This window comes from Pedobacter sp. ISL-64, assembly GCF_018613605.1.
GTDB lineage: Bacteria > Bacteroidota > Bacteroidia > Sphingobacteriales > Sphingobacteriaceae > Pedobacter.
Window position 1 is genome coordinate 1 of sequence record NZ_JAGGPU010000014.1, and the last position, 57671, is coordinate 57671.

Here is a 57671-nt window from a genome sequence, read left to right on the forward strand (position 1 = left end):
ATAAAAGGAGATAAGGGCGATACAGGAGCAGCAGGTAAATCTGCGTTTGAGATCTGGAAGGAAATCCCGGGCAACGAAACCAAAACTGCAGCGGATTATGCTACAGCTATAAAAGGGGACACGGGAGCAACTGGAGCAGCAGGTAAATCTGCGTTTGAGATCTGGAAGGAAATCCCGGGCAACGAAACCAAAACTGCAGCGGATTATGTTACAAGTCTAAAGGGCGATAAGGGAGATAATGGAATAGGTGGAGTAACCAATGCAGATAATGGATTAACAAAAACTGGTGATGGTACAGTTGCAGTTCCTTATCACATTACACTTGGTGGCTCTTTAAACTCTCCAACTACAATAGTAACAACCTCTGCTAATAGTTTGGCATTGCAAGGACTGCAAACTGGTGCTGCTACAGATAAAGTTGTTGTTGCTGACGCAACAGGTGTTTTAAAAACAGCAACTATTGCAAGTTTAATTCCTGCAACAACAAATCTTCTAAGTTCTTCTGCAAATACGATTACCTCTACAGTAAACGGGATTGCGGTAACAGCCCCAGCGGTGAACACGAATGTATTGAGCAGTTCTGGTAACACACTGACTTCAACAGTGAATGGTATTGCCAGTAATGCTATTGATCTGAGTTCAGCAATTGCCGCTGGTACGACTAATGTCTTGTCCCTTGCAGGTAATACCTTAACAAGTAATGTAAACGGTGTAAGCTCTACCTCAAATGCAGTAAGTGGTGTCTCGAATACCTTGGTTGGCAAAGACCTGAGTACTACAGTAAACGGAGTGACAGGGGCTACGGTAGATTTAACACCAGCCCTGGCAGCAGCAACTACAAATGTTTTAACAAATCCATTAAATACCATAACTTCCACTGTAAATGGTGTTGCGGTGACTGCACCTGCAGTAAATACCGTTAGCAACGCTTCAGCTGTAAATACAGCAACGGTAACGGTAAATGGAGTAACCAGCACGGGTGCACCTATTGTAAATACCAATACGGCAGCGTTAACAGGAACAACCTTAACCAATACGGTAAACGGTGTTGCTGGCAGTGTAGATTTGGCACCTGCGGTAGCAGCAGCAAGTACCAATACGTTAACGAACCCATTGAATACCATAACCTCTACGGTAAATGGTATTGCGGTAACAGCACCAGCAGTAAACACAAATACATCTTCTTTAACAGGAAGTACTTTGACAACTACAGTAAACGGGGTTGCCGGCAGTGTTGATCTGGCACCGGCTGTAGCCGCAGCAACTACAAATGTTTTAACAAATCCATTGAATACCATAACCTCTACGGTAAATGGTATTGCGGTAACAGCACCAGCAGTAAACACAAATACCTCATCATTAACAGGAAGTACATTAACAACAACAGTAAATGGTGTTGCCGGAAGTGTTGATTTAGCACCAGCGGTAGCCGCATCGACCACAGTAAGTAATGCTTCATCAGCGAATGCTTCAACGGTAACGGTAAACGGGGTGACCAGCACGGGTGCACCAATAGTAAACAGTAATGTATTGAGCAGTTCTGGTAACACACTGACTTCAACAGTGAATGGTGTTTCCAGTAATGCTATTGATCTGAGTTCAGCAATTGCCGCTGGTACGACTAATGTCTTGTCCCTTGCAGGTAATACCTTAACAAGTAATGTAAACGGTGTAAGCTCTACCTCAAATGCAGTTAGTGGGGTTTCGAATACCTTGGTTGGTAAAGACCTGAGTACTACTGTAAATGGAGTAACAGGGGCTACGGTAGATTTAACACCAGCCCTGGCAGCAGCCACTACAAATGTTTTAACGAATCCATTAAATACCATAACTTCCACTGTAAATGGTGTTGCGGTGACTGCACCTGCAGTAAACACAAATACCTCATCATTAACAGGAAGTACATTAACAACAACAGTGAACGGTGTTGCCGGAAGTGTTGATTTAGCACCGGCTGTAGCCGCATCGACCACAGTAAGTAATGCTTCATCAGCGAATGCTTCAACGGTAACGGTAAACGGGGTGACCAGCACGGGTGCACCAATAGTAAACAGTAATGTATTGAGCAGTTCTGGTAACACACTGACTTCAACAGTGAATGGTATTGCCAGTAATGCTATTGATCTGAGTTCGGCAATTGCCGCTGGTACGACTAATGTCTTGTCCCTTGCAGGTAATACCTTAACAAGTAATGTAAACGGTGTAAGCTCTACCTCAAATGCAGTAAGTGGGGTCTCGAATACCTTGGTTGGTAAAGACCTGAGTACTACTGTAAACGGAGTGACAGGGGCTACGGTAGATTTAACACCAGCACTGGCAGCAGCCACTACAAATGTTTTAACAAATCCATTAAATACCATAACCTCTACGGTAAATGGTATTGCGGTGACTGCACCTGCAGTAAATACCGTTAGCAACGCTTCAGCTGTAAATACAGCAACGGTAACGGTAAATGGAGTAACCAGCACGGGTGCACCTATTGTAAATACCAATACGGCAGCGTTAACAGGAACAACCTTAACCAATACGGTAAACGGTGTTGCGGGCAGTGTAGATTTGGCACCTGCGGTAGCAGCAGCAAGTACCAATACGTTAACGAACCCATTGAACACCATAACTTCCACTGTAAATGGTATTGCGGTAACAGCACCAGCAGTAAACACAAATACCTCATCATTAACAGGAAGTACATTAACAACAACAGTGAACGGTGTTGCCGGAAGTGTTGATTTAGCACCGGCTGTAGCCGCATCGACCACAGTAAGTAATGCTTCATCAGCGAATGCTTCAACGGTAACGGTAAACGGGGTGACCAGCACGGGTGCACCAATAGTAAACAGTAATGTATTGAGCAGTTCTGGTAACACACTGACTTCAACAGTGAATGGTATTGCCAGTAATGCTATTGATCTGAGTTCAGCAATTGCCGCTGGTACGACCAATGTCCTGTCCCTTGCGGGTAATACCTTAACAAGTAATGTAAACGGTGTAAGCTCTACCTCAAATGCGGTAAGTGGCGTATCGAATACCTTGGTTGGCAAAGACCTGAGTACTACGGTAAACGGAGTGACAGGGGCTACGGTAGATTTAACACCAGCACTGGCAGCAGCAACTACAAATGTTTTAACGAATCCATTGAACACCATAACCTCTACGGTAAATGGTGTTGCGGTGACTGCACCAGCAGTAAACACAAATACCTCTTCTTTGACAGGAAGTACGCTGACCACAACAGTGAACGGGGTTGCCGGCAGTGTTGATCTGGCACCGGCTGTAGCCGCATCGACCACAGTAAGTAATGCTTCATCAGCGAATGCTTCAACGGTAACGGTAAACGGGGTGACCAGCACGGGTGCACCAATAGTAAACAGTAATGTATTGAGCAGTTCTGGTAACACACTGACTTCAACAGTGAATGGTATTGCCAGTAATGCTATTGATCTGAGTTCAGCAATTGCCGCTGGTACGACCAATGTCCTGTCCCTTGCAGGTAATACCTTAACAAGTAATGTAAACGGTGTAAGCTCTACCTCAAATGCAGTAAGTGGCGTATCGAATACCTTGGTTGGCAAAGACCTGAGTACTACGGTAAACGGAGTAACAGGGGCTACGGTAGATTTAACACCAGCACTGGCAGCGGCGACTACAAATGTTTTAACGAATCCATTAAATACCATAACCTCTACGGTAAATGGTGTTGCGGTGACTGCACCAGCAGTAAACACAAATACCTCATCATTAACAGGAAGTACGCTGACCACAACAGTGAACGGGGTTGCCGGAAGTGTTGATCTGGCACCGGCTGTAGCCGCAGCAAGTACCAATACGTTAACGAACCCATTGAACACCATAACCTCTACGGTAAATGGTATTGCGGTAACAGCACCAGCAGTAAACACAAATACCTCATCATTAACAGGAAGTACATTAACAACAACAGTGAACGGGGTTGCCGGCAGTGTTGATCTGGCACCGGCTGTAGCCGCATCGACCACAGTAAGTAATGCTTCATCAGCGAATGCTTCAACGGTAACGGTAAACGGGGTGACCAGCACGGGTGCACCAATAGTAAACAGTAATGTATTGAGCAGTTCTGGTAACACACTGACTTCAACAGTGAATGGTATTGCCAGTAATGCTATTGATCTGAGTTCAGCAATTGCCGCTGGTACGACCAATGTCCTGTCCCTTGGGGGTAATACCTTAACAAGTAATGTAAACGGTGTAAGCTCTACCTCAAATGCAGTAAGTGGCGTATCGAATACCTTGGTTGGCAAAGACCTGAGTACTACGGTAAACGGAGTGACAGGGGCTACGGTAGATTTAACACCAGCACTGGCAGCGGCGACTACAAATGTTTTAACGAATCCATTAAATACCATAACCTCTACGGTAAATGGTGTTGCGGTGACTGCACCAGCAGTAAACACAAATACCTCATCATTAACAGGAAGTACGCTGACCACAACAGTGAACGGGGTTGCCGGCAGTGTTGATCTGGCACCGGCTGTAGCCGCATCGACCACAGTAAGTAATGCTTCATCAGCGAATGCTTCAACGGTAACGGTAAACGGGGTGACCAGCACGGGTGCACCAATAGTAAACAGTAATGTATTGAGCAGTTCTGGTAACACACTGACTTCAACAGTGAATGGTATTGCCAGTAATGCTATTGATCTGAGTTCAGCAATTGCCGCTGGTACGACTAATGTCCTGTCCCTTGCAGGTAATACCTTAACAAGTAATGTAAACGGTGTAAGCTCTACCTCAAATGCAGTAAGTGGTGTATCGAATACCTTGGTTGGCAAAGACCTGAGTACTACGGTAAATGGAGTGACAGGGGCTACGGTAGATTTAACACCAGCCCTGGCAGCAGCAACTACAAATGTTTTAACAAATCCATTAAATACCATAACTTCCACTGTAAATGGTATTGCGGTGACTGCACCAGCAGTAAATACCGTTAGCAACGCTTCAGCTGTAAATACAGCAACGGTAACGGTAAATGGAGTAACCAGCACGGGTGCACCTATTGTAAATACCAATACGGCAGCGTTAACAGGAACAACCTTAACCAATACGGTAAACGGTGTTGCAGGAAGTGTAGATTTAGCACCGGCGGTAGCAGCAGCAACTACGAATACTTTATCAAATAATACAAATAATATAATCACTTCTGTAGTAAATGGTATTAGTTCAACCGCACCAGCGATAACCAGTCTAGGAAGCCTTTTTAATCAGAACACGAATGTGTTATTAACACAAGTAAATAGTATTGAAGTAACTACAGATCTAACACCACTTAAAATAGAGCCTTGGTTTGTTCAAGGTGGTACTACACAAGCAACTACGGATGTTCAGGCTATATACCACACTGGTAATGTAGCCATCGGACAGAACGTTATGTTTGGTTCTGCAGGAGAAAAACTTGCAGTAAATGGTGCAATCAGAACAGCTAGTAGTGTGTATGCCGATTATGTGTTTGAGGATTACTTTACAGGATCATCAACTATCAAGTCGGACTATAAATTTAAAAGTTTAAATGAAGTGGAAAAATATATTAAAGAGAACAACCATCTTCCTGGTGTAACCTCAATTAAAGATTTGCTTAAAACAAAAGAGGGGTATTCTTTCAACTTAACTGAATTATCAGTTCAGTCTTTAGAAAAATTGGAGGAATTATACCTCCATGTAATTGAGCAACAAAAACAAATTGAAGCTAAAAACCTAGAGATCGAAAACATGAAGATGCGCTTATTGAAGTTAGAACAACTCATCATGAAAGATGGCTTTTTAAAAAATAAAAATTAAATCCCTATTAATTATAAAATGAAAAGATCTATTTTATCTGTTAGCACCTTGTTTCTGTGATATGTGCTTCTAAAAGAAATACAGATTTCAAAAAAAACAAAGAGATAAAAGCACACAAGCTAATGTCTTAGAATAGGAAAAATTATAATAAAATATATGAAAAAAATAACTTTAATTGTTCTGTCCTTATTACTGTCTGTTTGTGCTTTTGCCCAAACAGGCGTTAATACAACCACACCAAATGCCAATGCGGCATTAGATGTAGTATCAACCAATAAAGGATTATTGCCGCCCCGTGTGGCCCTAACCGCCACCAACGCTGCCGCACCATTGAGTGCAAATGTTGCAGGTATGGTGGTGTATAACACGGCAACTGCAGGTACCGCCCCTAATAACGTAGTGCCTGGCTTGTATTATAATAATGGTGCCATATGGGTACCAGTTACCGTTGTTACACCTGCAATTACAGTAAGCAATACGGTTGCTGGCAATAACCTTTCTACTACCGTAAACGGTACTACGGGTACCGCAGTTGTTATACCCAACATTTATACCGCTGATGGTACTTTAGCGGGCAATAGAACGGTTACTCAAGTAGCATCTACTTTGGCATTTACATCTACTGCTACAAATGGTTTTAGTGTAGATGGAACTACATTTTCAGTAGATGCATCCAATAATAGAGTAGGTTTGGGAACAGCCGCACCATCAACTACCTTAGATGTTGCCAGTGCTTCAAGCCCGGCCTTTCGTTTGGTAGATGGTACTCAAGGAGCTGGAAAAGTGCTTTCTTCGGATATTAATGGTTATGCTTCATGGGTAAATAATGTAGCAGTAACGCCAACTGTTTTAGGTGTTAATCCTAGTTCAACAATTCCTTATGCTGCTCCAAACACAGCGAAATACATGGGCATGAGTATTACCCTTCCAGCCGGTAAATGGATAATTACTGTGGGTTTATTGATTAATGGATTGAGTACTTATGGAACTGGTGCGGCTGCATTAGTGAGACATCGATTTAGCACAAGTGGCTCTTCGTTTACACCCATTAGTGGTACTCAACTATTACAAACAGGAAGCTTTGGTTTTTTACTTGCTACTATTCCTTATACTAATAATATGATAAATTTCTATATGATGAATGGTAGTTTGTGTGTTAATATGGCAAGCGAAACTACACTTTATTTATGGGCTGATAATGCAGGATCTTTAGCAAGTGCAGGTGCTACATTCACTAATTTAAATGTAAATAATAATGGAGAAAATTACATTTATGCAATTCCAATTAATTAGATTTTTGAAAAAGGGGTTTGGTACGGCTAATTTTACTGGCCATAGCGGTCGATGCAACATTTACCCACAATTTGTTAAAAATTGAAAGACCAAAACGCCTTGTTCAATTTGTTAATTTTACAGCCTATGCACCCAGCGTTCAAATACTACTGATGCTGGTGACGGATATCTGGGAGGAGTATTGATTTTGACTGGTTCTACTACGGGTGGCACATCTCAATACGGGAATGTTAATTGGACTAAAATTCCAATTTTTGAAATTGGAGGAAGTGGTGTACCTATAGCCTCATCACTGTCAAGTTTGGTAAAACTTACAGCGGGGATATTATTAAATTTCAAGTAGCTATTTATGAAGCATCTGTTACTACTAATGTAGATTATGAGATTAATATTCTTCGGGGTAGATTAAGAAACTGTTTAAAATTAGACAAGAAAAATTACCTGTTGTTATGCAGAGCCTGTCGAAACATTTTATCAATAGGTCTTCGATAAACTTATACTGACAAGTAAAATAAACTGCCGAATTTAAACAGTTTCTAATAATATAATTAAAATAATAAATAATTAAAAGAACAGTGAGGTATATATATTAGACCCGTACCCGATGCCAATTATTTAGCTAGGGGAAGTCATTATGCTGCGAAGGCGTTGAGTTTAACAGTTGGAGAATTAATGCAATATACAACTTTGCTAGTGGTATCAAGTGTGGGTTATCAAAGTCCGTTTTACAATGGCCTCTGGTACGATTGTACCATTATTTCTTCTGAAACAGGAGGTGGTAATGTAACGATACAAAAGATAAAAACAATGTGGTTTTAGTAATAATAATTTTGTATGAATTTACCACTTAACATAGATAAATTTCAGTAATGAACCTTTTTAACAAGGATATATGAAAATAAACAAACAATATTTACTGGTCGCCTTACTTTTGTTCAGTTTTTCTGAGTTGAATGCCCAGAGCGGTTCGGGGAGTATGACGGTCGATGAGTCAGTTGTTGTGGTTTCAGCAGGTACTACCGAGCAGCGGTTTAGTGAAGGCACTTATTTTGGTCCAAAAGCGAACTGGGAGATCAACGGTACGTTGGAGATTTACAGCAAGAATGTTTGGATTGCGCCGGGTGCTACTTTTAGTGGTACGGGCAAGATCATCATTTACAACCCGGGCACGAACCCTTTTTACCCGTCTATGGCCCCGGGCCCGACGAATATCGATGGGAACAACGGTAACTTCATCAACCTGATTATCGAACACCGGAATGCGGAAAACATTATGCTGGCCGAGGTTACCGATCCTGGTTACGGTACTTCGAACCCTTCTGCGGCTTTATCCGCAGCGCTGAACATTGGTGGCAGGCTGAATTTAGCGGTGGACCTTGCAGATGTTATCCTGAACGGCCATAACCTGGCCTTCAATAGTTCTGGTAAAATTATCGGTTACAGTAAAGAGCGGATGGTGGTTACAGGCAACAGCATTGCCGGTCATATGATCAAAGATTATGCAGGGAGCGATGGTTTTGTATTTCCTGTGGGTATTGAAGAAGGGGATTATACGCCCGCCACTTTAACTCCCGGCAGTGCGGGGAAACTGTTTGTTAGTGTCCAGGATTTTCAAAGTGCAAACAAGACTATTAAAAACCCGGCTCTTGGTATGGGCCGGGTGTGGCATATTTACGGAAGCCCGTCTGTTAGTGCAAACATGACCCTGCAGCATAATAGTACTACCAATGGTTCATTATTTAAAGATGCCAATGCAGCCATAGCGCGCTATATCAATGCCGATAAATGGGATATACTGAAAGGTGCAAACCCAGGTGCGGGGATTCATACGCGAAATAATATTGCTATGGTAACCGATCTGGCCGCCAATGGAGGTTACTTCACTAAACTTGCTGTATCGGGTTCTGCTTTAATGGTGCCGACTTTATTTACCCCCAATGGAGACGGGGCGAACGATGCTTTTGAGATCCGTGGTCTTGAATTATTTGAGCAGAATGACCTGGTTATCGTTAACCGCTGGGGCAATGAGGTATTTAAAGCAACATCCTATCAGAATAACTGGACAGGTGAGGGCTTAAATGAAGGTACCTATTTCTATGTGCTTAGGGTGAAAGAAAGCGGGGACTCAGATTGGCAGGTATTCAAAGGATACACTACCCTGATCAGGGCCTTTAAGAAATAGACTGTGAACAGGAAAACCTGATCATTCAATGAATTAAAAAAGATGAGAAAGATATTTATATTGTTGATGGTATTTCAACTGAGTTTTCTGCTGGCAAGTGCGCAACAGGATGCGCAGTTTAGCCAGTATATGTTTAACGGGATTTACATTAACCCGGCTTATGCAGGTTATAAGGAACAGCTGAATTTACATGCCTTTTACCGCAACCAGTGGACGGGTATTGAGGGTGCTCCCAAAACGATGTCTGTTGCGGTGGATGCGATAGCCAACAACGGGAATGTGGGCCTGGCTTTGCAGCTTTCGAGCGATAAGATCGGTGCCCAGCGCAACCTGGCAGCCTATGCCAATTATGCTTACCGGATCCCGATGAACGCGGACGGTTCGTCAAGACTGGCCTTTGGTGTGGGTGTTGGGGCGGTACAGCTGGGTATTGACGGGGCTTTGTTAAACCCGAATGATTTTGAAGTGAACCAGCCTGTGGGTATCCAGAGTACGATTGTACCGGATGCGAGGGCCGGTGTTTACTTTTCGAACAACCGTTTTTACGCAGGCCTTAGTGCCGATAACCTGGTTTCTCAATACATCGATATCGACCGTTATGCCTTTATTCCGCAACCCAAACCACATTATTATTTAACGGCAGGGATGCTGCTGGCCATCAATGAAGATGTACAGATTAAACCCTCGTTTTTGTTGAAGGATGACCGTGGTGGGCCAACGAGTTTAGATCTGAATGCTTTTGTGATCCTGGCGGATAAGTTCTGGCTGGGTGGTTCTTACCGTACGGGGGTTAAGCTATATGACAAGAGTTATTTACAAAAAGATTTAAGTAACCTGAATTCGGGTGTTGTGGTTGCCCAGTTTTTTGCGAACAGCAATTTACGGATTGGCTATGCTTACGATTTCTCTATCGGGCCAATGCAGGGTTATAGCGGGGGTACCCATGAAATCTCTGTTGGTTATTTCTTCAACCGCAAGAGCCTGAGAATGGGCACACCAAGGTATTTTTAGTGTAATTAGACATATGAAAAGAAATATATCCATTTTAATCCTGGGAATACTGATGCTGTTCAGCCTTCAGTTTAAGGCTCAGGCCCAGTATGTATTAAATGAGGCCGATCAGGCTTTTGAACAATATAATTATGAACGGGCGATCGACCTTTATGAGCAGGCTTACAAGAAAAAAGCCACGCTGCATGCAGCAGAACGCCTGGCAGCCTGTTACAGGTACCAGCGCAATTACAAACAAACCGAAAGCTGGTATGCCATTGCTGCAGGGATGGAAAACAGCCCGGCAGCAAATACACTTGAATATGCCAAAGCCCTGCAAAGCAATTCGAAATACAGTGAGGCTAAAATCCAGTACAACAAATATGCAGAGCTGAACAAAACGGTTAGCCCGGCACTAAAAAGTATGTGGCTTTTATCCTGCGATTCGGCCATGAGCTGGATGAAATCGCCTAAAGCGGTGCTGGTCAACAATGAAAAGGACTTGAACAGCTCACATTCAGACTGGGGAGCGGTTGTACAAAACGGAAGCATTGTATTTGCTTCAGACCGGGGTATAAATGCTAAAGACAGCCAGGGTTTGGGTAAACCTTTTTTTAAGTTTGACGGGACGAAGGCGCCTGACAAAAGCATTTATGGCTGGACGGGTAATCCTTACCTGAGGTTATATGCTAAAACGGGCAGTGACAGCATCGGGTTGTTCCCGGTAAATACAGGTACCGAATACCATGTTGGTCCGGCGAGTTTTACGGCCGATGGGAATGAAATGTATTTTACCCTGACACGGATTCCCCGGCAGCTGGATTATACCAAAGTTAAGCTGCTGAAAGGGAAACAGGCTACGGTTAACATCGAGATTTACAGCAGTAAAAAAGATGAACAGGGGAAATGGGCTACGGCAGTACCTTTTAAATACAACAAGGTGAATGAATATGGTGTTGGGGATCCTTTTATTAGCGCCGATGGGCAAAGTTTGTACTTCAGCTCAAACATGCCGGGTGGAAAAGGTGGAACAGACCTTTATGTAAGCCAGAAAACCGATCTGGGGGACTGGGGGCTACCGGTAAACTTAAAAGAGGTGAATACGGAAGGAAACGAACGGAGCCTGTTTTTTGGTTCGGACAACAACTTTTACTTCAGCAGTGATGGCCGGGTGGGCATGGGTGGTTTGGATATCTTCAGGTCAAAACTGGTTGGCGGCAAAATAAGCGAACCGGAAAATCTGGGCTACCCGGTTAACTCCCCCCAGGATGATTTTACTTTTAACTTAAATACCGCAAACAGCGGCTACTTTTCTTCCAACCGGACAGATGGTTTGGGTGAGGATGACATTTACAGCTTTAGCCGTCAGCAGATCCCGGCCTTTAAGTTAAGTGGAAAAGTGTATAACAAAATTACCGGGCAGCCACTAAGCGGGGCCATTGTTACGCTGAACAAAATTGGTGGTTCGGGCTTAAAGATAGAAACCGATGAGACGGGCAACTTCAGGTTTAACCTGGAAAAGGCATCAGATTATGGGTTAACGGGTGAGAAAACCAGTTTCAGGAGTGATGGAGCTGATTTAACGACTAAAAACTTAACGGCATCTACGGAGCTTAAAAAGGATTTATACCTGGAGCCTGTTGAACTGAACAAGGCGGTTAAACTGGAGAACATTTACTATGATTTCGATAAGTCGAACATCCGGGCAGATGCAGCAGTAGAGTTGGATAAACTGGTGAAGATTATGCAGGATAACCCGACGATGTGGATCGAGCTGAGCTCACATACCGATAGCCGTGGCAATGATGCCTATAATTTAGATTTATCGCAAAGGAGGGCAGATTCGGCGGTACAATACATCATTAACCGTGGCATTAGTAAAAACAGGATTGAGGCGAAGGGTTACGGGGAAACGATGTTGCTGAACAAATGTGCAAACGGCGTTAAATGCACACCTGCTGAACATCAGCTCAACAGAAGAACTGAATTTAAAATAACCAAACAGTAATGCTTTTATAGCAAATTTTATTAAGCGATGGAGTTCGCTTATTCAGGTCAGGTAACTCTTATACAGTTAGGGATGGCATTTAAGGTTACCGGCCTGCTTTTTAAGATATTGAAAGATGAAGAAGAAAAGTCTAATTGATTAAGTGATTAGTAACAGGTTGAATAAATAAACTTTAAAATATTAATTAGTTTTTAATATGGCTATTATAAAATGATTAAAGTCCTTGTTAACGTTGTCTGTGTAAAATGGTAAAGGTATTGTTGCTATTGATGTTATTGTGAATTCAATAAAAAGCTATTATAAAGGTAAAAAAAAGAAGTCTTATTTGTGAAGAGCTAAAAATTGATGTAAAAACCTTTGATCAATGTTTGAACGATTATAGAAAGATAGCTAATGATATGCTTGTTTTGGAGAATGAAAATTAAAAATTAAAAAAACTTTATATAAACATACTTATTATTAATCAAACACTCATTGATAATCTAAATGATTTAAATACAGTGATTGTAAAATAAGAACCAAGACAGTTTATTCATAGCCATATATAGAATTGGAAAGATAAACAGTATTTGAATCAGCTAACCTAATATGAAAAGAATTATTGTACAAGATAGTAATGAAGCCATTCTTGAGGTGCTTAAGCCCGCTTTAGAAATGGAGAATTTTAAAGTATTTACATTTAGTATTTGTGATGAAGGTTTTTTAACAGAAATTGATCACATACAACCTCACGTAATTTTGTTGGATGACAAATTTACTTGGGAGGCAGGTATCAAAATCTGCAACAACATAAAAAATAAATACCCACTTATTCCATTGCTGGTTTTAAGTTTTGATCGAAATATCCGTCAAAAATATCAGTTGAGAGGCTTTGATGGATATGTAACAAAACCCTTCGATTTGCAATTTTTGTATGACCTTTTAGCAAAATATATTAAAGATTTTAATGCGTAATCAATCATTTACTTCTTATTAAGTATTCACTGTTCATCTGCCAGTTAAAAACTTGTCCTCCTAGACCTTAGATAACAACAGGTCAAATTCTTCTAAATCAGACCATTTCTTGTAATAATAATAAACCAGCTGCCATTTGGCAAAGTTTACAGGAAGCATTCGCCACTGACATCCTGTTTTCACTATGTATTGAATCGCATTCCAGATAGAACGTAAATCATGTTTCGTTTACGATCTGTAAATTGTAAGGTCTTTTTTATAAATTGCCACTGGCTTTCGCTTAAATCGGTGGGATAAATTTTCATTCTAATTGCGTTTGTAGTTACTCACAATTAATATTTATTTATCCGACCAGCGATCGCCTTTTTATTCACTTCTTAACAAATACTCTTTTATTCAGCCATTTTTAAACAGGCTCTTAAAATTTTTATTTTTTTCAGAGCAGAGGTTTGCTTAGTGCTCATTCGTATTAATATAAAAAAGCCATACTACGCCTGATCTCGATGACGTAAAAAAAATGTTTGAGCATTACATGGCTGGCCGCAGTACTCCGACCAAGGTAAAGCAGCTGATGCAATATTTTTATGCTGATGAAAATGGCCAACTCGACCGGCTGATTTGCACTGAATTGGAAGGACCGGAAGAAAGGAATGTGTCGTGCAATGTATTTTCCGTTTCAGCTGAAGATATTGAGCGGCAACCGGCAACGAATCCTTTACTTGGTCTAACCGGAAGATGTAGCTGTTAAAAATGAATTTAATGCTTTAGCTTATTTAATAAACATAATGAAAAAATATTTACTCGTGATTACGGGTTTTGCACTTACTTTGAGTGCAATGGCTCAACAAGTCAAGTCACTAAGCGAAAAAGATTATGAGCGTGCCGAAAAATTCATGGGCTATAACTCCGGATCTTTTATAGATAGGGATAATTTGAGCCCCAATTGGCTTATCGGAGATCGCTTTTGGTATTCGATTAAAACTACACAAAGTAATGAATTCATTTTAGTAGACCCTGCGAAAAAGGGTAAATCTCCAGCGTTCGACCATCAGAAAATGGCAACTGCTCTTTCCGTGGTAACTGGAACTACCTATGAGGCTAACAAGTTGCCAATTACGGCGATTAATTATGCGGCCGACGGAAATTCAATTGCTATTACAGCAGCTGGCAAGAGATGGAAAGTAGAATTACCATCCTACAAAGCTAGCGTTGATAACGCTATCCCTACTAATCAGATCACCACCGCTCCTCAAGGTAGAGCTGCTGCAGTTGGCGGATATATTCCAGAAACATTATCGCCGGATGGCACAAAAGCTGTATTTATAAAGGACTATAATTTATGGATGCGTGATGTAGCTACAAACGAAAAAAAACAGCTTACTAATGATGGAATTAAAGATTATGGCTACGCTACGGATAATGCTGGGTGGAAATCTAGCGGCATGGCAATTGTGAGATGGTCGCCAGACTCAAAAAAAATAGCGACTTTTCAACAAGATCAGCGCATGAGTAAGGATATGTACCTGGTTAGCACAAATGTAGGAGCGCCAGTATTAAAAGCATGGAAATACCCTTTACCTGGTGATAGGGAAATCCCAACAATTAGAAGAGTGATTATTGATGTAGAGGCTAGCACTGTAGTAAATTTAAAAATTGCACCAGATCCACACCGTGCCTCCTTAAAAGACGATATTAGTAGTGGTAACAGTTTAGATGATATTGATTGGAAAGCTGATGGTTCTGAAATGGCGTTTTTATCGACTTCCAGAGACCATAAAGAAGAAAAATTCCGTATTGCAAATGCTATTACAGGCGAAGTTAGAGAAGTTTTCGAAGAGGTTGTAAAAACACAATTCGAATCAGGACGTAGCGCTGTCAATTGGCGTTATTTGCCAAAATCGAATGAGATCCTGTGGTATTCGGAACGTGATAATTGGGGGCATATGTATTTATATAATGCATCAACCGGAAAGCTTAAAAACCAAATAACTAAAGGCGAATGGCTAGTAACGCGTTTATTAAAGGTTGATGAGGAAAATCGTCAGCTTATATTTATGGCCGTTGGCCGCGAACCGGGCAACCCTTACTTTGCTCACCTTTATAAAATAGGTTTCGATGGTAAAAATTTAGTGTCACTTACACCAGAGGAAGGAAATCACCAAATTTCATTTTCACCAACCGGGAATTATTTTATCGATACTTATTCTCAACCTAATGTGCCACCGGTAATGACCTATCGCAGTATGACTGGCAAACTGATTACTGAACTGGAAAAAACCGACATCTCTCGTTTACTGGCAACCGGATGGAAAGCGCCAACTCCTGTTTCGGTAAAAGCACATGATGGCATAACTGATATTTATGGTTTAGTGTTTACGCCAACCAATATGGATCCCCAGAAAAAATATCCAGTTGTTGATTATATCTACCCTGGTCCACAAGGAGGTAGTGTGGGAAATTGGTCATTCTCTGCTTCTAGAGGCGATCATCAGGCATTAGCTGAATTAGGATTTATAGTGGTGATGATTGAAGGGACCAGTAACCCTTTCCGTTCTAAAAGCTATCATGATATGAGTTACGGTAACATGGCCGACAATACGCTTCCTGATCAAATTACCGCTATCAAACAACTGTCGCTACGTTTCCCTATCGATACCAGTAAAGTTGGAATTTGGGGTCACTCGGGTGGTGGTTTTGCTACTGCAGCAGCAATGTTTCGTTACCCCGACTTCTTTAAAGTTGGGATAGCCGAATCAGGAAACCATGATAACCGTAATTATGAGGACGATTGGGGCGAACGCTATAATGGCCTAGTTGAAAATGCTGACTATGAAGCACAGGCTAATCAAAATTACGCTAAAAACTTAAAGGGTAAATTGTTATTAGCTCACGGTATGATGGATAATAACGTACCCCCATCTAACACGATGTTGGTTGTTGATGCTTTAATTAAAGCAAATAAAACATTCGACTTACTATTGTTCCCTAATAGTGCACATGCTTTTGGAGCTTTCGATTTTTACATGATGCGAAGAAGATGGGATTATTTTGTAACCAATCTGTTAAACGCTACGCCTCCTAAAGACTACCAAATGAGAGGCGCAAGGAATTAAGATGAGCCCGTATCATTAGTCAAAAATGATACGGGCTTCTTTTTTTGTGGACTGCTCGATCCAGCTTCAGTATTTCGCTGGGTTAGATTTTTTTATTATTTGTCAAAAGTAGCTACATAGTGCCATGGCATTAGGGTATTCGCTTTCACTATTTAACCTCCAAATTCATGCATTCTAACTATATTTTTGTAGATTTATTAATAATTTCATAAACTTAAATTTATACAGATTACCATGAATGGTCAATTTCTTCAAAACGACCAGGACCTGATGGTTCGTCTTAAATCAGGCGACAAGAAAGCTTTTGCTACTTTATATAAATTATACGCTGAACAAATTTTTAGACGGTTGATGCGACTTGTTAAACAGGAGTCTATTGCAGAAGAGCTGCTTCAAGATGTTTTTATGCGGATCTGGGAAAACCTGGAAAACATCGATTTGGAAAAGCCATTCCGCGCTTACTTGTATCGCATTGCACAAAATTTGGTTACTGACCTATTTCGTAGAGCAGCCTATGAGAAGCAATTGTTGGATTATCTGATCGAAGGGATGACAGAGCTTTACAACCCTATTGAGGAAAGTGAACATGAAGTGGAAGTCAAACATTTGTTGCAGCAAGCCATTGACAGCTTACCCACTCAGCGAAGGAAAGTTTATATACTTTGCAAACTAGAAGGCAAAACCTATGTTGAAGCCAGCCAGTTATTAGGCATGACGGTTTCCACAATTAGTGATCATATTGTAAAAGCTAATAAAGCTTTAGCAATTTATGCTGCCAATCAGAAAATTTCCATAGTCTTACTAGCAACATTGCTCATTTGCGATCTTAAATAATTCTAATAGTCAATAGTCCATTGTCAATAGTCCATTGCTTGGGAGCCTATAAGTCACAACCATCTTCCATCGACAAAAGTGAATAGTCCATTGTCGATAGTCCATAGTTTGGGAGCTTATGAATGACAACCATCGTCCATGTTCTATGGTCCATTGTCGATAGTCCATAGTTTGGGAGCTTATGAATGACAACCATCGTCCATGTTCTATGGTCAATCGACAAAAGTCCATAGTTTGGGGGCCTATGAATCACAACCATTGTCTATGGTCTATGGTCCATCGACTAGTATTTTAGTTGCGTCCATACCTTCTTTATTAATCACACGCTTGAAGGGTTTTGTGTAAAGAATTTAGGTATTTTTATTTTAAGCAGAGCAGAGGTCAAGCGGCAGCTCATTCGTATATATATAAAAGAGCCATATTATGTCTGATATTGATGCGATAAAGAACTTGTTTGAACGCTACCTGGATGGCCGCTGTACACCTGCTGAAGTAAAGCAATTAATGCAATATTTTCATGCCGATGAAATTGGACAACTCACCCAACTGGTACGCACTGAACTGGAACGACCTGAAGAAAATAACGACATTGATTATCGTCAAAACATTGATCGGGTTTATGAGCGAATACAGAAACGATTAATTCCTGAAAAAACTACATGGAAATTGTGGCGAAATATCGCAGCTGCCTCCATTCTGATTTCACTAGGAATCGGGGCATTTATTACCACCCGCCATCCTAAGGTTGACCTGTATACCGCCGACATCAAACCTTATACTCAAAAAACATTATTAAAGACTGCCGGCGGCAAAAGTTTTGTATTGAGTAATGTAGGTAATGATACGACACTTCAGCATGGCAATATCTCGATCCGTAAAGTTGCCGGACAGCAGTTAGCTTATAGCGTTTCAGAAAAGACCACAGTTCCTCTTTATGATACCATTGTGGTACCTGCAGGCGGCAGGCCGCAAATGTTGATCTTATCCGACGGCAGTAAAATCCTGCTAAATGTAGCAACTACACTCCGTTTTCCAGAAAATTTCCGTAATGAAAAGGGGAATGAAATGGAATTGATTTCAGGTGAGATATATTGCGACATCGTTCACAATCCCAACTCAACGTTAAGAATAATCACTCCAACGCAGGTAACTGAAGAAATTGGTACAGCATTTAACATAAGTGCTTATGCAGACGAATCCATTACTCAGACAACACTAGTCAAGGGAACGATTAAAGTCAATTCTGGCAGCACCTCGAAACAACTTTTACCTGGTGAAAAAGCGGTTACATCGAATAATCAAATGAGCATACTATCAGCCGATCTTGAGGAAACCCTGGCTTGGAAGAACGGGTATTTTCGCTTCAACGGCGAAAATCTGCCAGCCATTATGCGGCAGCTATCCCGTTGGTACAATATCGAAGTTGCTTACAAGGGGACTATGACAGATACTAAGTTTTATGGTAAGGTATCCCGCTCCAAAAATATAAGCGAAGTGCTTACAATGCTCGAAAGAACGAAAAGGTTACATTTTAGTATTCAGGGAAGGAGGGTTTCTATTATGCCATAATTTTACTCTTCCTGTTAAAAAAGCCACTCCAGCACAGCTGGAATGACTTTAGAATGGATCAATAATTAAAATTTAACTATTTGCATCGCGCAGGCCTCGGGGTCTTGGAAAACACAAGGCAAGCGCTTAAACCCACCTAAACAAATGTACTATATTTATTTAAAAAATGTATACCCACCTTCGCGTGGTTATATCGGCAAAACGTTGATGGTCATGAAAATCACCTTACTTCTAATGATCACTTTTATATTCCAAGTTAGCGCAAACACGTATGCTCAAAAGGTGAATTTGTCTGCTAAGAACGCCAAGCTTGTAGACGTATTTAATCAGATCAGTAGCCAAACCGGCTACGATTTTCTCTTCAGTGCTGACATTTTAAAAGATGCCAAAACCGTAACCATCGTAGCCAGAAACGAGGAATTAAATACCGTGCTTCAAAGAATTTTCAACGGGCAAGCTCTTGACTTTTCTATCGAAAACAAATCTGTAGTCATCTCCAACAAACCTAAAGGGATACTCGAAAAGATAAAAGAAGCGCTTAACCTTAATGATACTGATGTTACTGGTACTGTACTTGATGAGCAAGGCAGATCGCTTCCTGGCGCTACTGTTATGGTAAAGAACACGGGCAAAACTATTATTACAGATGCCCAGGGCCAGTTTACGCTTAAAAATGTGCCGGAGGGTGCCACAATAGTTATTTCCTTTACAGGGTATGAGAAGCGGGAACTTAACGCCGCACCCAACCTCGGTAAAATAAATTTAGTTGCGGCTTTGAATAAATTAGACGCGATACAGGTGATTGCTTATGGAACAACGACGCAGCGGATGAGTTTAGGAAATGTGTCTACTGTTTCAGCAGCTGAAATTGGGCGGCAACCGGTAACTAACCCTTTACTGGCGCTTCAAGGAAGGGTACCCGGCATTTTTGTGGCTCAAACTAGCGGAGTACCTGGTTCGCCGATTACAATACAAGTTCAGGGGGTAAACAGTATTGGTCAAGGTAATGTTCCTTTGTATGTGATAGATGGTGTGCCTTATAACTCCAAAGTGAATAGCCAAGGCGGGTTGGGTGTTGCTGGTAACCCCTTAAATTATATCAATCCAATGGATATTGAAAGCATATCGGTATTGAAGGATGGTGAAGCAACATCAATCTATGGTTCAAGGGCCGCAAACGGAGCTATTCTGATAACGACAAAAAAAGGAAAGTCCGGTAAAGCATTGGTTGAATTTAATTTTCAGGACGGATTTTCCTGGGTCACACACTTTGTCCCAACTTTAAATACGCAGCAATATTTAGGTATGCGGGAGCAAGCTTTACGAAACGACGGCCTGGTTGCCAGCGCCAATCCCAGCGATCCTGGTTATGCCCCGGACCTTAAAATTTATGACCAAAACAGGTATACCAATTGGCAAGAAGAGCTGGCAGGAGGCATGGGCCAAAATATTAATACTTCTGGCACTATAAGCGGTGGTAGTGAAAGTACCCAATTCCTGGTAAGTGGAACGTATAATAAAGTGACCAGCATTTATCCCGGGGATTTCAGCAATCAAAATTCCTCGGTACACTTGAATCTGAGCAATACTTCCCCTAATAAAAAACTAAAATCGGAATTCTCAGTGAGCTTTCTTCATAACAACAATAGTTTGCCTGGAGTCGATCTATTAAATCTTGCAATACGATTGCCCCCAAACGCTCCGGCGCTTTACAACCCGGATGGCACCTTAAATTTTGCTCCTAACTCAGCTGGGAGCACCACCTGGATTCCCAATTCTACTAATCCGCTTGCTTTTACCTTAGGGAGGTACGACGGAAAAACTAATAATTTGGTAGGGAGTGGGTCTGTCAGCTATAATGTTCTACCGGGCCTTGATGTCTCAGCTAATTTTGGTTACACCTATCAGCAGACATACGAAATACAAATGAACCCTTTATCAGCAATTGCACCAGAACAGCGGGCCTCTAACCAAAACTCAGCCACCTACATAAATAGTTACATTAACTCTTCAACCATAGAGCCAAAAATTAATTACAAACGAGTTTTGTTTGGGGGAACAATAAACGCTTTAGCAGGCGCTACCTTTTTCCAAGAGACTGGGTTGAATCAAAGCGTAACCGGTGGAGGTTATGCCAGCGAACTTAACCTCGCATCCCTTGGTTCGGCTGCAACCGTGGTAGCTAAGAGCTCCAGGGAATATTTATATAAATACGAAGGTATTTATGCTCGCCTAAATTATAACTGGGGCGATAAGTACTTAATGAATCTTTCGGTTCGCAGAGACGGCAGCAGCAGATTTGGTTCAGCCAACCAGTTTCATAATTTTGCCTCAGTGGCAGCAGCCTGGATATTTTCCAAGGAAAAGTGGTTGCAAGATAATTTATCTTTTTTAAGTTTTGGAAAGTTTAAAGCTAGTTATGGAACGACCGGAAATGATCAAATCGCTGATTACGCCTCGCTGAGTGTATATAATCCAACTTCATATCCTTATCAGGGTGTGACCGGATTACTGCCTCAAAATTTATCAAATCCATACCTGCAATGGGAACTAACTAAAAAAACAAATCTGGGTTTGGAATTGGGATTTTTTAAAGACAGGATTCTCATTTTTGCAGATTATTTTACAAATCGAACCTCAAATCAGTTATTATCTTATACTGAACCCACTACTACCGGCTTTGGTAGCATAGCTGCTAACTTTCCGGCTGTTGTAAGAAATGCTGGATTGGAACTTACCCTTAGCACCAAAAATATCAATACAAAGGATTTTATTTGGACTACATCATTTAATATCACTTCTGCTAAAAATAAGCTTGTTGCTTTTCCTAACCTTGAAAAGAGTTCTTATAATTCTTCTCTCGTTGTTGGCGAATCTATAAATTTGAAAAAATTATACCGGTATTTAGGCGTAGATCCTGCTACTGGTGGATATTTGTTTGAAGATAAAAACGGGCAGCCGACTACCAATCCCAAATCCGGAACAGATAATTATGTACTTGAAAATACCGACCCGGTATTTTATGGGGGTTTTCAAAATAGCTTTATCTATAAGGGCTTTCAGCTGGACGTCTCATTTAACTTTACAAAGCAAAATCAAAAAACTACCACTTTTGGTTATGGGTTTGGGCCGGGAACTAAAAACTCCGGAAACCAACCTCTTTATGTATTGAATGCCTGGCAAAAACCTGGGGATGTTGCTACCATACCAAGATATACAAGCGGGTTCAATTTATATACTCAATTCCTGGCTGCCGGTAATTCAGATGCAAGCTATTCAAATGTTATTTATTGCCGATTGAATAACGCTTCACTTTCCTGGCAGGTGCCAAGAAACTGGTTAGAGAAATTGAAACTTAAAGATATAAGGATTTTCGCCCTCGGTCAGAATCTGCTCACTTTTAGCAATTACAAAGGCTCTGATCCAGAAACCCGCCTAAGCGGTATTCCCGGAACTCCACCTTTAACGGTATTGGTGTTGGGAATAAAAACAAGTTTATAATCATTTAATGCAACGAACAATGAAACGATCAACATATAAAAAATGGATGGTGGCACTAAGTAATGTTATCATTTTGATTATACTTTTTAGCATGGCCGGCTGTAAAAAATACTTACAAATCCCTGCACCGACTAATTCCATCAGCTCTCAAAATGTGTATACCCAAGATGCGACTGCAATAGGCGTATTAAATGGCATTTATATAAAAATGCAGGGCTATACAGATTTATCTATTTCTCCTGGCTGTTCGGCTGATGAGTTTACGTTATTGAGCACTTCAGTAATTTTGAATCTCACTTACAGCAATAAACTGAATTCAGATGCCAGTGGAAATACGGATCTCTGGTCTGCTTTTTACAAATATGTTTATTATGCTAATGCCGCAATTGAAGGGTTAAATCAATCTTCGACACTTACACCTGCAGTGAAGCAACAGCTTATAGGCGAAGCTGAATTTATTAGGGCATGGTGTTATTTTTACCTGGTGAATATTTATGGCGATGTACCCCTGGCATTAACAACAGACTATAAGGCCAATGCTGTTCTAACCAGAAGTACCAAGACCCAGGTTTATCAGCAGATTATAGCTGATCTGACCGACGCACAAACTAAGCTTAGTGCGAATTTCGTGGATGTTACTTTACTGAAAACTACTACAGCGCGGGTACGGCCAACCAAATGGGCAGCTACAGCTCTACTCGCAAGGGCCTATTTGTATTATGGTGACCTTACTGGAGACGCCACGAATTATACAAGAGCTGCTGATCAGGCGTCTGCGATAATACAGAACTCTACGCTATTTAGCCTTGTAACTTTAAATAACGCATTTTTAACAAATAATCAGGAAGCGATATGGCAATTAGAAGCTTCGCCGGCGACTATAGGTGGTTATACACAAGAGGCTTTTCTTTTTATTATTCCGGCTACCGGACCCAGCTCGAGTAACTATCTTGCTATTAGTCCATTTTTACTAGCTGCGTTTGAACCTAGCGACCGGCGCCGGACTGACTGGATAAACAGTGTGAATATTAGTGGAACGACTCTCTATTATGCTTATAAGTACAAAAACAATGTCGTACGTTCAACCACAACGGAATATGAGACCGTGTTTCGTCTGGCCGAGCAATATTTGATCCTCGCGGAAGCGTACGCAGAACGAGGTGATCTAGTTAATGCCGCTACAAATCTAAATAAGATACGAACTCGTGCGGGTCTACCAAATACAACTGCCTCCACTCAGTCTGAAATACTGGCCGCCATTCAACATGAGCGTCAGGTTGAATTTTTCACTGAATTCGGACACCGATGGTTCGACCTGAAAAGGACAAAAACTGTAAATGCTGTCATGACCGTAGTGACCCCGAAGAAAGGGGGCGTAAGTTGGGATCCTAACCAAGCCTTATACCCAATACCCTTAGCGCAAATACAAGCTGCTCCTCAATTGCAGCCGAATCCTGGCTACTAAAAGCCCACCGTATGTTGCCCTGATATTGGGGCAACATATATGCTGAATTTAGAATTCGAAATCTCCCGTTTAAATGACGCTTGCATTGGCACGGACCGTAGGCAACCAAAAAACAAACAATAATTAAAATTTTAAACCATGAGTCAGCTACTAGAAAACTTTATCCGAGAAAATAAAGAAAAAATGATATTCAAGTTCGATATCTGGGGTGTTTGGAAACGCATTAAGAAAAAACTACCTACCTCAAAAAACCTGTGATTAAACCAAAAATGAAATCATCATTTCAGAATTAAACACGGAAATCAACTCATTAAAAAATACATCAATTCACTCATCATGAAACCGCCATGATTTTCAAAATCACACAGTAGAATGATTAAATCATGGCAGCTTCATCACAAATTAAAATAAAATTTAAACAGATGAAAAAAATCCACATTAGTATGAAAAAAATACTTTTATTGCTGCTTGCGTTATCCCCTTCAGTATTATTGGCCCAAGAAAACTATAAGATAAAAGGCCAGATGACTCAAATAGAATCGCCTTCTAAGGTATTTTTAGTTTATGTAATCAATGGTAAAATCAAGGAAGATTCATCGACGGTAAGCCATGGTTCGTTTATGTTTAGCGGTCAGGTGCCAGACATCACCTACGCTACGCTATATCTTGATTATAAAGGCGTTGGTATCAGGAAAATGGACAGGGAATTTCCAGATTATAGATATCTATATCTGGTAAATGGCGCTACAAACATTTCAGGTACCGATTCATTAAAAAAGGCAAAGATCAGTGGAAGTGGGACCGTTATAAATGAAGATAAGCTGCGGTATACTGCAATGCTCAGACCGACTGGTAATGCTATATGGCAGTTAAATAAGGATTTTAACGCAGCGCCGAAAGAAAAAAGAGAGTCAAAAGAATTTATAGCTACCTACCAAAAAAAGCATAGTGAAATTGATGCGCAAGTTAAAGCGTTGAACAAGCAATTCTTAGCAGCACACACAAATTCCTATGTTAGTTTCGATGCGCTTAAAGATTTAGAAGGACGATATCCCCATTTTAACGAGCTGCAACCCGAGTTTTTAAAGCTTTCGCCAAGTTTGCGAGCAAGTAATGCAGGTTTAGCTTACCAGAAATATCTTAATAAATTGAAAGCAGTTGCATTATTCAGTTCGGTGCCTGAATTTTCGGCGCCTGATACGAGCGGTAGATTAATAAGCTTGGCATCGTATAGGGGCAAATATGTATTGCTTGATTTTTGGGCATCTTGGTGTGGTCCCTGCCGCGCGGAGAACCCTGGTTTGGTGAAAGCATATCATCATTTTAAAGATAAAAACTTTACTATTTTAAGTGTATCATTAGACGCAAAAAGAAGTGACTGGTCAAAAGCGGTCGTTCAGGATGGCTTACCTTGGACTAATATATCTAACCTTAAAGACTGGAATGATAATGATATCATCCAATTGTTCGGCATAAAAGCCATTCCGTATAACTTACTGATCGATCCTGCAGGCAAAATTCTTGCAAGAAATCTTAGGGGCAATGATCTACAGGAGCAACTGGAAAAAATATTCAGCAAGCTATAATTTAAATACAGCATATAAAGGCAAAATACAGTGATGAATTTCGAGATTGGATATTAAGGCAGAGGCCTTAATAACTGTTACATTCAAGGTTAGCATATTGATAAGTTAATTAGAGCAATAAGGTATTGAATATGCTAGAAAGTCCACTGAATGAAACGAATCTTGTAAAAAAACTACATAATGTAGCTACCTACTTCATTCCTGAAGTTAAAGTGGTGTTTGGGAATGAGGGAAGCGCACAAACTTTTAGGTATTTCCAATCTATTGGCTAATGAAATGGAGGAAGTATTTAACCGTTGGAGCAGGGTAAAAATTACCGATAAGTATTTGAAGCAGTTGATACAGGTCGCTGTGGCGCCGAACCCTGAGACCCTGGAGGCAGTACGTAAAGGCGAGGAGGACGGACTTTCTACCCTGTACCAAAATACCGTGGAGCAGGTTCTGGAATATGCATTAAGCTGCCCGACCCAACAGATGGAAACCACAAAAGGGACTTTGTTCGGGGCTTATAATGCCGTTACTGGATACCATCAAAACTTAAGGAATTATAAAGATGATGAAAGCAAATTTAAATCCATTATATACGGTACAGGTTTGAAGCACAATCAAACGGCTTTTGACCTTTGTATGGCATTTGCAAAGATGGGGGCCGACGCATTGAATAGGAGAATTTAATTTTTGATAGCGGTCGGCCTTGGGGCTGACCGTTTTTTTAAGCCAACGAAACCGCGGGTCGCCCGCTGCTGCTGCTCAGCAGACGGGCGGCGCTTATGCGCGCAAGGTGTAGAAAAAGATTTTGAAAAGTGGGATAAAGGGTTTATTTTTTGCTAAAATATCAGTAAAAATGAAGTCTAAAGATCTGCGGGGTAGAGGTGGGTTTATTTCTCAACAATTTAATAAATGCCCGCATTTCCTTGAAAAAAATGAAGATGAAAGATTAAAATTATCTGAAAGTCTTAGTTTTAATGAGTTTGATTTTAAGTTGTTTAGACTGTTTGCATACGAAAATCAGAAAAAAAATATTGGGATACTCGTGGAGTAATAATTATATCTATAATTTATTTGTTAGATTCGTATTGTAACGTTACATGACCAAACATATTTTACTTTCTGACGGTGAGTTAGTTTCCATTTTGAAAGATGGGGATAGGAATGCTTTTGGTGAAATCTATAACCGCTATTGGAAGCCGCTACATCATTCGGCATACAATATTCTTGGTGATGAAAATGCTGCCTCAGATGTACTTCAGGAAGTTTTTGTCAGTTTATGGCATCGCAGGGGCGCCGTTGAGATCCTCTCTCTAAAGTCTTACCTGTTTCAGGCTGTTAGGTTTGGTGTGCTAAAGTCGATAAGACAACAGAAAACAGATCAGCTTTTCTATACCAGGCTTGCTGCTGTCACCAGTGAGATAGTATTGGAAAATCCAATGCTGTTCAAAGAACAGCAACATCTTATAACGCAACTGATCAGTCAGCTACCGGAAGATTGTAGGACTATATTTATCATGAGTAGGGAAGAAAATTTAACCTATAAACAGATAGCCAATAAATTGGATATATCTGAAAAAACGGTTGAAAAAAAAATGTCTATCTCACTAAGGATGATCAGGAAAGGCCTAAATCTTGAACTCTGCATCGCTGTTACATCTCTTTACTTTTTGTCCAAATCCTAGCTTGTTTTCCATCAATTTCTATTTTCTTTTTGAAAAAGATATTTGAAAAAGTATAGGGTATGCCCTATGTTTTGGTACCTAACTGAGTAGAAGCAGAGATTAATATTTTAGTTAATCAAGAATAAGCTAGTTTGGAGAGGTAGCTTATTTAATTTCCTCAGGATCGAGAGTATATGGTTTCTATCAAAGAGAATATCTGTTAAATACCAACTAAAGAAATATAATGAACTTAATTATGAACAGGTTTGACCAGGAATTTTTTAACAATGGTCAGGAGAATACGATCGTGATAAATAAATTTACCCGGGTTGAGTTACTCTTAAGTATTGTTGGAAGGGCAGAAAATCATAGATGAGAAGAGCCTGCATAATATCGTTAAGCGAATAGAAATGATATCTTTCAGGAGACAAAAACATTTCTACTTTAGCTTTATGTGCAAATCCCCTACATTATTGATTATAAAATAAATGTATCGCCAGGTCTAAAAAAAAATATCATTAAAAGCATAGGGTATGCATGATGTTTTGGTACATATCTATATACTATGGAAAAAGAACATTTTTTATCACTCATCGAAAAGTACCTGGACAATAGGGCCACCCCAGATGAAAAAACGCTGGTTGAAACTTATTATGTACGTATGGGTGAAAAAAAGTACAGTGCACTGAGCCCTGAGGAGGAGGAAATATTTAAAGTGAAGTTGCTGCATAAGATCGAAACTGAACTATGGGCTGATCAAAGATTGGAACCTGAAGAGAAAAACAGCTCAGGGTTTATTTTACCGCTTAGGTGGGTTGCAGCTGCTGCAGTACTGATCATCATTGGGATTTCTTTATTCTTATTTAAACAGAGCAAAATAAGCGGTACAGAGAAGATCGATTATGCAAGTAGAATTTTACCAGGTGGAGATCAGGCAGTATTGATTCTAGGTGATGGATCCAGGATAGACCTGGGGAAAGCAGATAAAGGGCTTATTGCAGGCCTTAGCGGACAAGAGATAAAAAAAACAGATGAAGGCACCATCGTTTATGATCAGCTTGCTGGTAACCTACCACCTGAAAGCTTAAAACCAAGCTTCAATAAATTAAGTACGCGAAATGCACAAAAGTTTCATGTAGTGCTTTCTGATGGAACACAGGTGTGGTTGAATTCAGCGTCAAGTATACGTTATCCCTCTATCTTTTCTAAGGACAGCAGGATTGTTGAGCTAGAGGGAGAAGGTTACTTTGAGGTTGCGCACGATAGCTCCAGTCCCTTTATTGTAAAAACAGGCAAGCAGAATGTCAAGGTACTTGGCACGCATTTCAATATTTCTGCTTATGAGGATGATGGAACAACAAGAACAACCCTTCTGGAAGGAAGCGTAACTGTAAGCACGATAGCTTCATCAGGAGGAGTAAATAGGCATATTGCCCATCTTTTGCCTGGGCAGCAATCTGAGTTGAAAGGAAGTGAACTACAGGTTAATAATGTTGATGCCCAGGCAGCAATAGATTGGAAAAACGGAAAGTTTATATTCCGGAATGAAAATATAAAATCAATTATGAGAAAGCTTTCCCGTTGGTACGATATCGAGGTCGAATACCAGGGGAATGTCGAAAACCTAAGTTTTGGCGGTAAGGTATCGAGATCGAAAAACCTAAAGGAGGCGTTGAGGATCCTGACCCTTACCGGAGATGTAAATATAAAAGTTGAAGGAAGGAGGGTAACCATTATGCCATAGGCCTGGAATGGATAGCGGTTACATAATCCGGAAGTGCTGGACACACTCCCGGATAAGATGTTAAGCTAGCCTCTCAACAATTACTGCTAATTATCAACCAAACACGATGTGCTGGAAACAGGGCGTCTTCAACCTAACAATTCAAATATATGAAATTTTACGATTCTAATTCGTATAGGGCTTCCTATGCGAATGAAAAGATTCTTTTGATCATGAAGCTAACCACCATTCTTCTTTTTGCCCTGATCTTTCAGGTACATGCATCTGGCTACGCGCAGAAAAATGTTACCGTCGATGAGCGAAATGCCTCTTTGGAAAAAGTCCTTGAAAAAATTGGCGAACAGAGCGGGTACGATATTTTTTTTAATGCCAAGCTGATCGAGAAGGCCAACCTAATTAGTATTAAGGTAACGGATATGCCACTTCTGGAGGTATTGGTGAAATGTTTCGCCAACCAACCGCTCACTTATACAGTGGAAGGATCTGCAATTATAATTAGAGAAAAAAAAATAACAAATAGCGATATCGAGTCAAGAAAGGCTAACTACCCTATGCTGAACAGTACAAAGGGAAGAGTAGTTGATGAAAATGGTGCTGGGTTACCGGGTGTAAGTGTAATTATTAAAGGCACTTCAAAAGGCAACTCAACTAATAATACTGGTAACTTTACTATCGAAACAGCTCCTGGGGATATTTTAGTAATCAGTGCAATCGGATATGAAAGTAAGGAAATCGCTGTAAACGGAGTATCCGATTTAGGCAATATAACGTTGCGTCAAAAACCTCAGGCACTAGATGAACTTGTGGTGATTGGATATGGCAAAGTAAGCCGTAAAAATATATCAGGAGCTGTAGCAACCATTAAGGGTTCAGATTTAGCCAGCGTATCCACATCATCCAATCTTGCTCAATCACTTCAAGGAAAAGCAGCAGGGCTACAGGTTTTGCAGGGTACAGGGCAACCAGGGGCTAATGCAATTGTAAAAATCCGTAATAATCCTTCGAATGCCAGTGCTGGTGTACTTTATGTAGTAGATGGAGTTCCTATTAATGGTGGTGCAGGGGTTCCTGCCTCTGCAGTTTCTACACAAGGAAACCAGGATATTAGTTCATTGAATTTTATCAATCCTAATGATATAGAATCGATAGAAGTGCTAAAAGATGCAGCATCTGCTTCTATTTATGGTGCACGTGCTGGTGCAGGGGTAATTTTAATTACAACCAAAAGAGGACAATCAGGAGCTCCAAAAATTAATTACACAGGCTCGTACGCCTGGCAGAACGCAGCAAAAATGTATGAAGTGTTAGGTACAAAAGATTACATGGAACAGGTAAATCTGATTGATCTTGAGCGTTGGATGCAATCTAACAAAGTAGCTCCATACTATGGCACTGTAAATGGGTCAGCTTTAACACCTTTTAAACCTCGTTTTACACAGCAGGATATTACCAATTCTCCTAACTATCCAAATGCGATGGATGCCGTTGCGCAAAAAGGTTATACAACGCAACATGATGTTTCGGTTTCCGGTGGATCAGAAAACAGTAAATATTTTATATCTGGTAACTACTTTGATCAAAAAGGTATTTTGATTGCTACCGGAATGCAACGGTATAATTTCAGGGCTAATTTTGATCAAAATATCACGAAAAAAATTAAAATGGGTATCAGTGCTGCCATGTCTAGTGGTAAAATTACGGCTACCGGAACAGGAGGAGCTAATGAGGCTGGAGGTATTTTAACCGCTGCGCTTTATTATCCTGCAAATATGTCACTGGTAAATCCAGACGGTACTTTTCCGCTCAACCCCAGATACGCCAATATCCCTAATCCGCTTTCATACGCAACGGTAACTAACAATATTAATAGCTTCCGTTTATTAACAAATGCCTATCTTTCCTGGGAGATCATTGATGGACTAACGGCAAAAGGCATGTACAGTTATGATCGCTCAACAAATGAGCGGGAAATGTATTTACCACGGACATATTTAGGAGGCGCTAAAACTAGTGGTTCTGGTAATATTGCTCAAGCTGCAGCTGGTATCAAGTTGTTGGAGTATACATTGAACTATGACAAAACTTTTGCCATCGATCATAGGATTAGTGCTGTGGCGGGTTATTCTTTTAATCAATTTAATACCAGTGCATTAAGTGCTGGAAATCAGAATTTTCCAACTGATGCACTGTTGTATCACAATTTAAGCACCGGGCAAAGCCCTAAACCTTCTGTTGGTTCGGGATCTAGTGAAAAAGTCATTGCATCATATTTTGCCCGTGGTGTATATACCTATAAAAATCGTTATACTTTACAGGCGTCTGTTAGACGTGATGGTGCTTCAAATTTCGCTACTAATAAAAAATGGGGGTATTTTCCTGGGGTAGCTGCGAACTGGATTATGTCTGAAGAGGGTTTTATGAAAGAAAGCCACACACCGATAAGCTTTATAAAATTGCGTCTATCTTACGGTGAAACCGGTAATAGTGATATTCAAAGTGCTGCTCAGCTGGCTTACAATACCACTTTTTCGGGTGGAAATTATTCTTATTTATTCGGAGATGGATCAAGTTCCTCTACCGGCTTTGGCATTGCCCGGTTAGACAATCCCAACTTAAGCTGGGAAACCGCAAAGGAAATTAATGCTGGTCTTGATTTTGGACTGTTCCACGACCGTATTACAGGATCCTTCGATTATTTTACAAAGACAATCAGTGGACTGCTGTTTAATGTAACAACACCTGGTAATTATGAGGTTGGGGTACAAACCGTGAACGCAGGGAAAACCCGGACAGATGGTTATGATATTGCACTTCAATCTAAAAATTTTATCGATCGGTCAGGCAATAAAGGTTTCACTTGGAGTACATCGGTCAATTTTTCCCATTATTTAAGTTACTGGACCGAAAGAGCGCCACAAACATTGGCAACCCTATCTAAGTATGTAGCTGTAACAGGTAAAGATGCAGTAACAAATGGAGCGTATGGGTATATTTCTTCGGGGATTTATAAAGGCAATGGAAGCGTACCGAATCAGATGCCAGGCTTATTGCCAGGTAGTTTGATTATTCAGGATTTGGCCGGTTATGATGCAAATGGAAATTTGGCAGCAGCTGACGGAAAGATTACAGAAGCTGATCAGACGTTACTGGCCAATTTCGACCCCAAGTTTAATTTTGGTATAGGAAACCGCTTTACCTTCAAAAATTTCGACCTGAATATCTATTTTTCAGGAGCGGTACTAAAAGCATGGAGCCCGTATGCACCAAACCTTAATTTTCGCGTAGCCAGCCTGGCGGCAAATATGGGTACTTTCGGATGGAATACCATGCCAATCAGTTTAGAAAGATGGACTTTTCAAAATCCTGACGGAAATTTTCCTACCGGATTATCTGATTCGAAATATGCAACCTATCAGAACAACTCAAGTTATTGGATCGTTGATGCTAGTTTCTTGCGCTGCCGGAACATCACTTTAGGTTACGCCATCCCGTCAGCTTGGCTGGCAAGGCAAAAGGTAATCAAAGGAGCTCGTCTGTCGTTTGATGTACAGAACCCTTTTACCATTACCAATTACCCTGGACTGGATCCGGAATTGAACCAGAATAATTATTACCCGCTAGCTAAAAGTTATGTGCTTGGTATTGATTTTAATTTCTAACCCTTAAGTTAATTGTGATGAGTAAAACAATATATATGAAAAGATCGTTGAAACTGGCTTGTTTAGCCTTGATTCTTGTACCATTTTTAAATTCATGTGAAAAAGACCTGCAGTACAAAAACAGTCAGGAGCTCAATAATGATAATTTTTTCAAAACAGCAGATGATGCAAGTGCTGCGGTTACCGCGATGTACTCGGGAATGATGCAGGGCTATCTTGGTAACGGATGGGGCCCAGAACAGGCTGGATATACCACACAAGCCAGCCAGACTACAGATGAAGCGGTTTGTAATTGGGATGACTCGGGGCGTTGGAAAAAACTGAACGGATTGGTTTTTGATCCTGATTTTAATTCTATTACCGGACATTATTCTTCCCTGATGCGCTACGTATCTAAAATTACAACAACGATTCCAAAAATCCAGCAAATAGCGATGACTGATGAGCTGAAAAAGCGTTATGTTGGTGAGCTGAAAGCACTTCGGGCTTATTATATGCAGATTCTTTATTTGTACTATGGCCCTGTTCCTGTTATTTTGGACCCTAGTATAGTGAACACACCAGCATCAGCTCAAACCGCCCGCCCAAGTAAGGATGTAATGGTGGCCAATATTGAAAAAGATTTTAGGGAGGCCATATCGGTTTTGCCTAATAAGTTTGCCGGAACAGATTACGGCCGTTTTTCTAAAGCGGCTTGTTTAACAAGCCTAATGAAGTTGTATATGCAGGAAAAGCGGTGGCAGGATGCAATAGATGCTGGAAATCAGATTAAAACCATCGGTTTTAGCTTAACACCTAATTATGAAGATAATTTTAGCATTAAAAATAAGAATGGAAATTCAGAGATTATTTTGGCTGTAGTATGTAATGCAACTTCAGCAACCAATGGGAATGAATATCGGCCACATTATCTGCCAACCGACTATTACGAGGCATCCAATGGTGGTTTTGATGATGCCTGGGATGGGTACCGGATGCCCTGGAAAACTTATGATAAGTTTAGTCAAAGTGATTACCGACTGAAACTGCTGATGCAGAAATACCCGACCTTGGTAGGTGGTAACATTGTATTGCGGGATGCTAGAGCTGGTGGAGATATTGGTGCCGTCATGTTAAAATATGGACCAGATCCAGCTAAAACGGATGTTGACGTAAGCGCAGTAGATATTGTTGTGATGCGTTATGCCGATGTTGAATTGTTGCTTGCAGAAGCCATTAACGAACTAAATGGCCCAACAAATGATGCCTTTAATCTAATTAATGATGTGCATACCATACACGGAAAATTACTTCCACTGGCCGGACTTGGAAAGGATGCTTTTAGAACTGCCGTTCAAAATGAACGCTTATTTGAGCTTTGGGCAGAGGGGGTTAGGCGTGATGATCTGATCCGTTGGGGCCAGTTTATTCAGCGGGCAAAGGATGACGGCTTTGGCAATGTAGACGATCATTTGATTTTATATCCGCTACCGAGAGCGGCTATTACCGAATCAGCTGGGATTGTTAAACAGAATCCAGGATATAATTAATCAACTATTGGTGCCATCAACCACATTGGTACCTAATTTTTAATGCTATTTGTCACTTATCGTAAGATCTTTTAAATTTTAGAAAAATAAGAGGGATTCTTAAAGGAACTCCTGATTCATGCTACAAGTATTATTTCGGGTGTAGCATGAAAGAATATTGATGACTTTGGTAAGGAATTAGTCTGTTTTGTCACTTTTTGATATTCTGAAATTTGATCGGGTTTTATGAGGCCGCTGGTGGGTTTTTGCCTGCGCTTTATAGCTATAGCTGGTATAGAATAATAAACATGAATAAGAATTTTTAACCTGATTCAATGGAAATGCAACCCCGTCATTAAATCAATGACATTTAATTAAATACTTTTTTTAACAAAAATCCTAAAACAAAAATTATGAAAAGAAAATTTTTCGTAGCTACTGCTATGTTCCTTATTCTTGCCTTGGGGATGATTTCGTGCAAAAAGATAGCGGCAGAAAATGCAGAATTAACAACATTGAAGAACAAACTGCAGTCTAGTACCCCAATGGGTGGTACTTCACTCACGGTTCCGGTGGGTGGAAATGCTTATGTAACAACCCTTGCTACTGGAGGTACTGAATCGGTAACGAACACCGCATTGACCAATTGGACTAATCCGAACAGTATTTTTAGTGCTTATTTCAGGTTAGGGACACTTGGTAGTCTTACCGTTAAAATAAAAGCAACTGTTCCTTCTGGAAGTAGTGTAATTAAGGTGACCATAAACGGAACGTCTTTCAATGTGAATGTTACCGGTGCATCATCCACCACCTACAATGTTGGAACTGTCAATGTCACCGCCCCTGGCTATGTGAGAGTCAATTTTCAGGGACTTAGTAAAACGGGGAGTAATTATGCTGAAATATCTGACCTTGTAATCAGCGGAACTGCAGTGGCCTCAAATGTAATATTTGCGAATGATCCGGCAAATTTTTACTGGGAAAGACGTGGAGCAGCGCCATCTCTTAACTTTACAGCTCCAAGCAATACAGAGTGGTTTTATTCAGAGATTACCGTTCCAACCGGGCAGGATGCCATGAGTAGTTTCTTTATGGCAAATGGATTTGCTGGTGGATACTTTGGCATGCAGGTTAATACTCCTACAAGAAGGAGTGTGCTATTCTCTCTATGGGATCCAGCTGTTGGCAAAACCACTCTTGTTCAAAAAGGTGATAATGTAGAATATAATGCTTTTGGTGACGAAGGAACTGGGGCGGCCGGTGCTCTTACCTACAATTGGGTGGCAGGTAATACCTATCGTTTTTTAACCAGGGGCAAGCCTGATGGATTGGGCAGTACCCTTTACTCATCTTATTTTTATGCGCCAGAGGTGGGGGCATGGAAATTTATGGGTACTTTTAAAAGACCAAATACCAACTCATATCTTACCGGATTAAACTCGTTTCTCGAAAATTTTTCTGATTCAAACGGCTATCTGGGCAGAAAAGCAATCTATGGAAATCAATGGGCTAGGAATTCATCTGGTACATGGAGCGAACTCACAACTGCTTCTTACGGAGGTGGGCACGATGCAAGAAAAGATTATGCGGGAGGTTTACTTGGTGGGCAGTTCTATATGCAAACTGGTGGATATTTTGCAGATTTTGTGGAAACCGGTGTAAATTTTACTAAATCTGCATCAGGATCAGCACCTACAATAGATTTTACTACTTTACCTGTTGGTACGCCAAATACCGATCTTCCCAATGGCACTTACAAGATCATTACAGCCCTTAATAATACCAGTCTTTTAGAGGCGGCAGGCGGAGGGGTTACTGATGGAACGTTTGTGCAGCTGTACACCAATACTAGTCCAACTGTTTCCCATCAGCAATGGGTTATTACACATGTAGGAAGTGGTTATTATAAACTTCAGCCGGTAAATGCACCTGGCAAAGTTATGGATGTTAGCGGAGGCAGCACTGCGGCCGGAACACAGATACAGATCTATACAGATAATAGCTCGGCCGCCCAGAAATGGAAGATCATAAATGTGGGTGGAGATTATTATACCCTTTCGCCTGGAAATGCCACCTCTTTGGTACTCGATCTGAACAATGCCGGAACGTCAAACGGTACAAAAGTTCAGGTTTATACCTCAAATGGATCAGCTGCCCAGAAATTTAAATTTTTGCTTCAGTAGTTCAAATTTTTTGAAACTCAAATAATACACTGTTTATATCTGCTGAAGAAATTAAACAGTGTATTTTAAAATACATATAATGAATAGATTCTTTTTTAGAACAGGTGCTCTTACGCTGATACTTTTTATATGCACTGCGTTTAATACACTTTTTGCACAGACTTTTGATCATATAAGGGCCATTGCGCAGAGAAGGGTAGCATGGTTGGCACCATCTATTGTATTCAGAAAAATACCGGAAGAAAATGGAAAAGATGTTTTTGAACTGCTCACCAAAAACAATAAAATTGAAATTGCAGCTTCTGGTCCAAACGCTGCCGCTGAGGGGCTTGGCTGGTACCTTAAATACTACTGCCACAGAAGCATGTCGCATATTGGCGATCATCTTGAGGCGATAAGTACCCTTCCTGTAGTTAAGGGAAAGGTAAGGATTGTATCGCCTTATCCTTATCGATATGCGCTAAACTATTGTACGATAAGCTATTCTATGAGTTTTTATACCTGGGAAGACTGGGAAAGAGAACTGGACTGGATGGCATTAAATGGGGTTAATCTGGTACTTGCTCCTGTTGGGATGGAAGCAGTATGGCAAAAAACCTTAAAAAAACTTGGTTTTACAGATCAGGAGGCGCTTGCTTTTATTCCGGGACCAGCTTTTGGTGCATGGTGGTTGATGGGTAATATGGAAGGCTGGGGCGGACCAATGAGCCAGCACATGATAAACGGATTGGCTGACCTTGAAAAGAAAATTATATCGAGGATGAAAGAAATAGGAATCCAGCCTGTTATGCACGGTTTTTACGGAATGGTACCCACTACACTCAAGAGTAAGATGGATATCAAAGTGGTAGCTCAGGGGAAATGGGTAGGCGGTTTTACAAGACCGGATTTTCTGCGGACTGATCAGCCAGCATTTAAGCAGATTGCTGATGTTTATTACTCCGAAATGAAGAAACTTTACGGTGCTGATCTGCATTATTTTGGAGGTGACCCTTTTCATGAAGGCGGTACCGCTAAAGGCATAGATTTGAAAGCTTCTGGGAAATCTATTCAGGATGTGATGCTGGGTAATTATCCAGGTAGCACTTGGGTGTTGCAGGGTTGGCAATCCAATCCGGATACTACAATGCTTAGCGGACTCGATAAGAAAAAAGTATTAATTATCGAACTTTTTGGAGAGAACACAAACAACTGGGAAAAGAGGAAGGGCTATGAAGGTACGCAGTTTATATGGAGCAATGTAAGTAATTTTGGAGAAAAGAACGGGCTCTATGGTAAGCTTCAGCGCTTTTCGGATGAAGTTTACAGAGCAAAATCCGGCCCTTATGGAAATTATTTGAAAGGGGTAGGGATTATTCCCGAAGGAATCAACAATAACCCGGTTACTTTCGATCTGATGCTGGAACTGGGTTGGCACAAGGATCATATCAATGTTGAAGATTGGATTAAGACATATGTTCAATACAGATATGGCAAAAGTAATACGGTTATTGAAAAAGCATGGGCAATTTTGCTAAAAACTGTTTATAGCAGCCCGGAAATTTATCAGGAAGGGCCTTCGGAGTCTATTTTCTGTGCCAGACCAGCTATCGGAATAAAGACTGTTTCCTCATGGGGTACAAGAAAGAGAAATTATGATACATCTGAGTTTTTGGAAGCTGTCCGTCTTTTTGCATCAGCATCTAAAGATTTTGAAGGCATTGAGACCTATCAGGCTGACCGGATCGATCTGGTAAGGCAGGTACAGGCAAACAAAGGTGATCAGGTCTATCAGTCGATGATGGAGGCCATTAAAGAAAAGGATCTGGAAAAGTTCAGGAAAAACAGTGCCGTATTTACTGGCATGATCAAGCAGCAGGATGTTCTTCTATCCAATAGCAGGTTTTTTACCCTTAACCGTTGGCTTAAGCAGGCTGAACGTTTTGGTACAAATGCTGAGGATAAGGCAATTGCATTGAAGAATTCAAAAGCCCAGATAACCTATTGGGGCCCCGATACAAATGCCCGCACAGACCTGCATGAGTATGCACATAAAGAATGGGCAGGTTTATTGGGTTCTCTGTATCTGGCGCGTTGGAAAGCATTTGAACAGGAACAATTAGAAAAGCTTGCAGGCAATACAGTCCAAAAACCTGATTATTTTAAGATGGAAACGAGTTGGGTAAATGCAGCAGGTAGGTACGAGCCGGAAAAGCTTACAGAAACGCAGCTCAGATTACTCATCGATGGCTTACTTAAGTAAATATTTTACAATAGGAGAGGGACCACTTTGAAAGGCCCTTTCCTATTTACGGATCATTTTATTAAAATCAAATTCAGTTATGATTTCAAAGCACACTCGTTTAAAAGAAATAGCCACCGCCCTGGGAGTCGCAATTTCCACGGTTTCCAGAGCATTGCAGGATCATCCAACAATTTCACAGAAAACAAAGAATAAAGTTAGGCAGCTTGCCCGGGAAATGGATTATGAACCAAATCATGCAGCTGTTTCGCTTCGTAAAGGGAAATCATACACAATAGGCCTTATTGTGCCGGAAATTAAAGGTGTCTTTTTTTCAGCGCTTATCAAGGCTATTGAAGATGAAGCCGCCAATAATGGGTATATGGTTTTAATGGGACAATCGCACAGCTGCGAAGAAAGGGAGGCTGCCCTGGTTTGTAAAATGATAAATTTTCGTGTGGACGGGCTTTTGGTTTCTACAGACAGTCAAGCAAGATCATCTTACCCTTTTGATATGCTAAAAAGGTATCAGATACCACTTATTTTTCTGGTAAGAGGTGCTACGGTAGATAGCTTAGATCATGTGTTGTATAATGTAGAGAAAACTACCAGGGATGTTTTTGAGTTCCTGATGGGGATTAGCAGTAATTAGTCATTTTGATAATCATAGGCTAAACTGTTTGTTAAGACTTCTGCGGTATTGGTTTAAGATTCACAATCTGCAATCACTTGAACTTCTCTGTAAAATTGGCTGCTTATTAAGTTAGAAATAGGGTGTAAAAACGGGCAAATTTGTGTGAAATCCCCTTTTTTATTGATTTTTATTTGTGGATTATACTGCATTCATCACTTTATAGATATAAAATATGGCTTTAAAGTGGTTTGAGTAGTGTTTTTTTGTTTATCTTATTTAAGATAATTGATTGAAAACTCAGCCAAAACTCAGCCAAATTACCCAAAATGACAAATAAAAAACTACTTTTAAACCATCAAAAACAGCGTTTAAGAAACGCAATTGATGAATTTCAAATTCGATATTCTCCCCACGATAGTTTTATCAATTGGTTCAGTGATGTAAAGATTCTCAATTGGGAACCCTACATAGGTTACGACTTTCAATTCGTATAAATGCATTTTTTTTGCCATCGATTAAATTGGGTTCGATTTAAGCCCCTGCTTTCAGGTATATCTTTTTCTTTTAAGTTTTATAGTCCTTAAATAATTCGATCAAAACTCATTTTTAAGAGTTATTAAATGATTACAAAATGTTATTTAATCATATAAAAAAGGGCACTACGGCTCTGATTTTACATTATTAAACAACGTAAGCAGAGGTATCAATTGTTCAACTGTAGTCCCCAAAAGTGCACTTGAAGGGATGATTTTTAAATCATCCCTTTTTTTGTCTACAATCGTCATATCTAAGTATCTTATTTTAAATCAGTTAAGTGGCATTAGGTTCGTCATGGTAGGTGTTCGATAAAATGCCGTTTTCATAGTAGGTTTGACAGTTTACAATTAAAAAGAGGCTGACGAGGTGCGGAAACGGACCTTAGAAACTGATTTACCCATACAGGAAATCAGCAACCGTTTAGGTTACAGCAACCATTCGCATTTTGCGGCTTTATTACAACATTTTTTTTGGAGAATTTCCGGCTTCTATAATCAATAGAAGTAATATAATTGACAATATTGATATTATTTTTTTCTATAAAAGAAGATAATTGGTAGATGTTGTTAGAATTTTGTATGTTGGCATAATAAATAATACCTTAATATGCAATAAGATGGAACTGAAATTGCCTTATATCAATCCAGTGAATTTTGCAAACACCCTGGTGAATGATTATGATTTTAACATTCAGCAAGGCTGGAATTCTCAACATCTCGAATTCCCTGAACATATAGGAGCAGGCTCTTTACAATTATTTATGAGAGATGATATTCATTTTTTTAGAGGAAAATGGAAGTTTAATGAAGATTCCACTTTTCTATCACATGATCCGGTAGGACAAAAGGGCTTAATCGATTTCCGGCTAAGTAAAGACGGGCAGATTCATTCAGCATCTATAGAAGGGGATAAAAAATTTGAGTGGGAAATTACCGAGGTGGATGGTTTTCGATTCTTTATACCGGGACAATATCTTAAACTGGAAAAAAATCAATTATCGGATCGTTTTGAGAAATACTGTTTCAATAGAAATATTGTCAACTTACAAAAGCAACTTTTTGAGATTCAGGCCGGACAAGTTTCAAATGCCTTATTGCTGGAAAGTAAAATGCTTGAATTTATTTATTTCTGGATGGATTTTCTGCAAACCAATAACGTGGAAAAACATTTCGAAAGCATTTCGGATCGTCATTTTTCATGTCTTGAAAATGCAAAACAGCTTTTAGATGAAAGTCCTTCCCTAAGCCCATCAATAAAATACATCAGCAGAAAAGTGGGTTTAAATGAGTGTGATCTAAAACGTGAATTTAAAAAGGCATTCGGTTTGCCCATCAAACAATATGTGATTAAACAACGGATGGAATACGCTCAGAAAATGCTAAAAGAAACTGACTTACCTGTTGGCGAAATTAGTACCATGCTAGGTTATGCAAATCGTGGGCACTTTGCAAACCTGTATCAACGTTACTTCGGTTTTTCTCCATTACACGACAGGTTAACCAACCTGCATTAATAAATTATTCCCGTTTCGTACCAAATCATTCCCGATTAGATATTTTTTAAGTTACCTGAGCGTATAACTTTACGCTTAAGTAAATAAAATTCAGGGCCAAGCGCTGAACTAACCAAATATCTTTTCAATGTTCAATTTATCTTTAATTCTTGAAGATAGTGCAAGGCGTTTTGCGAATCAGCCAGCATTAAGTTTTAACAAAACCACGTTAACTTATGCAGAGCTAAATAACTTCGCCAATCGGGTAGCCAACGGGTTAAAAGCGATTGGTATTTTGCCTGGCGATAAAATCGCCCTGTCTTGCCCTAACCTGCCAGAATTTCCAGCGGTATATTTCGGTGTTTTAAAAGCGGGAGCTGTAATCGTTCCGCTTAACATTTTATTAAAAGCAGATGAAATTCTTTACCATCTAAATGACAGTAAAGCTAAAGCGTATTTTTGTTTTTCAGGTTCAGAAGATTTACCGATTGGAGATTACGGCCTTGAAGCATTTTACAATGCGCCGCTTTGCGAGCATTTCTACATCATTAACCCACAAACAAAAGAGGAAATTTATACAGTAAAGAGCCTTAATGATTTAGCCGATAGGCAACCATCAACGTTTCAAACCGAGGAAACCTCTGCCGATGATGTCGCGTTGTTAATTTATACTTCGGGCACAACCGGACAAGCAAAGGGAGCGCAACTAAGCCATTCAAATTTATTTTGTAATGCTGTTTTGGCTACTGATTTGTTTACTACAAGCCATCGGGATAAACAATTAGTCGTTTTGCCACTGTTCCATATTTTTGGAATGACCGTTTTAATGAATGCCGGTATTTATCGTGGCGTACACAATATCCTTCTTCCACGGTTTGATCCTAAAGCAGTTTTAGAACTCATTGATGCTTTTCACATCAGCATTTTTGCAGGCGTACCCACCATGTATTGGGCGCTGATTAATTACCATCACGAAAGTATTGAGGACGCCTGTATCAAGAAAAATCTGCGTTTATGCATTTCCGGTGGAGCATCCTTACCATTAAAAGTTTTGCAGGATTTCGAAAAAAGGTTTAACGTTTGGGTCTTAGAAGGTTATGGAATGAGCGAGGGCTCGCCTATCGTAACATTCAATGATTTGCGTATTGGTTGCAAACCCGGTTCTATTGGCACTGCAGTTTGGGGTGTAGAAGTAAAAATTGTTGATGCAACAGGAAAGGAGTTACCAGATGGAGAAAGGGGAGAGCTGATTTACAGGGGACATAATGTAATGAAGGGTTATTTTGAAAAGCCGCGGGAAACAGCCGATGTAATAAAAAATGGATGGATGTACTCTGGTGATGTTGCCGTAAAAGATAAAGACGGTTTTTACTACATCGTTGACCGCACAAGAGATATGATTATTCGTGGTGGAATGAATATTTTTCCCCGAGAGATTGAAGAAATTATGATGAAACATCCTTCCATTTCTTTAGTGGCAGTAATTGGCATTCCTGATGAAAGAATGGGTGAGGATGTAAAAGCCTTTATTGTGCTTAAAGCGCATGTTAAAGCTAACGCCGAAGAAATTATTTTATGGTGTAAAGCACATATGGCGGTTTACAAATATCCCCGGAAAGTTGAATTTGTAGAAAGTTTGCCCATTTCGGCGACAGGAAAAATTTTGAAAAAAGAGCTCAGAATGAAGAGCGCAATATAAATCAATATTAATAGAATCAATATGACCAAAAAACTACTGCTACTTTTTATCATTCCTGTTTTTTTATACGCTTGCGCGCCAGTTAAAGAACTAAAAGGAAATGGTCTGGAAAAAAAGTATAACGATATTCATTACGGCGATAAGGACCGGAATGTGATGGATGTTTATTTGCCCGCAAATCGAAGTGCTAAAACGCCCTTTGTTATTCTTATTCACGGCGGTGCCTGGACTATGGCCGGGAAAGAATATGTAAGAGATTACCAGGATTCTTTATTGAAAAACGGAATCGCTTCTGCAAGTATAAACCACCGTTATGCAAATAACACCGATGTTCATTATCCGCAAATGCTGGATGACGTAAATACTGCACTGAATTATTGCGCTGAACATGCCAAAGAGTGGAATATCAGGGATAAAGGTTTTGTAATGGCTGGTGTAAGTTCGGGTGCGCATTTGGCTCTTTTATATGCTTATACCACTACAAAAAAGATTAATGCCATTGTAGAATTTTGCGGCCCGACAAACCTGGCCGATACTACTATCCTGAATTATGCTGGTAAAGTAGGTTTGATGGATGTTATTCAGAAAATGACCGGAAAAACGTATAAAAAAGGGGGCACAATAGATCCGGAATTTGCCAAATCCAGTCCCATTACACAAATCAAAAACATTCCAGTGCTTATTGTTCATGGAACAGCAGACCCTGTGGTCAATTTCTCTCAATCCCAGCAATTGAGTGATGCCTTAACAACACAACACATTAAACATAAACTAATTCCTATAAAAGGTGCAGGACATGACCTGAACCTTAAAGATACTCTTACCAGGCAATTGGTTTACCGCCAAGCGATAAACTGGATGCTTCAAAATGGTCAATAATTTAAAATAAATATAGTATGAAAAAGATATTACTAACAGGATTTGCCTTATTTTCTGCATTATTATTGAGGGCTCAATCGGCTACAGAAATCAAGCCACTAACCGCTGCCGAAGTAAGCAAAAGATTAATTTCTAAATATAGTCTGCTGGCCCTTGCCCCAATTACAAAACTGGATTACGAAAATATCAAATCAGTAAGGAAAAAAGAAGCGGCATCCGTTATTCCAAAATTAAGCAATGCCGATAGTCTTGACGTAAGCTATGTAAATGTACCAGGATTAAACAGCGGCGATCCGGAAATTCCGATTCGCATCTATAAACCTAAAAACGCAGATAAAGCACCGATTTTTTTATGGTTTCACGGTGGTGGATTTGTATATGGCAGTTTAAACTGGGATCATAAAAATTGTGCGAATATTGCAGTGAGGGCTGGTATAGTGGTTATATCAGTAGATTATAGATTAGCCCCTGAAAATAAGTTTCCTGCAGGCGTAAACGATGCCTATTCTGTTTTTTTATGGAGTAAAAAACATGCGGCAGAAATAGGTGGTAACTCCGATCATATTGGCGTTGGGGGTGGCAGCGCAGGTGCTGGTATAGCCGGAAGCATGGTTTTAGTAAACAGAGATAAAAAAGGGCCAAAAATTGATTTTCAGGTCTTGTTTTTCCCACCCGCAGATATTGATACAAATCGGGTTTCAGTTCGCGAGCTCTGGAGCATTCCTGGGGTGAAAGGAGCAGATATTCCAGTTTTACTTAAAATGTACCTTGGCGATGACTATCAGAAAAATGTTCCTGATAATGCTTTACCCGGACTTACAAAAAGTTTTGAAAATCTACCTCCAACCTATATTGCAACCTGTGGGGTAGATCCCTTAAGAGACGGAGGATTGGCTTATGCTCAAAATCTAATTTCATCGGGCATTGGCGTAGAACTTCACAATTTTCCTGGTTATCCACACGGATTGCTCCCAGATAAAGTATTTCCAGAGGTTTATGCCTTTATGCACCAGTATTATAAATAGCATTTCAAAATAAAAGGAGGTGATTATGAAAGTTAAATTTTTAAAATTACTGCCACTGTTTGTATTCATTCAGCAGGTAACATTTGCCCAAAGTCTTCCATTGCAAAACGATGATGCAGCAACCAATGGTTTTTCTCCTGATCGCTTGAAAAGGATCGATCAGGTGATTAAAAGTTATGTAGATAGCAATTGGATAAAGGTGCAGTAGGTCTAGTGGTCCGCAACGGAAAAATTGTTTACTATAAATCATTCGGCGTAGATGATGCAAATAAAAATACGGCCCTTCAAAAAGATGCTATTTTCCGTATAGCCTCTCAAACTAAAGCCATTACCAGTACAGCGGTAATGATCCTTTTTGAAGAAGGTAAATTTTTATTGGACGATCCAATTTCAAAATATATTCCAAGTTTTGCCAAACCAAACGTGTTAAGCACTTTTAACGAAAAAGATAGCAGTTACACAACAGTACCTGCAAAAAGGGAAATTACCATCAGAGATTTGCTCACACATACTTCCGGTATTGATTATGCGCAGATTGGTTCGCCTAAAATGAAAGCCATTTATGCAAAAGCAGGTATTCAGGCTGGCTTTTCAGACCATAAACAGTTGCTTGCAGATGCGATTAACAAATTGGGAACTTTGCCCCTGGTTCAGAATCCCGGAGAACGGTTCACCTACAGTTTAAGTATTGATGTTTTGGGCCGTTTAGTTGAAGTGGTTTCGGGACTTAGCCTTGATGTTTTTTTGCGGCAGCGGATTTTTAAACCGCTAGGCATGGAAGATACTTACTTTAATTTGCCGGTAAATAAGCAATCACGCCTGGTGCAAGTATATACAGAGGATAAGGAAACCTCCAAGCCAGTTTTATGGAAAGATGACACTTTCCCGGGGAGTACTATAAATTACCCGATTAACAATAACGGCTACTATGCGGGTGGTGCTGGCCTGGTATCGACTATTAAAGATTATGCTATTTTTTTACAGATGTATTTAAATGGAGGGGAATATAACGGACATAGAATTTTGTCGAGACATACTGTAGAAATTGTAACCAAAAATCAAATCGGAGAAATACCTTTTGGAGATGATAAATTTGGTTTGGGCTTTCAGATCACTACAGAGAAAGGAAATGCAAAATTAGGTTTATCTGAAGGCAGTTTCTCCTGGGGAGGCTTTTTTGCAACAAGCTATTGGGCAGATCCAAAAGAAAAAATTTCCGGCCTGTTGTTTTTGCAGCAATGGCCATTTAAACACAGCGAATTGAGCGACAAATTTAAGGTACTGGTATATCAGGCGCTCCAATAAATGTAAACTTAACCAACTCGATAACTAACCAAATAACAATAATCATGAGAAAAAATTTACTTGCTAAATGGACCAAAAGGTGCGTTTTGCTGCTCTTGCTGTGGCAATTCGTATCCAGTTTGGCTTATGCACAAACCGGAAATATCTCCGGAAAGGTAATCGATAATAACGGAAACGTGGTGCCTGGTGCGAGTGTAAAAATTAAAAACACGAATAGGGTAACCTCTACCAATACCAATGGTGCTTTTACACTGACCGATATAAATGCAGCTATGGTAACGCTGCAAATATCTTATATAGGTTATCAAACCAAAGAAGTAACGGCAACAATAAATAAGCCCATGATCATTTCACTTGCTGAAGAAAGTAATAAAATGGATGAGATTGTGGTAACCGGAACCTTCGACAAGCGGAAGCGAATGGATGCATCTGTAGCCATAACCACGTTAAATGCCGTGCAAATGGAAAGAATTGTTCCGTCCAGTGCGGCAGATTTGCTTAAAAATGTACCGGGTGTATTTGTAAACTCGTCCGTTGGTGAAATCAGAAACAGCGTTGCCAGCAGAGGGATTACTGTTGGCACACAAGATGGAAGTTTTGGTTATGAATACGTTTCCATGCAGGAAGATGGATTGCCCGTTACCAATACAACTTATTTTGGTTATGGCCCTGATTTCTTTTTGCGTCCTGATGCCACTTTAGGCCGTTTAGAAGCCGTTCGCGGTGGTACTGCATCTATTACTGCTGCAAATGCCCCGGGTGGGATTTTTAACTATGTTTCGAAAACCGGAGGAGATGCTTTTGAAGGTGAAATTAGAACCAAATTAGGCTTAGTGGGTGTTGATGGCCGAGGCTATTCAAGAGCTGATTTGAATTTTGGAGGCCCTTTGGGGGGAAACTGGTTTTACGACGTCGGCGGATTTTACCGTTACGATCAGGGCGGGCGATATGCCGGCTATCCGATGAATAACGGCGGACAGATTAAAGCAAACATCGTTAAAAAATACAAAACGGGTTCATTAAAGTTTTTTGGCAAATACCTCAACGATAGGAACGGTTACGCACAATTTATTCCAACAACCGGTTTTGATAGTCCAAAACCCGCAGTAGGTTTTGATATCAACTCCAGCGTTTTAATGCCTAATGTTAATTATAAGTCGCAGGATTTTATTTATGGAGGAAGTTTAAATTTCAATCCCAGTAACCTGGTTAAAAGTATGTACCGGTCAGGCGGAATAAACTGGCAACAGGATCTAGGCGGCGGTTGGTCTTTAAATAATTCAGCTAGGTATTCAAGCAATACAATATTATACAATACACCTGGAGCGGTTTCTGCAATGAGTGCAACAGATTTGACAACCTATTTTTTATTGACAGGAGCTACAGGCTTGGGCGTTGGAACATATTCTTTTAAAGATGCACAATCTGGCAAGGAATTAATGAGCGTAAGTTCGGCATTAGGCGCAGGCGGATTACCTGTTTACACGGTAACTAAAAATGAAATGCCGGGACAGCAACTGCGACCAAATTCTTTATTTTTAACGACATTCGGGGCCTATAAAAATTCTGTTAAGGAGTTTATAGACCAATTTTCAATAAATAAGACTACCAAAAACATGAACTTTACTTTTGGAGGTTATTTTGGCTATTCTGATGTTCATCGTTACTCTGGTTTGGATGGGGTTGCATTAAGCACTATTCAGAATAGACCGCAGCTGGTTTCTTTAACCTTTAACGGAGTAACATTGGGCGGAACGTCAGGGCTGCACCAGGTAACCAATAAAGATGGAATAGCACAGGCCAACGGCGATAATGGTGCTTCTTTATCTTTTAATGCCAAACAGAAACAAGGCGCGTTATTTTTCGGTCATACCTGGAACATCAGCGAAAAACTGACTTTTGATTGGGGGATTCGCTATGAAAATGTAAATGTAACCGGTCATAACGAACGGGTTTATATGAAAACAGGCGTTCAGGGAGGTGTAGATGGAGATCCCAAAACTTTTTATGATAACAATACTGTAAATAAAATTACATCAGTAAATTTTGATAAAACACTTCACACATTTTCTTTTTCAGGTGCTTTAAATTATAAGTTTAATGATAATCTTGCCGTTTACGGAAGATATTCTGAAGGCAAGAAAGCCCCGGATCTGGATGTTTATTTTGCAGCCAACAGGCCAGAAACTATTGATTTGCTCAATCCAATGGAACGTACCACCAGGCAAGTTGAGGTTGGCTTAAAAGCCAGGGCAAAAGGACTTAATTTATTTATCACACCATTCTATAGTATACTGAGTGGCGTGCCGAACGGACAAATGTTTGGTGCTGTTGGAGGAGGATTTTATGTTCCGCCAACGCTTTATGGGAAATACAGAACTTTGGGCGTAGAAATTGAAGCAGATTATAAGATTGACAATCATTTCAGTGTAAGGGGGGTGGCCACTTTTCAGCGATCGAAAATTGCAGAATTTGAAGCCTGGGTGCCAAATGGTGCAGGACCGGCTGACGACACTAAAATATCTTACTCTGGCAATGAAACTGATAACAATGCCCGTACTATTTTAAACTTAACTCCAACTTATACCGTTGGTAAATTTTATACCTTTTTAACCTGGTCTTATTTAGGCAAACGCCAGGCCAATGCAGCAAATGTTTTCAGCTTGCCTGCCTTTTCTCAATTTGACTTCGGAGCAGGTTACGACATTAATAAAAAATTGAAATTAAGTGCTAATGTTAATAATTTATTCAATAGATATGGCGTAATGAGCTGGGTAAGGCCAGGGGGAATATTAGAAACCCTCGAAGGTAATAATGCCTTTAATCAAACGCTTTATAATCAGGCGGTACAAAATAATTCTCCATATTCTACGGTTTCCATACCACCGCGAGCCTATTTTTTAACGGCCTCATATAAATTTTAATTTCAATATTAACCCTGCACCACCGTGCAGGGTTAATATTGTTATAGCCGACCACAATATGAAATACATTTTCCTGATTATTTTTTGCAGTACCATTTACCTTGAAGATATAAAAGCGCAACAAGTTGTTGATTTGTATAATGGTGATGTACCCGGAAATATTTGTCATGTAACTGAAACTAAGCTGAAAAATAATGAAGTAGGGCAAGTAACCAAACCTACAATGACGGTTTTTATTCCTCAAAAACAAAATGATAAAAAAGCTGCGGTATTGATTATGCCCGGTGGTGGTTACGATCATCTGGCAATCGATAAAGAAGGATTTCAGGTTGCAAAAGCTTTTAATACGGTTGGTATTGTTGCTTTTGTGCTAAAATACAGATTGCCTTCGGTAAGCGATTGTTTTAAAGATAAACAGTTTGTCGCCTTTCAGGATGCTGAACAAGCGATGATGCTCATTAGAAAACAAGCCGGAAAATTTAATATTGATCCTGAAAATGTTGGTGTAATTGGTTTTTCGGCAGGAGGGCATCTGGCCGCAATGCTTTTAACAAATTATCAGGTTAATTTAATTGAGGATAAACAAACAAATTTAAAACCAAGCTGGGGAATTTTAGCTTATCCTGTAATCAGCATGGCCGATAGCTTGGGTAAAACCGGAACAAAAAAGAACCTTATCGGATTGGATGCTGCCGAAAAGATTAAACAATATTTCTCCGCAGATTTGCGTGTAAATGCTGAAACGCCAAAATGTTTTGTTTTTCAGGCACAGGATGATCCTGTCGTTTCTGTACAACACAGTTTGATTTTTTATGAAGCATTAGTTCGGAATAAGGTGCCAGCACAATTGCATATTTACCAAAACGGAGGACATGGTTTTGGACTTCATAACAAAACGACTACATTAAACTGGTTTGACGAAGCCTTGCTGTGGTTAACCAATAACAACTATTTTAAACACAGATAATATTTTGCTATGAAAAGAATACTGCTTCCAATTTTATTTTTATTAGGTTTTTCTGTTTCTGCGCAAAAGAATTTAAGTCCCCGTAAACTTTATCCGGGACTTTTTGAGCAAGTACAACTTGAAGGAATTTATCCGGATGGAAAGTCTTTCCCGGATGCGCTTCCCAAAAAATCTCCTGTGGAGATTATGAAAGATTATCAGCTACAGAAAAACGCTAAAGATTTTAACCTTAAACATTTTGTGGAAGAGAATTTCTTAGCGCCCGAGAGCCATAATGTGAACTATGTATCAGATATTCCTGCCGGCATAGAAAAACATTTAGATACTTTGTGGACCGTGCTTAAAAGGAATCCGGATGTAACTGGCGGTTACCAAACTTCACTTATTCCATTGCCAAATGCTTATATAGTGCCCGGAGGCCGTTTTAGAGAAATTTATTATTGGGATTCTTATTTTACCATGCTTGGCCTTAAAGAGGCAGGTAAAAAGGTATTGATTAAAAATATGGTTGATAATTTTGCCTGGCTGATCCGTAATTATGGCTTTATTCCTAATGGGAACCGAACTTATTATCTAACCAGGTCGCAGCCGCCATTTTTTTCTTTAATGGTTCAGTTACTTGCAGAAGGCGATCCCTCTGTTAAAATTAGTGATTATAGCGAGGTTTTGGAAAAAGAGTATGCCTTCTGGATGAAAGGAACTGAAAACCTGCAAAAGGGAAAAGCCATAAACCATGTAGTGAAACTTAATGATGGAACGGTATTAAACAGATATTATGATGCAGGGGCGGTACCGAGAGAAGAATCTTATGCGGAAGATTTAAGATCGGTTCAAAAAACCAGACAGGCAAAGCCGGATTTTTACAGAAATGTACGTTCTGCCGCAGAATCAGGTTGGGATTTTAGCACAAGATGGTTTGCCGATGGTAAAACCTTTGGTCAAATCATTACTACAGATTTAATCCCCGTGGATTTAAACGGCTTGCTCTATAATTTGGAAAGCGTAATTGCGATAGCTTATAAACAAAAAGGCGATGCTGCAAAAGCTAAGTTATTTTCAGCTAAAGCAATAAAAAGGAAACAGGCTATTTTGAAATACTGCTGGAATCCATCTTTAAAATTTTTCACTGATTATAACTGGAAAAAGCAACAGCAGTCCAAACAACTTACACTGGCAGCTACATCTTCTCTGTTCTTTAAAATAGCCTCAAATGCTCAGGCTGCTGCGGTTATAGAGAAGATTCAGTCAGATTTTCTGAAAAAGGGAGGTTTGCTGACCACCTTAAATAAATCGGGCGAGCAGTGGGATAATCCAAATGCATGGGCACCTTTGCAATGGATCAGCATCGCAGGCCTGAGAAATTATGGAAATAATAAGCTGGCAGATACGATATCCGACCGCTGGATTGACTTAAACGTAAAAGTATTTAAGGAAACCGGAAAATTGATGGAAAAATATGATGCCTCAGCTCCCAAAAGTTTAGGAGGTGGGGGTGAATATCTCCTGCAGGATGGTTTTGGATGGACTAATGGTGTTTTACTAAAATTACTTAGTGTAAGAGCAAAATAAATACGACATGGGTTCAAAATTTAACTGCAAAGCTATTAACCTTATAAGGTATCTATAATTTTAGCTACACTTATAACAATAAATATCTGACAGATTTTTATGCTTTATTTTGTAGTCCGAATTTTGTTGGGCAAATTCCTTTGTATGTACTTGCTCTTCCAAAAGGTAGAAATCTAATACTTAAATTAATTTTTAATGCGAAGAAACCATTCTGAGAAGTTCAGTTTGAAAGACCTTTTTTAGCTTAACCCCGCTTTTCCCAGGAACCTTTCTCGCCAAGAATTTTTAAATAGCTCTTATATGGCTCACTAGCGTGATAAAGTTGATACAGCTGATTGGTTAGCGCTGTGAGAAAGTTAAAGAAAATTAAAAATTCTTCTTCTGAGTTATAAATCCCACCCCATTCATTCAATATCCAATTTAACATTTTTCCATTCTGAGTGGTGATCGAAAATTCCAGGTAAGGAGTATCTACGTCTGTGTTATTGTAATAGTCTTGCTGTAGCCCCCCCAATAACCCTATTTGCCTTACGGGAACCTGAATGGAGCGTATTTCTGAAAACAAAACAGAACCGAAACAGGAACTGGTAAAGCCTTCTTTACTTAGTGAAACAATTTCTCCCGACCGCCTTTCGGAGGCCACTTTAAACAACCTGTAAATGGCCATAAACATTAATGGCAAGGAAATCAGCAATAGCCAGGCCGGGAAAAGTGCATCCGGATGTAGCAGTAAAACGATGGCTGTTAATGAAATAGTCAGCAAGGTGGTAAAAAACCAAAACAGAATAGTTGAGTCTTTTTTGCCGTTATTAAAATGGAAGCGATAGGTATTCATAAATAACTAATTGGATAAATATCAAACCACAATTTCGGAAATTATTGCACTAACGAAAGAGAAATTAATTGATAAAATTTTTAATTTAGCCATACACGTGGAGCTGAAAAAGTAGTTTGCAACTGTTGAAACTGGAGAGGGTTTTATTTTGAACGTCGATCACTTGGAATTGAATCTCTGAAATGAAAATGGAAAAATTTAATTCGTCTCCTTTGCCAAAAAATACAAATGAAAAATGTTTTTACTTTAATTGTTCTGCTGTTAATGTTGCGCTGGCAAAAGCAGAATCTAACCGAGGAGATATAGCCACTGCTCCATAACGTCTATTGGTTGAGGACAATTATTTATATGCTACACATCTAAGGAATAAATGGAGAATCATCAAATTGACTTTATGCAAATTCGGTTACAGGAAAATATTCCATTGACTGAAGAAGAAATAAAGGAAATGGAGAGAGCGCAAAAAGCAGTCATGAGAATCGCTGTAATTACGCTTGTTGCTTGTATATTCTTTATTGGGATAATCACTGCTTTAGCTGTAGAAAAGAAAACGCTCAACAATCTGAAGTATTACGATTATATCGCTTTTGCAGCTATAGGATTATTAATGTTTAGTTTTTGCTACTGCATTGCCTGGTTGGCAGATAGGTATAGCAAATACAATTGGAAGAAAGATAAACTAAACGGTAAAAACAGATTAACGAGTGTCGTTATTGGTCGGGACAAAACAGAGCACGCAGAATACCTGACTTTTTCGGGCCGATTCAAAAATGAAAAAATAAGGATTGAGGTTAAGCAAGAGGATTATAACCGGTATAAAATTGGATCGAAAGTTATTGTTACTTATCTAAAATTTAGCAAGAGGGCCCTTGATATCGCAGACTTTTAAATATGAGGATCAATAAAAATGGTTCTTCTATTCTAGGCGATAAATGTTTTTCTGCTGATGGCAGCATCACGGCATTTCGTTTTTTACAATCTAGGTATATTGGAAGATATCGGTTTAGTAATGTTAGAAATACTTAAGTTTTTTGTAAAATTTAATAAAAATGTAAAAGGATTGTTTGGTCAGACCCGTTAGTATTTGAAGAAAATTCTGTTAAATATAAAAATGGCACAAGATTCTTCTTAGAAGAAGATAAATGTGATTAAAATAGCCCATTTTTAAATAAATCATCAATTTTAAATGGCATCTAAATTAATAATTATATATTTGCAGCCTTGAAAGTAAGCAATGTCTAATCCTATTAATCAGTGATTTGAATATTACTTTTAACAGAGCCATAGGAATAAGGCTTTTTTAATTTTTGAAGACAACCTAAACAACTTGAATGCTTAATTTAGTTCTCTTTGGCCCTCCAGGGGCGGGTAAAGGCACCCAATCTGAAAAGCTGATTACAAAATATCAGTTGGTACACGTTTCAACAGGCGATCTTTTTAGAGCACACGTTAAAGGAGAAACCGAATTAGGAAAAAAAGTAAGTCAATTGTTAGCTGATGGAGAATTGGTTCCTGATGCCATTACAATTGCCATGCTTGAAGAAGAGGTAGATAAAAATCCTGATGCTAAAGGATTTGTGTTTGATGGATTTCCGCGTACCGTTCCGCAAGCAATAGAACTTGATCTGTTTTTAGAGCGTAAAGGCAGTAAAATTGCTGGCGTTATTGCTTTAGATGTTGACCAGGACGAGTTAACAAAACGTATTGCCGAACGTCACAAAACCAGCGGCCGTCCCGATGACGATGCTGAAAAATTAAAAAAACGGATTTCAGAATATTTTGATAAAACCATCCACGTATTGCCCTATTATGAAGAGCAAGGAAAGTTGAACAAGGTAAACGGAATAGGTGAAATTGAAACAGTATATAATGATCTTTGCGCTGTAATTGATCAGTATAAGGTATAAAGTTCAAGTAGCGGATATAAAAGAGACGGTTTAATTAATTCCCGATCCAATATTCAAAAACATAAAAAGAGTTATAATGTTAAAACGTTATAACTCTTTAATTTTAAAGGAATTGTTGTTTCGACGTTCCAGTATTAACATTTCAATATTAAAATATGTCACAGGGTTCGAATTTCGTAGATTATGTAAAAATTTGTTGCCGTTCTGGTAAGGGCGGGGCAGGTTCGGCACATTTACATCGTGATATTTTAACATCAATGGGTGGCCCCGATGGTGGTGATGGCGGTCGTGGTGGCCACATTATCGTTAAAGGCAGTATCCATATCTGGACATTATTGCACCTTAAATACCGTAAGCACATTATTGCTGAAGATGGAGGAGCAGGCGGTAGTTCCCATAAATTCGGTAAACAAGGTAAGGATGAAATCCTGGAGGTTCCGCTTGGTACCATTGCTAAAGATGCTGAAACTGGAGAAATCCTTTTCGAAATTACCAAAGATGGCGAGACTAAGATTTTAACAGCTGGTGGCCGTGGTGGCTTAGGGAATGCACACTTTAAAAATTCGGTTCAGCAAACACCGCGTTTTGCACAACCGGGTGAGCAAGGACAAGAGGTTTGGAACATTTTAGAATTAAAAGTTTTGGCCGATGTTGGCTTGGTTGGTTTCCCAAATGCAGGAAAATCTACATTGCTTTCAGTAGTTTCGGCTGCTAAGCCAGAAATTGCAGATTATCCTTTTACCACCATTGTTCCTAATCTGGGTATTGTAAGTTACAGAGGTGGAAAATCTTTTGTAATGGCCGATATCCCTGGGATTATCGAAGGTGCGTCAAAAGGTAAAGGTTTAGGCTATCGTTTCTTACGCCACATTGAACGTAACTCGGTATTGTTGTTCATGGTCCCGGCTGATACAAGCCGTTCAATTAAAGAAGAATACGAAATCCTTAAAAGCGAACTGGAATCTTACAATCCTGAATTAATGCAAAAACCGCATGTTTTAGCCATTACCAAATCAGATATGTTAGATGAAGAACTGATGGAAGAAATGAAGCAGGACCTGCCAAACATTCCATCTATATTTATTTCGTCAGTAGCTGAAAAAAATATTTTAGAGCTGAAAGATATGCTTTGGAAAGCAATTGAAGGATAAAGCAGTTCATTAGTTCAATGATCAGTTGTTTATTAGTTTCTACTCCTGACTAATGACCAGCGAACTAATGAACTATTAACCAAACTAGGCTCTCAAACCATCTACTGCCAAACCAATCCATTCTTTAAATAACATTTCCCATATGCCTAATGCACTGGTATTTGGGGTGATGATATTACTTAAGTTGAATTCGGTATCTCCAGAAAAATTTGTTGGGTAATATTCAATTTTCTGTTTGGCTTGTTTATCAAAAATCAGTTTTGCCCTTGGGATGTGCCATGCACTGGTAATCACCAAAATTTTAGCTTTAGGCTTGCTTTTCTCAATCAGTGCCAGGCTGTACTTGGCATTTTCGATGGTATTTCTGCTTTGGTTTTCAATTATGATTGCAGAATCAGGAATTCCGATCAGTTTTAAGTACTGAATGGCTAAATCAGCTTCTTTAATTTTTCGGTCTATTAAATTTGCGCTCCCACCGCTAAGTAGTATCTACTTAATCTGTCCTTTTTTATAAAGTGCGATTGCTTGGAATAATCTATCTCCAGCCCAATTAAAAGCAATTTCATTATTTCGTTTGTTTAAACCAGAGAAGCCCCCAAGTACTATTCCGACATCGAATTTACCTGCCCTGGGATAGTCAGCTTCATAACTGTTTATTATTTTTCCAACAATAAAGCCATTAGAGAAAAAGAAGAAAATAATCAAAATACAGATTAAATATCTTTTCCTTTGTTTAGATTGTTTTGATGCAATTGCAAAAATCAAAAGCACAAAAATCCACACTATAGGTTTAATGAGGAAAAGCAAAATCTTTGAGAGGATAAAAATCATATACAGATATTATCCTGTAAAACTAAGAAATTACCTTAGCAATGCCGTCATTTCGAGTGGAGTGCAGCGCAGTAGAGAACCACAATTGTTCAGCTAAGCTAAATCTATTATAGATATCTCCATTCCACTGCGTTTCAGTCGAGATGACGACTTTTCTTTTATACATTTAAGTTTTTCATCCTTGGCCTTCTTGTACCTGGCCATTTTCGTGCGCATTTTCTAAAATTTCCTGCACATCCGATTTACGTTTTTTAACAACCTTATGTTTAAAGTGTGGCACTTCATGTTCGATAATATCTTCTTCGATGGCTTCTACACCAAAAACCTTCTCTTTTAAAAGATTGTATTTGTCTTGAAAGCCGTAACGTAGATTTTTAGCTCCGCCAACAATTTTTCCACGGGTACCTGCGCCGCTATCAGGAGCAAATAAAATACTAATAACTGCGCCCGCCGCTAAACCAGCAACTAAGGCCAGTGCTATTTTTGCACTGTTATCCGATTCGTGCTTTAAATATTTTCCGATTAACTTTCTGTATTTCATAACGTAGCATTTTTAAAAAGAACAAATGCAGGGTTATAATGTTTGGATGTTTTTTGATTTGGAAAGCAAGTGCAGTACTTTTTGGAAAAGCAGTCCCGCTTCTGCTCCGATGAAACCTGTGAAACAAGCAAGCACACCATAAAACAACAAAAATAAGTGCTTAAATCGGGAGCATTCGCTAAAATGAGGTTTAGGTGGCAATGCTGTTGGTAAGGAGCAATAAAGAAATCTTAAAATTAATGTATCTATATTGATAGGACCTAAGTACGGGCCGCAGCGAAAGGCAAGACTGCAACAGTCATGAAATTGCGACATCCGGTTTTCAAAAAAAGACCAGACTTTTACCTAAGTTTAAAGTTAAAGCACAATATTTGGGATACTAAAACTAATTATATGGTAAAAGCGACAATAAATAAAGAGCATTATGCATGTTCTGTAACAAATGGTTCTCATGATATTATAGTAGACGAACCTTTAGAATTGGGTGGTACACATAAAGGCTTTGCCCCAAAAGGATTGTTAATGGCCTCTTTAGCATCGTGTGTAGCCATTACCTTAAGAATGTATGCCGATAGAAAGGAATGGCCAATTGATAGAATTGAGGTAGAAGTAAATATTGATACCGAAAATGGGGAAACCATATTTTTTGAAGAAATTGTATGTACAGGAATACTTACCGAAGAACAAAAAATCAGATTGGAAGAAATTGCCGCAAAATGCCCGGTAAGCAAAATTTTGGCCGCTGGTCACGAAATCAGATCGAAGGTACTTTAATGCTAACGGTGCAAAACTCGTTTATACATTGATAAAAAGCTTTAATATCTTTGTCAAAACCCAAGCGTTCGCTGTGGTAAAAAAATAATTTATGCCTACCGAAATAAAATGCCCCAACTGTGCCCATGTTTTTCCGATGGAAGAAGCCATGGCAGAAGATTATAAGAAAGAGTTACGTGAGAAAGCGGCTGCTTATGCAAGGCAGAAAGATGAAGAATATCAACGTAAACTGCAAATTTTCGAATCAGAAAAACAACAGCAATTGAAAGCTTTTGATGCTAAACTTGCTGAAGAGAAAACCAAGCTTAAGGATAATCTGGAGGAAAAC

Annotated in this window: 42 protein-coding genes and 1 pseudogene (1 of these 43 running past the window's edge); 38 read left to right on the plus strand and 5 right to left on the minus strand. The window is 39.7% G+C overall.

The annotated features are described in order from the left end of the window. From J7E57_RS17900 to J7E57_RS17930, 7 genes are all read left to right on the plus strand, one after another. Window positions 1–5811 (plus strand): beta strand repeat-containing protein (locus J7E57_RS17900; RefSeq protein ID WP_410522688.1); only part of this gene is annotated, 5811 nt, incomplete at its 5' end. 156 nt (window positions 5812–5967) lie between these two features. After that, window positions 5968–7104, plus strand: a complete 1137-nt coding sequence (locus J7E57_RS17905; RefSeq protein ID WP_215132149.1) for a hypothetical protein — start codon at window positions 5968–5970, stop codon at window positions 7102–7104. A 672-nt stretch (window positions 7105–7776) separates the two neighbouring features. Further along, complete coding sequence (locus J7E57_RS17910) at window positions 7777–7923, plus strand: hypothetical protein (protein WP_215132151.1); 147 nt, start codon at window positions 7777–7779, stop codon at window positions 7921–7923. A 73-nt stretch (window positions 7924–7996) separates the two neighbouring features. Further along, the gene (locus tag J7E57_RS17915) at window positions 7997–9286 is read left to right on the plus strand and encodes a gliding motility-associated C-terminal domain-containing protein (protein ID WP_215132153.1); all 1290 of its coding nucleotides are present in this window, start codon (window positions 7997–7999) and stop codon (window positions 9284–9286) included. A 42-nt stretch (window positions 9287–9328) separates the two neighbouring features. Then, the gene (locus J7E57_RS17920; protein ID WP_215132155.1) at window positions 9329–10297 is read left to right on the plus strand and encodes a type IX secretion system membrane protein PorP/SprF; all 969 of its coding nucleotides are present in this window, start codon (window positions 9329–9331) and stop codon (window positions 10295–10297) included. A gap of 13 nt (window positions 10298–10310) precedes the next feature. Further along, on the plus strand, window positions 10311–12284 hold the full coding sequence (locus J7E57_RS17925; RefSeq protein ID WP_215132156.1) for an OmpA family protein: 1974 nt from the start codon (window positions 10311–10313) through the stop codon (window positions 12282–12284). A gap of 588 nt (window positions 12285–12872) precedes the next feature. After that, window positions 12873–13238, plus strand: a complete 366-nt coding sequence (locus tag J7E57_RS17930; protein WP_215132158.1) for a response regulator — start codon at window positions 12873–12875, stop codon at window positions 13236–13238. A 60-nt stretch (window positions 13239–13298) separates the two neighbouring features. On the opposite strand, the pseudogene J7E57_RS27480 reads toward J7E57_RS17930, so the two are convergent. After that, window positions 13299–13451 (minus strand): annotated as a pseudogene (locus J7E57_RS27480) (transposase); the annotation flags it as partial. A gap of 304 nt (window positions 13452–13755) precedes the next feature. Here J7E57_RS27480 and J7E57_RS17940 point away from each other — a divergent pair. The 25 genes from J7E57_RS17940 (at window position 13756) to treF (ending at window position 51304) form a co-directional block, all read left to right on the plus strand. After that, a complete protein-coding gene (locus J7E57_RS17940; RefSeq protein ID WP_215166216.1) occupies window positions 13756–13986 on the plus strand; it encodes a hypothetical protein in 231 nt (76 codons plus the stop codon). 37 nt (window positions 13987–14023) lie between these two features. Continuing rightward, on the plus strand, window positions 14024–16351 hold the full coding sequence (locus J7E57_RS17945; RefSeq protein WP_251029967.1) for a S9 family peptidase: 2328 nt from the start codon (window positions 14024–14026) through the stop codon (window positions 16349–16351). A gap of 234 nt (window positions 16352–16585) precedes the next feature. Next, complete coding sequence (locus J7E57_RS17950) at window positions 16586–17185, plus strand: RNA polymerase sigma factor (RefSeq protein WP_215132160.1); 600 nt, start codon at window positions 16586–16588, stop codon at window positions 17183–17185. 423 nt (window positions 17186–17608) lie between these two features. Then, window positions 17609–18754, plus strand: coding sequence for a FecR family protein (locus J7E57_RS17955; protein WP_215132161.1), 1146 nt, complete (start codon window positions 17609–17611; stop codon window positions 18752–18754). 288 nt (window positions 18755–19042) lie between these two features. Further along, window positions 19043–22255, plus strand: a complete 3213-nt coding sequence (locus tag J7E57_RS17960; protein WP_215132163.1) for a SusC/RagA family TonB-linked outer membrane protein — start codon at window positions 19043–19045, stop codon at window positions 22253–22255. Between the two features lie 19 nt (window positions 22256–22274). Then, entirely contained in the window at window positions 22275–23720 is a 1446-nt protein-coding gene (locus J7E57_RS17965) for a RagB/SusD family nutrient uptake outer membrane protein (RefSeq protein WP_215132165.1), read from the plus strand. A gap of 443 nt (window positions 23721–24163) precedes the next feature. Continuing rightward, on the plus strand, window positions 24164–25306 hold the full coding sequence (locus J7E57_RS17970; RefSeq protein WP_215132167.1) for a TlpA disulfide reductase family protein: 1143 nt from the start codon (window positions 24164–24166) through the stop codon (window positions 25304–25306). A gap of 225 nt (window positions 25307–25531) precedes the next feature. Further along, window positions 25532–25981 carry a DUF932 domain-containing protein gene (locus J7E57_RS17975; protein WP_215132169.1) on the plus strand — a complete coding sequence of 150 codons (450 nt, stop codon included), beginning with the start codon at window positions 25532–25534 and terminating at the stop codon, window positions 25979–25981. Window positions 25982–26150: 169 nt separating this feature from the next. Further along, window positions 26151–26348 carry a hypothetical protein gene (locus J7E57_RS17980; RefSeq protein WP_215132171.1) on the plus strand — a complete coding sequence of 66 codons (198 nt, stop codon included), beginning with the start codon at window positions 26151–26153 and terminating at the stop codon, window positions 26346–26348. A 46-nt stretch (window positions 26349–26394) separates the two neighbouring features. Next, on the plus strand, window positions 26395–26979 hold the full coding sequence (locus tag J7E57_RS17985) for an RNA polymerase sigma factor (RefSeq protein ID WP_215132173.1): 585 nt from the start codon (window positions 26395–26397) through the stop codon (window positions 26977–26979). A gap of 544 nt (window positions 26980–27523) precedes the next feature. Continuing rightward, window positions 27524–28702, plus strand: coding sequence for a FecR family protein (locus J7E57_RS17990; protein ID WP_215132175.1), 1179 nt, complete (start codon window positions 27524–27526; stop codon window positions 28700–28702). 149 nt (window positions 28703–28851) lie between these two features. Beyond that, window positions 28852–32361, plus strand: coding sequence for a TonB-dependent receptor (locus J7E57_RS17995; RefSeq protein WP_215132177.1), 3510 nt, complete (start codon window positions 28852–28854; stop codon window positions 32359–32361). 35 nt (window positions 32362–32396) lie between these two features. After that, complete coding sequence (locus tag J7E57_RS18000) at window positions 32397–33890, plus strand: RagB/SusD family nutrient uptake outer membrane protein (RefSeq protein WP_215132179.1); 1494 nt, start codon at window positions 32397–32399, stop codon at window positions 33888–33890. A gap of 392 nt (window positions 33891–34282) precedes the next feature. Then, on the plus strand, window positions 34283–36052 hold the full coding sequence (locus tag J7E57_RS18005) for a DUF3472 domain-containing protein (protein WP_215132181.1): 1770 nt from the start codon (window positions 34283–34285) through the stop codon (window positions 36050–36052). A 79-nt stretch (window positions 36053–36131) separates the two neighbouring features. Next, on the plus strand, window positions 36132–38294 hold the full coding sequence (locus tag J7E57_RS18010) for an alpha-N-acetylglucosaminidase (RefSeq protein ID WP_215132183.1): 2163 nt from the start codon (window positions 36132–36134) through the stop codon (window positions 38292–38294). 79 nt (window positions 38295–38373) lie between these two features. Continuing rightward, window positions 38374–38925, plus strand: a complete 552-nt coding sequence (locus J7E57_RS18015) for a LacI family DNA-binding transcriptional regulator (RefSeq protein ID WP_215132185.1) — start codon at window positions 38374–38376, stop codon at window positions 38923–38925. A 1135-nt stretch (window positions 38926–40060) separates the two neighbouring features. Continuing rightward, on the plus strand, window positions 40061–40957 hold the full coding sequence (locus J7E57_RS18020; protein ID WP_215132186.1) for an AraC family transcriptional regulator: 897 nt from the start codon (window positions 40061–40063) through the stop codon (window positions 40955–40957). A 127-nt stretch (window positions 40958–41084) separates the two neighbouring features. Next, the gene (locus J7E57_RS18025; RefSeq protein WP_215132188.1) at window positions 41085–42635 is read left to right on the plus strand and encodes a long-chain-fatty-acid--CoA ligase; all 1551 of its coding nucleotides are present in this window, start codon (window positions 41085–41087) and stop codon (window positions 42633–42635) included. Between the two features lie 21 nt (window positions 42636–42656). After that, window positions 42657–43514: an alpha/beta hydrolase gene (locus tag J7E57_RS18030; protein WP_215132190.1), complete on the plus strand. Its 858-nt coding sequence runs from the start codon at window positions 42657–42659 to the stop codon at window positions 43512–43514. Between the two features lie 17 nt (window positions 43515–43531). Next, the gene (locus J7E57_RS18035; RefSeq protein WP_215132192.1) at window positions 43532–44539 is read left to right on the plus strand and encodes an alpha/beta hydrolase; all 1008 of its coding nucleotides are present in this window, start codon (window positions 43532–43534) and stop codon (window positions 44537–44539) included. A gap of 25 nt (window positions 44540–44564) precedes the next feature. Beyond that, the gene (locus J7E57_RS18040; RefSeq protein ID WP_215132194.1) at window positions 44565–44747 is read left to right on the plus strand and encodes a hypothetical protein; all 183 of its coding nucleotides are present in this window, start codon (window positions 44565–44567) and stop codon (window positions 44745–44747) included. Further along, on the plus strand, window positions 44729–45844 hold the full coding sequence (locus J7E57_RS18045) for a serine hydrolase domain-containing protein (protein ID WP_215132196.1): 1116 nt from the start codon (window positions 44729–44731) through the stop codon (window positions 45842–45844). Before J7E57_RS18040 ends, J7E57_RS18045 begins: the two co-directional genes overlap by 19 nt. Before the next feature lie 44 nt (window positions 45845–45888). Further along, window positions 45889–48768, plus strand: coding sequence for a TonB-dependent receptor (locus J7E57_RS18050; protein ID WP_215132198.1), 2880 nt, complete (start codon window positions 45889–45891; stop codon window positions 48766–48768). Window positions 48769–48826: 58 nt separating this feature from the next. Next, window positions 48827–49735, plus strand: coding sequence for an alpha/beta hydrolase (locus tag J7E57_RS18055; RefSeq protein WP_215132200.1), 909 nt, complete (start codon window positions 48827–48829; stop codon window positions 49733–49735). Window positions 49736–49744: 9 nt separating this feature from the next. Then, window positions 49745–51304, plus strand: coding sequence for an alpha,alpha-trehalase TreF (gene treF, locus J7E57_RS18060; RefSeq protein WP_215132202.1), 1560 nt, complete (start codon window positions 49745–49747; stop codon window positions 51302–51304). Between the two features lie 244 nt (window positions 51305–51548). Here the strand turns inward: treF and J7E57_RS18065 are convergent, their stop codons facing one another. Further along, entirely contained in the window at window positions 51549–52139 is a 591-nt protein-coding gene (locus J7E57_RS18065; protein ID WP_215132204.1) for a hypothetical protein, read from the minus strand. A 182-nt stretch (window positions 52140–52321) separates the two neighbouring features. Between J7E57_RS18065 and J7E57_RS18070 the strand changes: the two genes are divergently transcribed. The 4 genes from J7E57_RS18070 to obgE all read left to right on the plus strand — a co-directional run bounded on the left by J7E57_RS18070 (window position 52322) and on the right by obgE (window position 55197). Beyond that, complete coding sequence (locus tag J7E57_RS18070; protein WP_215166219.1) at window positions 52322–52459, plus strand: hypothetical protein; 138 nt, start codon at window positions 52322–52324, stop codon at window positions 52457–52459. Between the two features lie 74 nt (window positions 52460–52533). Continuing rightward, window positions 52534–53028, plus strand: a complete 495-nt coding sequence (locus tag J7E57_RS18075; protein WP_215166221.1) for a hypothetical protein — start codon at window positions 52534–52536, stop codon at window positions 53026–53028. Window positions 53029–53470: 442 nt separating this feature from the next. Further along, window positions 53471–54046: an adenylate kinase gene (locus J7E57_RS18080; RefSeq protein ID WP_086547556.1), complete on the plus strand. Its 576-nt coding sequence runs from the start codon at window positions 53471–53473 to the stop codon at window positions 54044–54046. A 155-nt stretch (window positions 54047–54201) separates the two neighbouring features. Further along, window positions 54202–55197: a GTPase ObgE gene (obgE, locus tag J7E57_RS18085; protein ID WP_029277724.1), complete on the plus strand. Its 996-nt coding sequence runs from the start codon at window positions 54202–54204 to the stop codon at window positions 55195–55197. Window positions 55198–55281: 84 nt separating this feature from the next. Here the strand turns inward: obgE and J7E57_RS18090 are convergent, their stop codons facing one another. The 3 genes from J7E57_RS18090 to J7E57_RS18100 all read right to left on the minus strand — a co-directional run bounded on the left by J7E57_RS18090 (window position 55282) and on the right by J7E57_RS18100 (window position 56569). Further along, entirely contained in the window at window positions 55282–55686 is a 405-nt protein-coding gene (locus J7E57_RS18090; RefSeq protein ID WP_215132216.1) for a YdcF family protein, read from the minus strand. Then, the gene (locus tag J7E57_RS18095; protein ID WP_215132208.1) at window positions 55687–56028 is read right to left on the minus strand and encodes a hypothetical protein; all 342 of its coding nucleotides are present in this window, start codon (window positions 56026–56028) and stop codon (window positions 55687–55689) included. It abuts the gene before it with no gap. A gap of 175 nt (window positions 56029–56203) precedes the next feature. Beyond that, window positions 56204–56569: a YtxH domain-containing protein gene (locus J7E57_RS18100; RefSeq protein ID WP_051691869.1), complete on the minus strand. Its 366-nt coding sequence runs from the start codon at window positions 56567–56569 to the stop codon at window positions 56204–56206. 393 nt (window positions 56570–56962) lie between these two features. Here J7E57_RS18100 and J7E57_RS18105 point away from each other — a divergent pair, with 393 nt between their 5' ends. After that, complete coding sequence (locus J7E57_RS18105) at window positions 56963–57343, plus strand: OsmC family protein (RefSeq protein WP_029277745.1); 381 nt, start codon at window positions 56963–56965, stop codon at window positions 57341–57343. A gap of 91 nt (window positions 57344–57434) precedes the next feature. After that, window positions 57435–57671, plus strand: partial view of a DUF2130 domain-containing protein gene (locus tag J7E57_RS18110; RefSeq protein WP_251029968.1) — the start only. It continues 1017 nt past the right edge of the window; the window shows 237 of its 1254 coding nt (coding positions 1–237); the start codon lies at window positions 57435–57437; its stop codon lies beyond the right edge, outside the window.

Coding starts and splice junctions, on each gene's coding strand:
- J7E57_RS17985 (WP_215132173.1), top strand. CDS start 26,395: ATGACCAAACATATTTTACTTTCTGACGGTGAGTTAGTTTCCATTTTG.
- J7E57_RS17930 (WP_215132158.1), top strand. CDS start 12,873: ATGAAAAGAATTATTGTACAAGATAGTAATGAAGCCATTCTTGAGGTG.
- J7E57_RS18015 (WP_215132185.1), top strand. CDS start 38,374: ATGATTTCAAAGCACACTCGTTTAAAAGAAATAGCCACCGCCCTGGGA.
- J7E57_RS17905 (WP_215132149.1), top strand. CDS start 5,968: ATGAAAAAAATAACTTTAATTGTTCTGTCCTTATTACTGTCTGTTTGT.
- J7E57_RS18050 (WP_215132198.1), top strand. CDS start 45,889: ATGAGAAAAAATTTACTTGCTAAATGGACCAAAAGGTGCGTTTTGCTG.
- J7E57_RS17950 (WP_215132160.1), top strand. CDS start 16,586: ATGAATGGTCAATTTCTTCAAAACGACCAGGACCTGATGGTTCGTCTT.
- J7E57_RS17990 (WP_215132175.1), top strand. CDS start 27,524: ATGGAAAAAGAACATTTTTTATCACTCATCGAAAAGTACCTGGACAAT.
- J7E57_RS18040 (WP_215132194.1), top strand. CDS start 44,565: ATGAAAGTTAAATTTTTAAAATTACTGCCACTGTTTGTATTCATTCAG.
- treF (WP_215132202.1), top strand. CDS start 49,745: ATGAAAAGAATACTGCTTCCAATTTTATTTTTATTAGGTTTTTCTGTT.
- J7E57_RS18070 (WP_215166219.1), top strand. CDS start 52,322: ATGAAAATGGAAAAATTTAATTCGTCTCCTTTGCCAAAAAATACAAAT.
- J7E57_RS17920 (WP_215132155.1), top strand. CDS start 9,329: ATGAGAAAGATATTTATATTGTTGATGGTATTTCAACTGAGTTTTCTG.
- J7E57_RS17995 (WP_215132177.1), top strand. CDS start 28,852: ATGAAATTTTACGATTCTAATTCGTATAGGGCTTCCTATGCGAATGAA.
- J7E57_RS18025 (WP_215132188.1), top strand. CDS start 41,085: ATGTTCAATTTATCTTTAATTCTTGAAGATAGTGCAAGGCGTTTTGCG.
- J7E57_RS18075 (WP_215166221.1), top strand. CDS start 52,534: ATGCAAATTCGGTTACAGGAAAATATTCCATTGACTGAAGAAGAAATA.
- J7E57_RS18105 (WP_029277745.1), top strand. CDS start 56,963: ATGGTAAAAGCGACAATAAATAAAGAGCATTATGCATGTTCTGTAACA.
- J7E57_RS17965 (WP_215132165.1), top strand. CDS start 22,275: ATGAAACGATCAACATATAAAAAATGGATGGTGGCACTAAGTAATGTT.
- J7E57_RS18055 (WP_215132200.1), top strand. CDS start 48,827: ATGAAATACATTTTCCTGATTATTTTTTGCAGTACCATTTACCTTGAA.
- J7E57_RS18030 (WP_215132190.1), top strand. CDS start 42,657: ATGACCAAAAAACTACTGCTACTTTTTATCATTCCTGTTTTTTTATAC.
- J7E57_RS18100 (WP_051691869.1), bottom strand. CDS start 56,569: ATGAAATACAGAAAGTTAATCGGAAAATATTTAAAGCACGAATCGGAT.
- J7E57_RS17915 (WP_215132153.1), top strand. CDS start 7,997: ATGAAAATAAACAAACAATATTTACTGGTCGCCTTACTTTTGTTCAGT.
- J7E57_RS17925 (WP_215132156.1), top strand. CDS start 10,311: ATGAAAAGAAATATATCCATTTTAATCCTGGGAATACTGATGCTGTTC.
- J7E57_RS18010 (WP_215132183.1), top strand. CDS start 36,132: ATGAATAGATTCTTTTTTAGAACAGGTGCTCTTACGCTGATACTTTTT.
- J7E57_RS18065 (WP_215132204.1), bottom strand. CDS start 52,139: ATGAATACCTATCGCTTCCATTTTAATAACGGCAAAAAAGACTCAACT.
- J7E57_RS18035 (WP_215132192.1), top strand. CDS start 43,532: ATGAAAAAGATATTACTAACAGGATTTGCCTTATTTTCTGCATTATTA.
- obgE (WP_029277724.1), top strand. CDS start 54,202: ATGTCACAGGGTTCGAATTTCGTAGATTATGTAAAAATTTGTTGCCGT.
- J7E57_RS17940 (WP_215166216.1), top strand. CDS start 13,756: ATGTTTGAGCATTACATGGCTGGCCGCAGTACTCCGACCAAGGTAAAG.
- J7E57_RS18005 (WP_215132181.1), top strand. CDS start 34,283: ATGAAAAGAAAATTTTTCGTAGCTACTGCTATGTTCCTTATTCTTGCC.
- J7E57_RS17910 (WP_215132151.1), top strand. CDS start 7,777: ATGCAATATACAACTTTGCTAGTGGTATCAAGTGTGGGTTATCAAAGT.
- J7E57_RS18095 (WP_215132208.1), bottom strand. CDS start 56,028: ATGATTTTTATCCTCTCAAAGATTTTGCTTTTCCTCATTAAACCTATA.
- J7E57_RS18020 (WP_215132186.1), top strand. CDS start 40,061: ATGGAACTGAAATTGCCTTATATCAATCCAGTGAATTTTGCAAACACC.
- J7E57_RS17980 (WP_215132171.1), top strand. CDS start 26,151: ATGAAGTCTAAAGATCTGCGGGGTAGAGGTGGGTTTATTTCTCAACAA.
- J7E57_RS17975 (WP_215132169.1), top strand. CDS start 25,532: ATGAGGGAAGCGCACAAACTTTTAGGTATTTCCAATCTATTGGCTAAT.
- J7E57_RS18080 (WP_086547556.1), top strand. CDS start 53,471: ATGCTTAATTTAGTTCTCTTTGGCCCTCCAGGGGCGGGTAAAGGCACC.
- J7E57_RS17970 (WP_215132167.1), top strand. CDS start 24,164: ATGAAAAAAATACTTTTATTGCTGCTTGCGTTATCCCCTTCAGTATTA.
- J7E57_RS17955 (WP_215132161.1), top strand. CDS start 17,609: ATGTCTGATATTGATGCGATAAAGAACTTGTTTGAACGCTACCTGGAT.
- J7E57_RS18000 (WP_215132179.1), top strand. CDS start 32,397: ATGAAAAGATCGTTGAAACTGGCTTGTTTAGCCTTGATTCTTGTACCA.
- J7E57_RS17945 (WP_251029967.1), top strand. CDS start 14,024: ATGAAAAAATATTTACTCGTGATTACGGGTTTTGCACTTACTTTGAGT.